The sequence below is a fragment of the Nocardia sp. NPDC004654 genome, assembly GCF_040609595.1.
GTDB lineage: Bacteria > Actinomycetota > Actinomycetes > Mycobacteriales > Mycobacteriaceae > Nocardia.
Window position 1 is genome coordinate 833,586 of record NZ_JBEXKI010000001.1, and the last position, 55,773, is coordinate 889,358.

At 68.9% G+C, this 55,773-nt stretch carries 53 protein-coding genes and 1 riboswitch (1 of these 54 cut by a window edge); of the genes, 32 read left to right on the forward strand and 21 right to left on the reverse strand.

The features are described from left to right. The first annotated feature begins 1,632 nt into the window (after window positions 1–1,632). Window positions 1,633–2,082 (forward strand): DUF3151 domain-containing protein, encoded by a 450-nt coding sequence (locus ABZV58_RS03770; protein ID WP_354998619.1) that lies wholly within the window; start codon window positions 1,633–1,635, stop codon window positions 2,080–2,082. Between the two features lie 7 nt (window positions 2,083–2,089). Further along, window positions 2,090–3,238, forward strand: a complete 1,149-nt coding sequence (locus tag ABZV58_RS03775) for an FUSC family protein (protein ID WP_354998620.1) — start codon at window positions 2,090–2,092, stop codon at window positions 3,236–3,238. Between the two features lie 288 nt (window positions 3,239–3,526). On the opposite strand, the gene ABZV58_RS03780 is transcribed toward ABZV58_RS03775, so the two are convergent. Together ABZV58_RS03780 and ABZV58_RS03785 are read right to left on the reverse strand one after the other, a co-directional pair. After that, window positions 3,527–4,312: a site-2 protease family protein gene (locus ABZV58_RS03780; protein ID WP_354998621.1), complete on the reverse strand. Its 786-nt coding sequence runs from the start codon at window positions 4,310–4,312 to the stop codon at window positions 3,527–3,529. Further along, entirely contained in the window at window positions 4,309–4,968 is a 660-nt protein-coding gene (locus tag ABZV58_RS03785; protein WP_354998622.1) for a hypothetical protein, read from the reverse strand. The genes ABZV58_RS03780 and ABZV58_RS03785 overlap by 4 nt, the downstream gene beginning before the upstream one ends. 269 nt (window positions 4,969–5,237) lie before the next feature. On the opposite strand from ABZV58_RS03785, the gene ABZV58_RS03790 reads away from it, so the two are divergent. The 3 genes from ABZV58_RS03790 (at window position 5,238) to ABZV58_RS03800 (ending at window position 9,628) form a co-directional block, all read left to right on the forward strand. Further along, window positions 5,238–6,527, forward strand: coding sequence for an adenylosuccinate synthase (locus ABZV58_RS03790; protein WP_097246601.1), 1,290 nt, complete (start codon window positions 5,238–5,240; stop codon window positions 6,525–6,527). Window positions 6,528–6,619: 92 nt separating this feature from the next. Further along, on the forward strand, window positions 6,620–9,220 hold the full coding sequence (locus ABZV58_RS03795) for a LuxR C-terminal-related transcriptional regulator (RefSeq protein WP_354998623.1): 2,601 nt from the start codon (window positions 6,620–6,622) through the stop codon (window positions 9,218–9,220). 135 nt (window positions 9,221–9,355) lie between these two features. Beyond that, window positions 9,356–9,628 (forward strand): hypothetical protein, encoded by a 273-nt coding sequence (locus ABZV58_RS03800; protein WP_354998624.1) that lies wholly within the window; start codon window positions 9,356–9,358, stop codon window positions 9,626–9,628. A 279-nt stretch (window positions 9,629–9,907) separates the two neighbouring features. Here ABZV58_RS03800 and ABZV58_RS03805 read toward each other — a convergent pair whose 3' ends face one another. The 3 genes from ABZV58_RS03805 to ABZV58_RS03815 form a co-directional block, all read right to left on the reverse strand. Continuing rightward, window positions 9,908–10,732 (reverse strand): alpha/beta hydrolase, encoded by an 825-nt coding sequence (locus tag ABZV58_RS03805; protein WP_354998625.1) that lies wholly within the window; start codon window positions 10,730–10,732, stop codon window positions 9,908–9,910. 119 nt (window positions 10,733–10,851) lie between these two features. Beyond that, window positions 10,852–11,409, reverse strand: a complete 558-nt coding sequence (locus ABZV58_RS03810; protein ID WP_354998626.1) for a methylated-DNA--[protein]-cysteine S-methyltransferase — start codon at window positions 11,407–11,409, stop codon at window positions 10,852–10,854. A gap of 48 nt (window positions 11,410–11,457) precedes the next feature. After that, on the reverse strand, window positions 11,458–11,817 hold the full coding sequence (locus tag ABZV58_RS03815) for a hypothetical protein (protein ID WP_354998627.1): 360 nt from the start codon (window positions 11,815–11,817) through the stop codon (window positions 11,458–11,460). A gap of 62 nt (window positions 11,818–11,879) precedes the next feature. Here ABZV58_RS03815 and ABZV58_RS03820 point away from each other — a divergent pair, with 62 nt between their 5' ends. Further along, window positions 11,880–13,376: a PLP-dependent aminotransferase family protein gene (locus ABZV58_RS03820; RefSeq protein WP_354998628.1), complete on the forward strand. Its 1,497-nt coding sequence runs from the start codon at window positions 11,880–11,882 to the stop codon at window positions 13,374–13,376. Window positions 13,377–13,450: 74 nt separating this feature from the next. Here the strand turns inward: ABZV58_RS03820 and ABZV58_RS03825 are convergent, their stop codons facing one another. Further along, on the reverse strand, window positions 13,451–14,551 hold the full coding sequence (locus tag ABZV58_RS03825) for a CaiB/BaiF CoA-transferase family protein (RefSeq protein WP_354998629.1): 1,101 nt from the start codon (window positions 14,549–14,551) through the stop codon (window positions 13,451–13,453). Between the two features lie 246 nt (window positions 14,552–14,797). On the opposite strand from ABZV58_RS03825, the gene ABZV58_RS03830 reads away from it, so the two are divergent. From ABZV58_RS03830 to ABZV58_RS03840, 3 genes are all read left to right on the forward strand, one after another. Then, window positions 14,798–15,280: a DUF456 domain-containing protein gene (locus tag ABZV58_RS03830; protein ID WP_354998630.1), complete on the forward strand. Its 483-nt coding sequence runs from the start codon at window positions 14,798–14,800 to the stop codon at window positions 15,278–15,280. Between the two features lie 153 nt (window positions 15,281–15,433). Beyond that, entirely contained in the window at window positions 15,434–16,381 is a 948-nt protein-coding gene (locus ABZV58_RS03835) for a hypothetical protein (RefSeq protein WP_354998631.1), read from the forward strand. A gap of 234 nt (window positions 16,382–16,615) precedes the next feature. Beyond that, window positions 16,616–17,140 carry a hypothetical protein gene (locus ABZV58_RS03840; protein ID WP_354998632.1) on the forward strand — a complete coding sequence of 175 codons (525 nt, stop codon included), beginning with the start codon at window positions 16,616–16,618 and terminating at the stop codon, window positions 17,138–17,140. A gap of 50 nt (window positions 17,141–17,190) precedes the next feature. Here ABZV58_RS03840 and ABZV58_RS03845 read toward each other — a convergent pair whose 3' ends face one another. From ABZV58_RS03845 to ABZV58_RS03855, 3 genes are all read right to left on the reverse strand, one after another. Next, the gene (locus ABZV58_RS03845; RefSeq protein WP_354998633.1) at window positions 17,191–18,405 is read right to left on the reverse strand and encodes an O-succinylhomoserine sulfhydrylase; all 1,215 of its coding nucleotides are present in this window, start codon (window positions 18,403–18,405) and stop codon (window positions 17,191–17,193) included. Beyond that, window positions 18,402–18,818, reverse strand: coding sequence for a rhodanese-like domain-containing protein (locus ABZV58_RS03850; protein ID WP_354998634.1), 417 nt, complete (start codon window positions 18,816–18,818; stop codon window positions 18,402–18,404). The genes ABZV58_RS03845 and ABZV58_RS03850 overlap by 4 nt, the downstream gene beginning before the upstream one ends. Window positions 18,819–18,833: 15 nt before the next feature. Further along, a riboswitch (SAM riboswitch) is annotated at window positions 18,834–18,949 on the reverse strand. A 35-nt stretch (window positions 18,950–18,984) separates the two neighbouring features. Further along, a complete protein-coding gene (locus tag ABZV58_RS03855) occupies window positions 18,985–19,434 on the reverse strand; it encodes a hypothetical protein (RefSeq protein ID WP_354998635.1) in 450 nt (149 codons plus the stop codon). A gap of 364 nt (window positions 19,435–19,798) precedes the next feature. Between ABZV58_RS03855 and ABZV58_RS03860 the strand changes: the two genes are divergently transcribed. The 5 genes from ABZV58_RS03860 to ABZV58_RS03880 all read left to right on the forward strand — a co-directional run bounded on the left by ABZV58_RS03860 (window position 19,799) and on the right by ABZV58_RS03880 (window position 25,122). Further along, window positions 19,799–21,184 carry an FAD-dependent oxidoreductase gene (locus tag ABZV58_RS03860; protein WP_354998636.1) on the forward strand — a complete coding sequence of 462 codons (1,386 nt, stop codon included), beginning with the start codon at window positions 19,799–19,801 and terminating at the stop codon, window positions 21,182–21,184. Window positions 21,185–21,515: 331 nt separating this feature from the next. Then, a complete protein-coding gene (locus tag ABZV58_RS03865; protein ID WP_354998637.1) occupies window positions 21,516–22,385 on the forward strand; it encodes an amidohydrolase family protein in 870 nt (289 codons plus the stop codon). A gap of 103 nt (window positions 22,386–22,488) precedes the next feature. Further along, window positions 22,489–23,829, forward strand: coding sequence for a glycosyltransferase 87 family protein (locus tag ABZV58_RS03870; RefSeq protein ID WP_354998638.1), 1,341 nt, complete (start codon window positions 22,489–22,491; stop codon window positions 23,827–23,829). A 66-nt stretch (window positions 23,830–23,895) separates the two neighbouring features. Next, the gene (locus ABZV58_RS03875) at window positions 23,896–24,534 is read left to right on the forward strand and encodes a class I SAM-dependent methyltransferase (RefSeq protein WP_354998639.1); all 639 of its coding nucleotides are present in this window, start codon (window positions 23,896–23,898) and stop codon (window positions 24,532–24,534) included. A 150-nt stretch (window positions 24,535–24,684) separates the two neighbouring features. Continuing rightward, entirely contained in the window at window positions 24,685–25,122 is a 438-nt protein-coding gene (locus tag ABZV58_RS03880; protein WP_354998640.1) for a DoxX family protein, read from the forward strand. Window positions 25,123–25,483: 361 nt separating this feature from the next. Here ABZV58_RS03880 and ABZV58_RS03885 read toward each other — a convergent pair whose 3' ends face one another. Next, entirely contained in the window at window positions 25,484–25,888 is a 405-nt protein-coding gene (locus tag ABZV58_RS03885) for a hypothetical protein (protein WP_354998641.1), read from the reverse strand. Between the two features lie 200 nt (window positions 25,889–26,088). On the opposite strand from ABZV58_RS03885, the gene ABZV58_RS03890 reads away from it, so the two are divergent. The 3 genes from ABZV58_RS03890 to ABZV58_RS03900 all read left to right on the forward strand — a co-directional run bounded on the left by ABZV58_RS03890 (window position 26,089) and on the right by ABZV58_RS03900 (window position 27,741). Beyond that, a complete protein-coding gene (locus ABZV58_RS03890; RefSeq protein ID WP_354998642.1) occupies window positions 26,089–26,538 on the forward strand; it encodes an RpiB/LacA/LacB family sugar-phosphate isomerase in 450 nt (149 codons plus the stop codon). A 73-nt stretch (window positions 26,539–26,611) separates the two neighbouring features. Continuing rightward, window positions 26,612–27,247, forward strand: coding sequence for a DJ-1/PfpI family protein (locus ABZV58_RS03895; protein WP_354998643.1), 636 nt, complete (start codon window positions 26,612–26,614; stop codon window positions 27,245–27,247). Next, entirely contained in the window at window positions 27,244–27,741 is a 498-nt protein-coding gene (locus ABZV58_RS03900) for a MarR family transcriptional regulator (protein ID WP_354998644.1), read from the forward strand. Before ABZV58_RS03895 ends, ABZV58_RS03900 begins: the two co-directional genes overlap by 4 nt. Before the next feature lie 214 nt (window positions 27,742–27,955). On the opposite strand, the gene ABZV58_RS03905 is transcribed toward ABZV58_RS03900, so the two are convergent. Continuing rightward, window positions 27,956–28,711 carry an HAD-IIA family hydrolase gene (locus ABZV58_RS03905; RefSeq protein WP_354999024.1) on the reverse strand — a complete coding sequence of 252 codons (756 nt, stop codon included), beginning with the start codon at window positions 28,709–28,711 and terminating at the stop codon, window positions 27,956–27,958. Between the two features lie 202 nt (window positions 28,712–28,913). On the opposite strand from ABZV58_RS03905, the gene fgd reads away from it, so the two are divergent. Next, the gene (gene fgd, locus ABZV58_RS03910; RefSeq protein WP_354998645.1) at window positions 28,914–29,924 is read left to right on the forward strand and encodes a glucose-6-phosphate dehydrogenase (coenzyme-F420); all 1,011 of its coding nucleotides are present in this window, start codon (window positions 28,914–28,916) and stop codon (window positions 29,922–29,924) included. 10 nt (window positions 29,925–29,934) lie between these two features. On the opposite strand, the gene ABZV58_RS03915 is transcribed toward fgd, so the two are convergent. The 3 genes from ABZV58_RS03915 to ABZV58_RS03925 form a co-directional block, all read right to left on the reverse strand. Next, entirely contained in the window at window positions 29,935–30,948 is a 1,014-nt protein-coding gene (locus ABZV58_RS03915; RefSeq protein WP_354998646.1) for a GSU2403 family nucleotidyltransferase fold protein, read from the reverse strand. After that, a complete protein-coding gene (locus ABZV58_RS03920) occupies window positions 30,923–32,011 on the reverse strand; it encodes a hypothetical protein (protein WP_354998647.1) in 1,089 nt (362 codons plus the stop codon). Before ABZV58_RS03920 ends, ABZV58_RS03915 begins: the two co-directional genes overlap by 26 nt. An 88-nt stretch (window positions 32,012–32,099) precedes the next feature. Next, window positions 32,100–32,606 (reverse strand): nitroreductase/quinone reductase family protein, encoded by a 507-nt coding sequence (locus ABZV58_RS03925; protein WP_354998648.1) that lies wholly within the window; start codon window positions 32,604–32,606, stop codon window positions 32,100–32,102. A gap of 151 nt (window positions 32,607–32,757) precedes the next feature. On the opposite strand from ABZV58_RS03925, the gene pta reads away from it, so the two are divergent. After that, entirely contained in the window at window positions 32,758–34,830 is a 2,073-nt protein-coding gene (pta, locus tag ABZV58_RS03930; RefSeq protein ID WP_354998649.1) for a phosphate acetyltransferase, read from the forward strand. Window positions 34,831–34,932: 102 nt separating this feature from the next. Next, window positions 34,933–36,132: an acetate kinase gene (locus ABZV58_RS03935; protein ID WP_354998650.1), complete on the forward strand. Its 1,200-nt coding sequence runs from the start codon at window positions 34,933–34,935 to the stop codon at window positions 36,130–36,132. A gap of 209 nt (window positions 36,133–36,341) precedes the next feature. On the opposite strand, the gene ABZV58_RS03940 is transcribed toward ABZV58_RS03935, so the two are convergent. Beyond that, window positions 36,342–36,977, reverse strand: coding sequence for a TetR/AcrR family transcriptional regulator C-terminal domain-containing protein (locus tag ABZV58_RS03940; RefSeq protein ID WP_354998651.1), 636 nt, complete (start codon window positions 36,975–36,977; stop codon window positions 36,342–36,344). A 78-nt stretch (window positions 36,978–37,055) separates the two neighbouring features. Here ABZV58_RS03940 and ABZV58_RS03945 point away from each other — a divergent pair, with 78 nt between their 5' ends. Beyond that, the gene (locus ABZV58_RS03945; protein ID WP_354998652.1) at window positions 37,056–37,943 is read left to right on the forward strand and encodes an alpha/beta fold hydrolase; all 888 of its coding nucleotides are present in this window, start codon (window positions 37,056–37,058) and stop codon (window positions 37,941–37,943) included. Between the two features lie 132 nt (window positions 37,944–38,075). Here ABZV58_RS03945 and ABZV58_RS03950 read toward each other — a convergent pair whose 3' ends face one another. The 3 genes from ABZV58_RS03950 to ABZV58_RS03960 all read right to left on the reverse strand — a co-directional run bounded on the left by ABZV58_RS03950 (window position 38,076) and on the right by ABZV58_RS03960 (window position 43,037). Further along, complete coding sequence (locus ABZV58_RS03950; RefSeq protein WP_354998653.1) at window positions 38,076–40,412, reverse strand: serine/threonine-protein kinase PknG; 2,337 nt, start codon at window positions 40,410–40,412, stop codon at window positions 38,076–38,078. A 256-nt stretch (window positions 40,413–40,668) separates the two neighbouring features. Further along, on the reverse strand, window positions 40,669–41,649 hold the full coding sequence (locus tag ABZV58_RS03955; protein ID WP_354999025.1) for a glutamate ABC transporter substrate-binding protein: 981 nt from the start codon (window positions 41,647–41,649) through the stop codon (window positions 40,669–40,671). An 11-nt stretch (window positions 41,650–41,660) separates the two neighbouring features. Beyond that, window positions 41,661–43,037 (reverse strand): hypothetical protein, encoded by a 1,377-nt coding sequence (locus ABZV58_RS03960; RefSeq protein ID WP_354998654.1) that lies wholly within the window; start codon window positions 43,035–43,037, stop codon window positions 41,661–41,663. Window positions 43,038–43,179: 142 nt separating this feature from the next. Between ABZV58_RS03960 and ABZV58_RS03965 the strand changes: the two genes are divergently transcribed. Beyond that, window positions 43,180–43,854, forward strand: a complete 675-nt coding sequence (locus tag ABZV58_RS03965) for an NUDIX hydrolase (RefSeq protein WP_354998655.1) — start codon at window positions 43,180–43,182, stop codon at window positions 43,852–43,854. Here ABZV58_RS03965 and thiE read toward each other — a convergent pair whose 3' ends face one another. Continuing rightward, window positions 43,855–44,559 (reverse strand): thiamine phosphate synthase, encoded by a 705-nt coding sequence (gene thiE / locus ABZV58_RS03970; RefSeq protein ID WP_354998656.1) that lies wholly within the window; start codon window positions 44,557–44,559, stop codon window positions 43,855–43,857. Between the two features lie 118 nt (window positions 44,560–44,677). Between thiE and thiO the strand changes: the two genes are divergently transcribed. From thiO to ABZV58_RS04000, 6 genes are all read left to right on the forward strand, one after another. Beyond that, window positions 44,678–45,775, forward strand: coding sequence for a glycine oxidase ThiO (gene thiO / locus ABZV58_RS03975; RefSeq protein ID WP_354998657.1), 1,098 nt, complete (start codon window positions 44,678–44,680; stop codon window positions 45,773–45,775). Beyond that, complete coding sequence (gene thiS, locus ABZV58_RS03980) at window positions 45,772–45,990, forward strand: sulfur carrier protein ThiS (RefSeq protein ID WP_253813837.1); 219 nt, start codon at window positions 45,772–45,774, stop codon at window positions 45,988–45,990. Before thiO ends, thiS begins: the two co-directional genes overlap by 4 nt. After that, window positions 45,983–46,741: a thiazole synthase gene (locus tag ABZV58_RS03985; RefSeq protein WP_354998658.1), complete on the forward strand. Its 759-nt coding sequence runs from the start codon at window positions 45,983–45,985 to the stop codon at window positions 46,739–46,741. Before thiS ends, ABZV58_RS03985 begins: the two co-directional genes overlap by 8 nt. A 95-nt stretch (window positions 46,742–46,836) precedes the next feature. Next, window positions 46,837–47,853, forward strand: coding sequence for an ABC transporter ATP-binding protein (locus ABZV58_RS03990; RefSeq protein WP_354998659.1), 1,017 nt, complete (start codon window positions 46,837–46,839; stop codon window positions 47,851–47,853). Continuing rightward, window positions 47,853–48,653 carry an ABC transporter permease gene (locus tag ABZV58_RS03995; RefSeq protein WP_354998660.1) on the forward strand — a complete coding sequence of 267 codons (801 nt, stop codon included), beginning with the start codon at window positions 47,853–47,855 and terminating at the stop codon, window positions 48,651–48,653. The genes ABZV58_RS03990 and ABZV58_RS03995 overlap by 1 nt, the downstream gene beginning before the upstream one ends. 578 nt (window positions 48,654–49,231) lie before the next feature. Beyond that, window positions 49,232–49,996 carry an adenylate/guanylate cyclase domain-containing protein gene (locus ABZV58_RS04000; RefSeq protein WP_354999026.1) on the forward strand — a complete coding sequence of 255 codons (765 nt, stop codon included), beginning with the start codon at window positions 49,232–49,234 and terminating at the stop codon, window positions 49,994–49,996. Between the two features lie 312 nt (window positions 49,997–50,308). On the opposite strand, the gene ABZV58_RS04005 is transcribed toward ABZV58_RS04000, so the two are convergent. Beyond that, entirely contained in the window at window positions 50,309–51,139 is an 831-nt protein-coding gene (locus ABZV58_RS04005) for an NmrA family transcriptional regulator (protein WP_354998661.1), read from the reverse strand. A gap of 128 nt (window positions 51,140–51,267) precedes the next feature. Here ABZV58_RS04005 and ABZV58_RS04010 point away from each other — a divergent pair, with 128 nt between their 5' ends. Beyond that, on the forward strand, window positions 51,268–52,164 hold the full coding sequence (locus ABZV58_RS04010) for a LysR family transcriptional regulator (RefSeq protein WP_354998662.1): 897 nt from the start codon (window positions 51,268–51,270) through the stop codon (window positions 52,162–52,164). 9 nt (window positions 52,165–52,173) lie between these two features. On the opposite strand, the gene ABZV58_RS04015 is transcribed toward ABZV58_RS04010, so the two are convergent. Further along, window positions 52,174–52,332 (reverse strand): hypothetical protein, encoded by a 159-nt coding sequence (locus ABZV58_RS04015; RefSeq protein WP_354998663.1) that lies wholly within the window; start codon window positions 52,330–52,332, stop codon window positions 52,174–52,176. 151 nt (window positions 52,333–52,483) lie between these two features. Here ABZV58_RS04015 and ABZV58_RS04020 point away from each other — a divergent pair, with 151 nt between their 5' ends. The 3 genes in view from ABZV58_RS04020 to ABZV58_RS04030 are tightly spaced (each overlapping or abutting the next) and all read left to right on the forward strand, a layout consistent with a single transcriptional unit that may run on beyond the window. Further along, window positions 52,484–54,199: an acyclic terpene utilization AtuA family protein gene (locus ABZV58_RS04020; protein ID WP_354998664.1), complete on the forward strand. Its 1,716-nt coding sequence runs from the start codon at window positions 52,484–52,486 to the stop codon at window positions 54,197–54,199. Beyond that, entirely contained in the window at window positions 54,196–55,359 is a 1,164-nt protein-coding gene (locus ABZV58_RS04025; RefSeq protein ID WP_354998665.1) for an acyl-CoA dehydrogenase family protein, read from the forward strand. Before ABZV58_RS04020 ends, ABZV58_RS04025 begins: the two co-directional genes overlap by 4 nt. Continuing rightward, window positions 55,356–55,773 carry the start of a carboxyl transferase domain-containing protein gene (locus ABZV58_RS04030; protein ID WP_354998666.1) on the forward strand. 1,181 nt of this gene lie beyond the right edge of the window, so only the first 418 of its 1,599 coding nucleotides appear in the window; its start codon is at window positions 55,356–55,358; the stop codon falls past the right edge of the window. Before ABZV58_RS04025 ends, ABZV58_RS04030 begins: the two co-directional genes overlap by 4 nt.

Genomic DNA, 55,773 nt, shown 5'->3' on the forward strand with positions numbered 1-55,773 from the left:
CCGTCTGTTGAGCGGAAGCGCCCTGTGTGGGCGCGCTCTGTCCGGCCGCTGCGGTCTGCTGGTTGGAGGCGCCTTGTGCGGACGTACCCTGACTGGCTGCCGACTGCTGACTCGAAACGCCTTGCGCCGCCGCACTCTGTCCGGCCGCTGCCGTCTGCTGAGTGGAAGCACTTCGTGCCGCCGCGCCCTGTCCCGCAGCAGCTCCCTGCTGCGCCCCACCTTGCTCGGCAGCCGCGCCTCGACCGGCAACCGCTTCCTGCCGAGCACCACCGCCTTGCGCGGCAGCGGTCGGCGCACCCGCGCCGGTCGATCGACCCGGCTCGGACGAGGTCGAGTCACGGCGCGGAATCTCGGTGGTCGCCGCGTCGAGCAAGCCAGACCGTTCGCCGCCGGTGCCAGTGCGGTCGTGGGGCGCGCCTTGCGGCGTGCTCGGTCGGTCGGCACCCGCACCGGCCTGCACTCCTCCACCGGATTGGGTGATCGTGCCCTGCGCTGCTCCGCCGGGCTGTGCGTTCGCGCCAGGCGGCGCGCCTTGGGGCGGCGTGCTCGGTCGGTCGGCCGTGCCCGCGGGGATTCCTGCGGGCGCGGCGGCCTGTGTTCCGCCACCGGGGGTGTTCGCGCCGGGCTGTGCGCCTTGCGGTGGGGTGGTCGGTCGGTCGGCTGCCGCACGCGCGGCGCCACCTGCACTCGCAGCGCCCGGTGCTTGTCCACCGGGGGTCTTCGCGCCAGGCTGTGCGCCTTGCGGTGACGTGCTCGGTCGGTCGGCTGCCGCACGCGCGGCGACATCCGCACTCGCAGCGGCCGGTGCTTGTCCACCGGAGGTGTTCGCGCCACGCTGCGCGCCTTGCGGCGGCGTGCTCGGTCGGTCGGCCGCGCTCGCGGGGGTACCTGCGCCCGCGGTGGCCTGTGTTCCGCCACCGGAGGTCTTCGCGCCAGGCTGTGCGCCTTGCGTGCTCGGTCGGTCGGCCGCACCCGCGGCGGCCTGCGTTCCTCCCCCGGGCTGGGCCTTCGATTCGGACTGCGGGCTGGCGTCGGATCGGCTGCTCACAGCGGTTCGCGTGTCCGCGTCGGACTGCGCCTGCGCGGGCGTCCGAGCACCCGCACTCGCGGTGTCCGCGCTCTGCGGAAGCTCGGTCGTCGCGGCGTCCGCCGGTCCGGGCCGACCGGCGTTCGCTGCCCCGGACGCCTGTCCGCCCGCACGGCTCGGCTGTGGGGCGGGGGTCTCGTCCTGATCCCAGGCCGCGCCGAAACCGCCCCCGGTGATGATCCGCGACTGGCTCGCAGCCGCCGTGTCCCGCGCGGACTCGCCCGCCGAATCGGAGGCGTCCGAGGTCGATTCCGCGTCCCTCGACGTGGCAGGCGTGGACTGAGCAGGGGTGGCGCTCCGGGGGTCTTCCGGCACGACGGGACGCTGGTCGCGCGGGTCCCGCGCCTCCGCCTGATCGGCGGAACCGGCGTCGCGTGCCGGGTTCTTCTCGTCGTTCGGGTCGGACACCTACTACCCCTCGCTCCTGCGGATCTGTGAAGTCGACGCAAGCCTAATAGGCGCGGCCGACCAAGGGCCGTCAATAACCGACGCACTGCGGGCGGCCCGCGGGCGCCCCACCCCCACCGGCGTGCACAATGAACCGCATGACCTCGTTCGGTGATCTGCTCGGCCCGCAACCGGTACTGCTACCCGAAATCCCCGAGGCGGAGGACGCGCTGCTCGACAACGCCGATCCGGTGCAGGTCGCGGCCGCGCACCCGGCGGCGTCGATCGCCTGGGCGCATCTCGCCGAGGCCGCGCTGGAGCGGGGCGGCGCGGCGACGGCCGACGAAGTCGTGAACCACGACATCGTCGCCGCCTACGCCTTCGCCCGCACCGGCTACCACCGCGGCCTCGACCTGCTGCGCCGCAACGGCTGGAAGGGCTTCGGCCCGGTGCCGTGGAGCCACGAACCCAACCGCGGTTTCCTGCGCAGCGTCGGCGCGCTGGCCAGGGCCGCCAAGGCGATCGGCGAGACCGAGGAGTACGCGCGCTGCCTCGACCTGCTCGAGGACTGCGACCCGCGCGCCGCGGCGGAGCTCGGCCTCGACTGAGTCGTAGTTGATCGACCCCCAATCGCGTTTCGGCGTCGCCAAGGCGGGCGGCGCGGAACGTCTGCGCGGTGCGTGGGCTCGGCTCCGGTTGTCGGCGTTGCCGATCGTGCAGTGCGCGCTCGGCGCGGCGCTGGCCTGGTTCGTCGCGCACAACGTCATCGGCCATCCGCAGCCGTTCTTCGCGCCGACGGCCGCGGTCGTCTCGATCGGCATCTCGTTCGGCGCCCGGATGAAGCGCGCCATCGAGCTGGTCGTCGGCGTCGCGGTCGGCATCGGCATCGGCGACTTGTTCATCTCGAACGCGGGCACCGGTGTCTGGCAGATCGCGCTCGTGGTCGGGGTGGCCATGGCGCTGGCGGTGTTCCTCGACGGCGGTTCCATCATCACCATGCAGGCGGCCGGTTCGGCCGTGCTGGTCGCCACCTTGATGCCCCCTTCGGCGGGCGGCAGCTTCGATCGCATGATCGACGCGCTGGTCGGCGGCTTGGTCGGCGTGGTGATCGTGGCCGCGATCCCGCTGCATCCGGTGCGCCGCGCTCGCGAGCACGGCGCGGAAATCCTTGCGGTGATGGGCAAATCGCTGTCCCGGTGCGCCGACGGCCTGCTCGAACAGGATCAGGAGAAGATCCGCGAGGCGCTGTCGGCCGCCCGCGCGACGCAGTCGCAGATCGATTCGCTCCGCTCCACTTTGGAGGGCGGTCGCGAGATCAGCCGCATCTCGCCGCTGTACTGGAACTCGCGCGCACGCCTCGAACGCATCCGCGCCACCGCAGACCCGCTCGACAACGCGGTCCGCAATACCAGGGTGCTGCTGCGCCGTTCGCTCACTCTGGTGCGCGACGACGAGATTCTGGACCCGCGGCTCGTCGACGAGGTGGAGCGGCTCGCCCAGGCCGTCGAGGTGGTGCGCAAGATGATGCTCGCCGATCCGGGTGAACAGCCCGATCAGGCGGAGGCCGCCAGGGTGTTGCGCACGGTCGCGAAGGAAGCGCGTCCGGAACTGGTTGCGGGCGCGGGGCTTTCGGCGCACGTGGTGTTCGCGCAGGTCCGTTCGATCGTGGTCGACCTGATGCAGGTCTGCGGTATGAAGCGCATCTCGGCGATCGCGCTGTTGCCGCCGACCGTGCCGAATCCCTATGTGCGCCCGAAGGATTGACCGAGCTACTCAGCGGATTTCGGCCAACGACGCGGTCCGCGAAGCCTTCCTGCGCCGTCGCGACGCCGACGGGATGATCTTCGGGTAGTCCACTACTCGCGATCTCGCGCACCGCGCTCCATAACCTCGTTTCATGACCGCGACGACGAGGGGTGTCACGGTCGGACACTTCGCACGACGACGCGTCTCACCGGCTGAGATGGTGTGGTGGCCGGGGCGGGTAGGGACGGTATCGGCGTCGCGCGGAGCAGGTCGCCCGGTCTCGGGAAGGCCGGGCGGCCATCGTTCTCAGAGCCAGAAACGCACCAGCCCAGCGCCTCTCGCGATCCACGACGACTCCACGCCGAACACCTCGCAGATGGCGTAGATGGCGTCGAAGAACGGTTCGTTGATCGCGGGCGTCAGGATCAGCGCGAACAGCAGCAGCATGCCGAGCGGCTTGAGCTGGTCCAGCGAGCGCCGGGTCTGGTAGCTCAGCGAGGGTTCGAGGATTCCGTACCCGTCGAGCCCCGGGATCGGCAGCATGTTCAACACCGCCGCGGTCACCTGGAGGAAGGCGAGGAACGCCAGCCCGTACCAGAACGCGGGATGCGAGGTCTGGCTGCCGAACACCTCCACGACGACGAGCAGCAGCACCGCGAACGCCGCGTTGACCGCCGGACCCGCGCCGCTGATCAGCCGCTGCATCCGCGGGCTGACGCTGTGCGTGTGCACGTACACCGCACCGCCGGGCAGACCGAATCCGCCGAGCGCGATGAACACCACGGGCAACACGATCGACAGCAGCGGGTGCGAGTACTTCAGCGGATTCAGCGTGAGATACCCGCGCAGCTCCACTTCGTGATCGCCTGCGCGCCAAGCCATGTACGCGTGCGCGAACTCGTGCAGGCACAGCGTCACGATCCAGCCGGCGACCACGAGCACGAAGACGCCGACCTTGGCCCGCGTCGAACCGTAGTCGGAGGCCCAGGCCAGCACGCCGCCCGCGAGGGTGATCGCGACGACGAGCAGGAAGACCGGACTCGGCCGAACCGCGCCGAGACCCGTTCGGCGTTGCGGGAGGGAGTAATTCATCGCACCAGTAGCCAGGTTTCGTTGTGCCGGTAGAAGGTCGAGCGCGGCACAGTGCGCTCGGTGAGAATGCCGTCGCGGGTCACCACCGCGCCCGGGGTCCCCAGTTGCGCGGCCCGGCCCTCGACCCACCGGCGCTTGCGCAGGCCCTTGCGCACGGTCGCCCGGACGCCTGGCATGTGCAGGGTGGGGGAGATGTGCATCGCGGTGACCTTGCCGGAGAACAGCTGGGTGTCGTCCACGTAGGCCTCGCCCTCCAGCTTGCCGCCCTCGGGTCCGGTGATGGTCGCCCGTCCGACCAGCACTTTTCCGGTGTCGTCGCGGATCAGCGGAGTCTCGCGCGCCTTGCCCTCGATCGCGCGCTTGGCCGCGGCGTTGCCGGTGCCGGTCTGGTAGGCGCGCGAGCCGTAGGTCTTGTCGATCGGCACGTATCCGATCTCGACGTGCAGCCGCTCGGTCCGCATCAGATGGGTCAGCACCGCGGCAAGCGCGGCGTCCTCGCCGAGCACGATCAAGCGCGGCAGGCTGTCGGCGGCGAGCACGGGAAGGAGTTCGTCGATCACCGCGGTGTCGGGGATTGCGGCCGTCACGGTTGTCGGCAGTGCGGCGAGGGCGATCGGGACCGGCGCGCCATCGCAGCGGAGAACATGGGTACTCAAACTGCCGTACACCCTCCTCGAATCCTGCCGGCTCGCCCCACCGGCTCCCTCGCACCTGTCGAGCGGGCACGCTGCCCCGGTCCGCCCGCAGCAACCATAGCCGTGTTCAACCCGTAGCGCCCGGGCCGAGTCGGCATTGTGACCGGCGCGGGGTGCCTTCCCCGGGGTGCCCTAGGCCATTCGGTAAACTGTGCTTCCGGCCACCGCCTCAGTACGGCAGGTAGCTGCAACACGGGTGTGTTGCGCGTCGAACCGTAGGAGACACCACCATGCCGGCAATCGTCCTCATCGGCGCCCAGTGGGGCGACGAGGGTAAGGGCAAAGCGACCGACCTGCTCGGCGGCAGACTGCAATGGGTGGTCCGATACCAAGGCGGCAACAACGCGGGCCATACCGTGGTGCTGCCGAACGGCGACAAGTTCGCGCTGCACCTCATCCCCTCCGGCATCCTGACCCCCGGTGTGCGAAACGTCATCGGCAACGGTGTCGTGGTGGATCCCGGTGTGCTGCTCGCCGAACTGGCCGGACTGGAGGACCGCGGCGTCGACACCTCGGGCCTGCTGCTCTCGGCCGACGCGCATCTGATCATGCCGTACCACGTGGCCATCGATAAGGTCACCGAGCGCTTCCTCGGCAACAAGAAGATCGGCACCACCGGCCGCGGCATCGGACCCTGCTACCAGGACAAGGTGGCGCGCGTCGGCGTGCGAGTCGCGGACGTGCTCGACGAGAAGATCCTCACCCAGAAGGTCGAGGCCGCCCTGGAGTTCAAGAACCAGGTGCTGGTGAAGATCTACAACCGCCGCGCGCTCGATCCGCAGCAGGTGGTGAACGAGGTGCTCTCCATGGCGGAGAGCTTCAAACACCGCATCGCCGATACCCGTTTGCAGCTCAACGAGGCCCTCGAGCGCGGAGAAACCGTGCTACTCGAGGGTTCTCAGGGCACCCTGCTCGACGTCGATCACGGCACCTACCCGTATGTCACGTCGTCCAACCCGACTTCGGGCGGCGCGGCCGTCGGTTCCGGCATCGGACCGAACAAGATCAACACGGTGCTCGGCATCCTCAAGTGCTACACGACCCGCGTCGGTTCGGGCCCGTTCCCGACCGAACTGTTCGACCAGTACGGCGAATTCCTCGCCAAGCAGGGCGGTGAGGTCGGCGTCACCACCGGCCGCGCCCGACGCTGCGGCTGGTTCGACGCAGTGATCGCCCGGTACGCGACTCGCGTCAACGGCATCACCGACTACTTCCTCACCAAGCTGGATGTACTGTCCAGCTTGGACCGGGTACCGATCTGCGTCGCGTACGAAATCGATGGTAAGCGCGTGGACCAGATGCCCACCACCCAAACCGAGTTCCACCACGCCAAGCCGATTTACGAGGAAATGCCCGGTTGGTGGGAGGACATCTCGGGGGCGCGAACCTTCGAGGATCTGCCCGCCAACGCGCAGGCGTACGTGCGGCGGCTCGAGGAGCTCTCCGGCGCGCGAATCTCCTGCATCGGCGTCGGTCCGGGTCGAGACCAAACGATCGTCAGGCACGACGTCCTCGGCTGAACCACAGCGTTTTCCGACTCCGCGACGCGCGGAGCACGCCTGCCTTCGCGGTTCCCTTCGATCATGAACTGTGAAGAACTACAGTTAGAGCTATGGCTCGGAACTGGCCGATGATCGAGCGCGAGACCGAGTTCGAGGCGATTCGGTCCGCACTCACCGGCTCGACGTACGTGGGTGCCGTCCTGACCGGCGATGCCGGAGTGGGCAAGACGACGCTGGCGAGACAGGCGACCGCGGCGGTCGGCGGAAATATTCGGTGGGTAGCGGGCACGGAGTCGGCCCGCAGTATTCCGCTGGGCGTGTTCGCGCACATGGTCGGTGTCTACACGGCACACGACCCGGTGACGTTCATGTCCGCCGCGCGTGAGGCGCTGCTCGCCGACGGGCACACCATCATCGGCGTCGACGACGCCCATCTTCTGGACCAACTGTCCGCAACCTTGCTGTTGCAGTTGGCCATCGACAAGGCGGCCCACATCGTCGCCACCGTGCGCAGCGGGGTTCAGGTGCCCGACGCGGTGACCTCGCTGTGGAAGGACGGGCACCTGCTGCGCGTCGACCTGAACCCGTTCACCCAGCCGCAGAGCGTGGACCTGGTCGAGTCGATGCTCGGCGGTCAGCTCGAAGGTTTCACCGCCAATCTGATGTGGGAGTCCTCCGGCGGGAACGCCCTGTTCCTGCGGCACTTGGTGGAAGGAGCGCTGGAGGCGGGCACCCTGCGCCAGGTGAACGGCGTCTGGCAGCTGCGCGGACGCGCCGCGGTGACCTCGGAATTGGCTGCGCTGCTGGAGGATCGGGTCGAGCAGTTGCCCGAGCAGGTGCTGCGGGTGCTGGAACTGCTCACCTTCTGCGAGCCGATCGATCTCGACGTGCTCGCCGAGCTCGCCGGTGAGGACGCGGTGGAGGCCGCCGAAACCCGCGGTGTGATCCGGGTTGTGGAGAACTCGCACCAGCTCATCGTGCGCTACAACCATCCGCTGTTCGGCGAGGTCATCCGGCGCAGGTTGGGCATCGCGTCGGCGCGGCGGCTGCGCGGCAGGCTGTACTCCTCGCTCAAGGAGCGGCGCATCAATTCCGCCGCCGACCGCATCCGGTTGGCCGAATTGGCCTTGGACAGCGACAAATCCGCCGATCTCGAGCTATTCGAGGCGGCCGCCGCCGACGCCATCGGCTTGGCCAATCTGCCGCTCGGCGAGCGGTTCGCCAGGGCCGCGGTGGAGCGGCGCGGCGGGGTCGAGTCGGCCGATCTGCTGGCCAGGGCGCTGCTGTGGCAGGGGCACCGGATCGAGGCCGAGCGCACGCTGGCCAGCTTCGACGCCGATCAGCTCAACGAGGTGCAGCTGGCCCGGTGGGGCAGCACCCGAGTGTCGAACCTGTTATGGGCCATGGGCGATGCCGATCGCGCCGACGAGGTGCTCGCCGATATTCGGGCCAGGGTGCATCATCCGAAGATCATCGCCACGTTGGGCGGACTCGCCTCGGCGTGCGCGGTGAACGAGAACCGCATCGAGGACGCGTTCACCGAGGCGGAGGCGGTGATGACCGCGAAAGGCGCTCCGCCGTGGGCGGTCTGGTGGGCTTCGTTCGGCGGCGGGCTGGCGCTGGCGCTGATGGGCAAGGCCGAAGCGGCCAGGCAGTACGCCGCGCGCGGGCACGAGGTGGAGCGCGAGATCGACGGGCTCAACCGATTCATGTCCACCCACGCCGAGGTGCTCGCGCTCATCTACAGCGGTGAGTTCGAAGCGGCGAGGCGTTGCGCCACACCGTATTTCGGCTACACAGCGCCGGGACAGTATCTGGCGTGGGGCATGTCGAAGATCCTGCAAGGCACCGTCGACGTGGCGCAGGGGCGTTTCATCGACGGCATAGAACATTTGGAGCAGGCGCTCGCTGCGCTGACCACCGAAGGCGCGGCGGCGTGGTTGTTCCCCGCGAGAATTCGCCTGGCGGAAGCCTATTCGGCATTGGGGCGCGCGCACGACGCCGCCGAGTCGGTGGCCGAGGCGGCGCGGCGCGGCGGTCGGCACAGTGCGGTCTACGAGCCGCAGCTGGAGATCGCCAAGGCTTGTGTCGCGGGCGCCGAGGGCACCGTCACTCCGGCGGTCCAGCTGGCGATCGGCGCCGCCGACTCGGCCGCCCGCTCGCACCAGCACGCGATCGAGGCGATGGCGCTGCACACCGCGGCCCGCTTCGGCGACCACTCGGTGGCCGGTCGGCTCGCGGACCTCGCGGCTCGGGTGGACGGCAGGCTGGTGCAGATCCAAGCCAAACACGCGGTGGCGCTCGCCGCCCACGACGGGCCCGGACTCGACGACGCCGCAAGCGAATTCGAGGCCCTCGGCGCGGTGCTCTCGGCCGCCGACGCCGCCGCCCAAGCCGCGTCCGCGCACGAACGAGCGGGCGACCGTCGCCGCCTCCTCGAATCCGCCTCCGCCGCCAACCGTCTCGCCGCGGCCTGCGGCGGCGCCGCCACCCCCGCCCTGCGCAAGGCAGCCCAACCCCTACCCCTCACCGCCCGCGAACGCGAGATCGCGAACCTCGTCGCCGCGGGCCTGTCCAACCGCCAGATCGCCGACCGTCTCACCGTCTCGGTCCGCACCGTCGAGGGCCACCTCTACCGGGCGTGCATCAAGATGGACGTCACCGACCGCGAGTCGCTCGGGGCGTTGATGCGTGGTGAGTCGTCCGCCTGAGATTCCGCGCGGCGCTGACCGGAACTTGGCTGTGCCGCCGCACCTCCGCCCAGTTGGGCGTGACCACTACTGCATCGAGTGCGGTGGGGTCAGGGGGTACGGTCAGCACTGAGCGAGCGAGGAGGGCTGTCGAGGATGGCGCGGTGGGTAGTGGCGGTGGGGGCGGCGGTTGCACTCGCGGTGGTGCCCGGTTGCGCCGAGACGAGTGAACCCGTGCCGTCCAGTGCGGTGGTGAGTACCGCGCCCGCTCTGAATCCTCAGCAGGAGCGCAATCGGCGCATCCACGAGCGCCTGCTCGAACTGGGGTGCACGACCAACAGCTGCATTCAGACGTATTTCGCCTGTATGGACGGGTACCTCACCGGCGAGGCATGCGAGTTCTACCGGCAGCATCCGCCGGAGCAGTGAAGTCCTCGGTGCGTCGCTTCGCGGAGGGCGCCAAAGTCGTCATCGGCACCGACGCGGTGCGAGCAAGGCCGCAGAATGCTCGGGTCCGAGCCCGGATGGACCGAGCGGGCGGGTCCCGCGCGTTCGGTGCTCGGTACCGTGAACTGTGCTTTCGACAGCCCACCCGGAGGCGCTTGGCGCGTGGTCGAGTTTCGGCGACCACCGGGTTTGCCTCGGCCGCGGCGGGCCGTCACGGCTGTAGACGGCACCCGCGCCCGCGGATTCATCGCTGCGCCGTGTTCATCGCTGCGTCCCGGTGAGGAATTCACCCGCCGCCGGGGCGAGGATGTCGATCTTCGGATCGTGGCTGAGTTTGGCCAGTTCGCGGTGCTCGGCGCGGGGCAGCACCGCCGCGATGGCCTTGGCGCCGTTCTTCAGCAGCGCGGCACTGTCGGCGCCCGCGACGACCAACGTCGGGACCGTGACGCCCGACCAGTCGGCCGCGCGCAGCTTCTCACCGCGCATGTACGGGCGCATCACCGCCCAGTCGTGCGCGGTCGAATTCGCCGTCGCCTTCAGGTTCTTCCAGAACGGCGTGATGCGCATGGCCGTCACCATCGTCCACGGAACGCCCATGGCCTTGGACATGTACAACCGCACCGTCTTGTCGCGTTTGTCGGCGGCGATCAGTTCGTGCAGCCGGACGTCCAGGTCCGCGGGCGGAACGTGCCCGGATCGATCGACCACGAACGGCGGCTCGAACGCCACGACTTTCGTCACACCGGGCACCCGCCCCGACCCCGCCGCGAGCAGCGCGAGCACCGCACCCGACGACCACCCGAACAGCGCCGCCGACCCGCCCGCGGCCTGCATCAGCGCCGCGATGTCCTCGATCTCGTTGGTCACGTCGTAGACGCCGGGCGAGTCCCCGCTGTCGCCGCGACCTCGCCGGTCGTAATTGATGACGGTCAAGCCGTGCTCGGCCAACGCCTCCGAGAGCTGCACCATCTTCGGGAATTTCCGATACCCGAACGCGCCGCCGATCAGGATCACCGTCCCGGCCGTGCCGTCGCCGATGCGATCGAACGCGATCGTCGTCCCGTCCGCCGAAGTGACTGTTTCCATGTCTGCGCTCCTTTTCGCTCAGCCGTGGGATGGCGCACCGAACCCATCGCAACCCGCAACGCTATCCGCCGCGAGTGCGTAGGACGCCGCAACCCGTCAATCGGCCGGCTCGCGGAACCTCAGAACAGCGTCGGCTCCCCGAACCCCGGCGTGCGCTCGATCTCCAGCAGGCGCTCCTTGGTGGAGATCCCGCCCGGCGCGGAGAATCCGTGCAGCGCGTTGTCCGCGGCGAGCACGCGGTGGCACGGGATGATGAGGGGAATCGGATTGCGCCCCAAGGCTTGTCCCACCGCTTGGGCGCCGCCGGGCGCGCCGACGCGGTCAGCGACCTGGCCGTAGCTGAGGGTATGGCCGGGATCGATGGCGCGGGTCACCGCGTAGACCGCGCGGTGGAACTCCGGAATCGTGCTGGTGTCCAGCGGAATCCAGCGCAGATCGTCCAGCTCGCCCGCGAGGTGCGCGCGGATGCCCGCGATGGCCTCGGCGATCACGGCGGTCGGCTCGCCCTCCGGCACCTCGCTGCCCGCTCGCCACCGGGTGATGCGGGCGCGAGTGGCCGCCTGGTCCGCCTCGGGCAGTTGGAAGCGGAACACGGCGTCGTCGCTCCACGCGATCGCGCAGACGCCGATCGCGGTGTCGAACAGCGCCGCGGCGGCTTGGCGAGCGGACTCACTCATACCGTCAGTGTGCACCCCGGCACCGACACATCCGCGGGCAGCCGTCGATCAGGCCAGTTTCCGAGAACTGGCCTGAAAGCCGCTTCGGCAAACGTCAGAGGCTCGCCGGAGGGCGGAAACCTGCGGCGCCGCTGTCGGCGAAACCTCCGGCTTCGGCCTTCCTGCACGGCCGTCGACGGCGGCCAGGGCCGGTGAATCGTTCGGCCGAGGCTCGTCGGCACGGCTGTGGATGGCCGCCAGATCCGAGTATTGCCGCAGCTCTTCGTAGTGCGCGACACCGGAGTTGGTGATCGATTCGAGCGGACGGAACCGCTCGAGCGCGAACAGGTTCTTGGTCCGTTTCGGCGAGTAGTGGTAGATCGCGTAGCAGAACGCGGAGACGACGAGGAAGGTGAGCAGAGCGGTCATACTGGACACGTTCCGCCAACTGGCCTTGCCAATAAATATCCAATCCCTTAATACTGGACTGTATGGCGACACGAGTGATCGGCGCGGCCAGCCTGGCCCGCGACTTGGGCAACTGGCGCAGCGCCGGTGACGATGACCCCGCCCGGCGCGCGGCCCGCCCGGCGTACCTGGCGCTGGCCGAAGGAATCCGGCTGCTCATCCACGACGGGCGCGCGCCGCTCGGCGTCGCACTGCCGAGCGAACGCGATCTCGCCACCACCCTCGGCGTCAGCCGGACCACCATCACGTCCACCTACGCGCTGCTGCGCGAACACGGCTACCTGATCAGCCGCCAGGGCTCGCGCAGCACCGTGGCCCTGCCCCCTGCCGTGCCGCACGACGGCACCAAACCGGCGCGCAGCATCCTGGCGCTGATGGCGCAGCCCGAGCTGACCACCATCGACATGACCTACGCCGCGATGGCCGCGCCGCGCGAGATGCAGGACGCGTATTCCGCCGCACTGCAAGGGATTCCGGCCTACCTCGGGACCCACGGCATGGACCCCGTTGGCGTGCTCGCGCTACGCGAGGCGGTGGCCCGCCGGTACACCGAGCGTGGGCTGCCCACCGAGCCGGACCAAATTCTCATCACCCTCGGCGCCCAGCACGGCCTGCGCCTGCTGCTCAACGTGCTCACGGCGCCAGCCGCGCGGGTGCTGATCGACCACCCGACCTACCCCAACGCCATCGAGGCCATCCGCGATGTCGGTGCGCGTCCCGTCCCGGTTCCGCTGCTGCCGGAGAGCCCGCACTCGGGCTGGGATCTCGACGGAATCCGCAGCGCCGCAAGGCAAACCGCCGCCACCTTGGCCTACCTGGTGCCGGACTTCAACAACCCGACCGGCATGCTGCTCGACGCCGAGGGACGCGCGGAACTGGCCGCCATCGCCCGCGAGACCCGTATGACGGTCGTCGTCGACGAGTCGATGGTCGACCTCGGCCTGGATGTGGACACCCTGCCGCCCCCGGTCGCCGCGTTCGCCAAGAATTCCGAGATCGTCACCATCGGTTCGGCATCCAAGTCGTTCTGGGGTGGTCTGCGCGTCGGCTGGATTCGCACCAACCAGACGCTGATCACCAAGCTGCTCGGCATCCGCTCCACCGTCGACCTCGGCACCCCGGTGATGGACCAGCTCGCCACGGTGCACCTGCTCGAGAACGCCGACGCCATCCTCGACCGCCGTCGCGACCAATTGCGTAGCCAGCGCGCGGCTTTGCTCGACGCGCTGGCCGAGGAGCTGCCGGACTGGCGGGTCAGCGCGGGCGTCGGCGGGATGTCGGTCTGGGCGCAGCTGCCGGCTCCGGTCTCCACCGCGCTCGCCGCCACCGCGCCCAACCACGGCGTATTGCTCGCCGCCGGACCGCGTTTCGGTGTCCAGGGCGCTTTCGAGCGGTTCCTGCGGCTGCCGTTCACCCACCAGGAGGCGGAGCTTCGGTTGGCGGTGAAAGCCGTTGCCTCCGCCTACGAAGGGCTGACCCCGCGCGCGGCCGATCCGCTGAATCCGCTCACCTGCTACTGAGTCTCGGCGGCGAACCGGCGCGAAAAGCGAACGCCCCGTGGCCGATCGACCACGGGGCGTTCACCAACGAAATATCAATCCGCCCAAACGGATTCGATCGGCGTCGCCTCGGTCGGCGGCGGTGTCGGAACGGCCGCCGGGGTGCGTGAGAAGCGCGGGGCGGGCGCGTGCTGCACCACGCCGTCGATGTCGACGAGTCCGTTGCGCGCCGCGATGTGCGCGTTCTCGGTGGCCTCGGTCAGCGTGAGCACCGGGGTGGTGCACGCGTCGGTGCCCTCGAAGATCGCCGCCCACTCGTCGCGGGTCTTGGTCTTGAACTTCTCCGCGAACAGCTTCTTCAGCTGGTCCTGACCGTTCGGGTCGATCTGCATCGGCAGGCCTTCGGGATCGATCTCCAGGCCCTTCAGCAGCTCGGCGTAGAACTGCGGCTCGATCGCGCCGACCGCCATGTACTTGCCGTCGGAGGTCTCGTAGGTGTCGTAGAAGGCCATGCCGGTGTCGAGCAGGTTGGTGCCGCGCTCGTCGGACCACAGGCCGACACCGCGCATGCCCCAGATCATGTGCGAAAGAGCAAGCGCGCCATCGATCATCGCGGCGTCGATCACCTGGCCCTTGCCCGAGTTCTGCCGTTCCACCAGCGCGGCGAGGATGCCGAACACGAGGAACATCGAGCCGCCGCCGAAGTCGCCGACCATGTTCAGCGGCGGCACCGGGCGCTCGCCCTTGCGGCCGATCGCGTTCAGCACGCCGGTCAGCGAGATGTAGTTGATGTCGTGGCCCGCGCGGTCGGCCAGCGGGCCGTCCTGACCCCAGCCGGTCATCCGGCCGTAGACCAGCCGCGGATTGCGCGCCAACGCCTCGTCGGGGCCGAGACCCATGCGCTCGGTGACGCCGGGACGGAAGCCTTCGATCAGCACGTCGGCCTTCTCGATCAGCCCGAGCACCTTCTCGATGTCGGCCGGATCCTTCAGGTTCGCCTCGACGATGGTCCGCCCGCGCCACTGCGGACGCTCCATGAACCCGGGCAGCATGTTCGGCCGCTGCACCCGCACCACGTCGGCGCCGAGGTCGGCCAGCAACAGTGCGGCATGCGGACCCGGGCCGATTCCGGCCAGCTCGACAACTTTGATGCCCGCGAGCGGGCCCTGCTTGGTGGCGGTGGATGGTGTGGTCACGCCCTACCTCGGTTCGTCGTTGATCCCTGCGCACCGCCGGGCGGTGCGGTCCCCCGGGCAGCGCCCGCGGATGTATTGACAGTATGACAATAACGCCGCCGACCGGAACCCTCCGTCGTGCACCGCAGCGCGGGGTAGGCGAGAATCCAAGCAGCGCGCCGATGCGCTGAAACGGGAGGAATCAGCAGTGAGCGAGCGAATCATGTGTCAGAGCACCGCGCGCACGCCGGAGCGGGGGACCGCGGCATGAGTGTCGGGGGCGAGGTCGTCATCGGCCTGCTGATCCTGGTGGGCCTGCTCGGCATCATCGTTCCGATTCTGCCCGGGGTGATCCTGGTCTTCGGCGCGATTCTGGCCTGGGCGATCATGACCGGCGGCGCGACGGCGTGGACCGTTTTCGCGATCAGCACGGTCTTCCTGGTGCTCTCCGGGATCATCAAGTACACCTGGCCCGGCCGGAAGATGAAGGACGCGGGCGTCTCCAACCGCGCGCTGTTCCTCGGCGCGGTGCTCGGCATCGTCGGCTTCTTCGTCATCCCGGTCGTCGGCCTGTTCGTCGGCTTCGTACTCGGCGTCTATCTCTCCGAACTCCAACGCCTCGGCCACAACCAACCCGCCTGGCAAGCAACCAAACACGCCCTCAAGGGCGTCGGCCTCTCCATGCTGATCGAACTCCTCGGAGCCCTCCTCGCCACCGCCACCTGGCTCACCGGCGCCTTCCTCGCCTAACTCCCACACACCCCGTCTACGCCTCACACAGCCACCGCCTGTGTGAGGCGTAGACGGGGTGTGTGGCAGCACGGTTTTCCCCAAGGCGGGACTTGTCCACAGGGGCGGCTGGATCAGGGGGTGGGCGGGTGTGCCGAGGGCCATGATCGAACCATGGACGCGCCCCTCCCGATATCCCGATGTCGTGCGGTGACCGAAGGGTTCACCGATCGGGAGCTGCACGGACCGATGTGGCGGCGGGTGCACCGCGGTGCGTACATCCGTGCCGAGCAGACCGAGGGTCTGCGCGTCGAAGAGCGCCACTTGGTGCTGACCCGGGCCGTCGCGGAGGGCGCGAGTCGCGAGGCGGTGGTGAGCCACGTGTCGGCTTCGGTCGCGCACGGATTGACGCACTGGAAGGTCCCGTTGGCCCGAGTCCACCTGACGCGCGATCGTTCCACCGGCGGTCGCGTCACCCCTCGGGTCACGGTGCATTCGACGCGCACCGATCCGGACGAAGTGGTGCGGATCGGCGAACTTCGAGTGACCAGCGTGGCCAGAACCGTTGTCGACTTGGCCCGCACTGTTCCATTCGAGCAAGCGGTAGTCATCGGCGACAGCGCACTACGGCTCGGAAAGACCACTCGCGCAGAGTTGTCCGACCAACTCGCGCGAGCAACCGGCCGTCCGGGAGCACCCGCGGCGCGCCGGGTCGTCGACTTCTTGGACGGGCGCTCGGAGAGCGCGGGCGAGTCACGGAGCCGCGTTGCCATGCATGCCGCAGGACTGCCCAGTCCGGAGCCGCAAGCCATCCTCGAATCCTCGACCGGGCGATTCATCGGCCGCGTCGACTTCTTGTTTCCCGAACTCGGCGCCATCGGCGAATTCGACGGCCTCGTCAAATACGGTGCGGCCCTGCGCGGCTCGCGCACGCCCGAGGAAGTAGTCATCGCCGAGAAGGCCCGCGAGGACGAGCTACGCGCCCTCGGCTGGATCGTCGTCCGCTGGACCTGGAACGACCTCGACAACCCTGCCTCTTGGCTGACCCGCCTCACACGCGCCGCAACGATCACCACCCCCGCCCACCGCCTCGGCACCTGGACACCGGCGGAGCGAATCTGATGCCGCCACAGAGCCCGTGCACGTCTCACATAGGCGGTGGCTATGTGAGACGTGCAGAAGGTTTGTGCCAGCGAGGTGTGGGCCCGAAGGTGAGGTGTCGGGTAACGGAGTTGGTCGCTCGCCCGACTGACTCGGTGGAGGCCGTCGGTCGCCGATGCACCCGGCATGATCGAAACCGTCGGTATCGCAACAGAGCTCGTAGAACACCGTCCAACGATTGAACGGAGTACGCGCATGAAGCGCACGATGCACTACCTGGCTGCCACCGCCCTCCTCGGCGCGGGCTTGGCCGTCGCCGCAGCGCCCGCCCAAGCCGACCCCGGCCCCTGTCAGCTCGGGTGGTCGAACGTCGGGCCTCGCTCGTGCGTGCAGAACAACTTCAACCTCGCCCCGGTCTTCACACTCGGCAACGGTGTGTGCGTCGGCATCTTCTCGGTCGGCGGCACCTCCTTCGACGGCCCGCTCAACGAATACTCCGAGGCTCCCGGTGCAACGCACGCGGTCAGCGTGCGCATCACCCCTGGATTCTCTCCGATCGGGACGTGGGGTCCGCAGTTGCTCGCCTGCGACGTCACCGCGGTGGTCGACTGGCACAACTTGGACACCGGCCAGCGGGGCAGCGTCAGCCGCTTCGTCCCCGCTTGGCAGCGTTCCAGCCCGACCATCGTCGTCGCGGACACCGGTCCCGGACGGGTTCAGCTCACCGTGCGAACCGACCGGCCCTCGATCCCGGCGACGTCGGAAGTGTTCGTGCCGTAAGCCTTCTCGCACCCCGCACGGCGTTGTCGTCGCCGTGCGGGGGACCGGGTTCAGCTCAGGGCGTGATCGAGGTCGGCGAGCAGATCGTCCACGTCCTCGAGTCCGACGGAGATGCGGACGACCCCGTCGGAGAGGCCGATGGTGGCGCGACCCTCCGGGCCCATGGCGCGGTGGGTCGTGGTGGCCGGATGCGTGATCAGGGTCTTGGAGTCGCCGAGGTTGTTGGAGATGTCGACGATCCGCAACCTGTTCAGCACCTCGAAGGCACGCTTCTTGGCTTCGTCGGCCGGTGCGTTCAGCTCGAAGGTGACCACCGTGCCGCCGCCGGACATTTGGCTGCGGGCCAGGTCGTACTGCGGATGCGATTCCAGGAACGGGTATTTCACCCAGCTGACCGACTTGTTGGTCTCCAGGAAGCGCGCGATCCGCAGCGCCGACTCGGTGCTGTGGCGCACCCGAAGCGGCATCGTCTCCAGCCCCTTGAGCAGGGTCCACGCGTTGAACGGGCTCAGCGCGGGGCCGGTGTGGCGCATGAGCGTCTTCACCGGACCGTCGATGTACTCCTGGGAGCCGAGGATGGCGCCGCCGAGGACGCGGCCCTGGCCGTCGATGTGCTTGGTGCCGGAGTAGACGATGACGTCGGCGCCGAGTTCGAAGCCCTTCTGCAACAGCGGAGTCGCGAAGACGTTGTCCAGCACCACTTTCGCGCCAGCGGCGTGCGCGAGCTCGGTCACCCGGCGCACGTCGACGAGCGTCTGCATCGGGTTGGCCGGGGTCTCGAAGAACACCGCCGTGGTCGGCACCGAGAGCGCCTGCTCCCACTGGTCGAGGTCTTCACCGTCGACGAACACCGTCTCCACGCCCCAGCGCGGCAGGATCTCGTTGCACACCACGAAGCAGGAGCCGAACAGGCTGCGCGCGGCCACCAGCCGATCGCCGGCCTTCAGCAGCGCACCGAGCGCCGTGAACACCGCCGACATGCCGCTCGCGGTCGCGAACGCCGCCTCGGCGCCGTCGATCAGCCGGATCCGCTCCTCGAACATGGCGACCGTCGGGTTGCCGTAGCGGGAGTAGACGAAGTGCTCCACCTCGCCGGTGAACGCCGCCTCGGCCGCCTCCGCGCTCTCGTAGACGAAACCGGAAGTCAGATACAGCGCCTCGGCGGTCTCCTCGAAACCGGAGCGGCGCAGGCCGCCGCGCACGCCGAGGGTGGCCGGGCCGACGCCCTCGGGCAGCGGCTTGTCGAACGCGCCGCCGGTGATCACGACTGCCTCCACGGCAGGCCGGTGGCGCGCCAGCCGGTGGCGCCGCGATGTCCGGACGCGTCGAGCGAGCCCTCGAAGCCCTCGATCACGTTGTAGGAGGGGCCGATGCCCAGCCGGGTCGCCACGGTCGCCGCGTGCGCGGAGCGCTGGCCGGAGCGACACAGGAAGACGACGGGCGCCTCCGGGTCGCGACCCTCGAGCGCCTTGCTCAGCTGGTCGGTGAACTCCGGGTTGGGCGCGCCGGTGCCGTCCACCCACTCGATCAGCACGGTGGGCCGCTCGATCGAACTGGTGTCGGGCACTCCGACGAAGCGCCATTCCGCTTCGGTGCGCACGTCCACCAGGACAGCGGCGGGGTTGTCGCGCAACACCTCCCACGCCTGCTGCGGGGTGATGTCACCGGCGTAACTCATCTCGAACCTCCTGTGAATCCGCACTTGCCGCACCTGGTTCGGTGCGCGGCCAGGTCGTCACCCGGAGCACCCCACCGCGGAGGAGGGTTGCCGACCAGCTGAGCCGGGGCTTGGCGCTGGTTCTCATGACCTAGGGACTGAGATTGCCTGCACCGAGGTCACCGTGTCAAACATTGCAGACGAGCCATTTGTCGTCCGTGCGGGTGAGGTTCCAGGTCGCTGTGTACTCCGTGCCGTCGACCTTGGTGGTCACGGTGGCCTTGGCCCGGTCGCCGTTGAGGGTCTGATCGGTGACGGCTATGAGTTCGATTGTCTTACCGGTGCCTTCCTGCCCGGCCAACGGCGACTTGGCGGGGTCGAAATCGGGACAGCCGGTACCAGGTGGCGGCACCATGTCGGTGTTGTTCGCGCCCTCGACGAAGTTGCCGACGGCGCCCGCGATCTTCTCGGCTTCTGTGACATTTTTCTCAGCGGGCGAGAGCACGCCGCCGAGCCCGATGGCCACCAGCACGATGACGGCCAGCACGGCCGCGGCAAGGAACGGCGCGATGGAGCGCTTGTCGGTCTGATCGACCTCGATCGGTTCGCCTTCGTCGGGGGACTTCTGCTCGGTCATGGATCGATCATCCCTGGTCGGCGGGGGTATCCGACGTCCGGCCCCCGCGCGCGAAGCACCGGCCCGTTCCGCCCCGCTATGGTGGGAAGCGGGTCCGTGCGGCGCCGAGCCCGCGAAGGCGGGCATACATCCAGTTCATCGCACCGGCGGGGCCGGCAACCGGTAGCACGGATAGAATCGCGAGATTGAGACCTGCTGCCATAGCCAAATGGCAGTTCACCGTCGTAGCGATCTGGGGACCGTGGAGCCACGAGCCAGCATCACCAGAGTTCGTGGCGCCGGGTGCCGACAAGCGGTTCGTCAACTTAGCCTAAGCTAAGACGGACGCCATTGAACGTTTCGACCATAAGGGTGCGCGTAAGAGATGACCGAACAGAGTGCAGCGACCCGCCCGCTCCGCATCGCGATCGTGGGCGCAGGACCGGCCGGGATCTACGCCGCCGACGCGTTGATGAAGTCCGATGCCGATGTGAGCATCGACCTCTACGAGCGCATGCCCGCGCCGTTCGGGTTGATCCGCTACGGCGTCGCGCCGGACCATCCGCGGATCAAGGGCATCATCACCGCCCTGCACAAGGTGCTCGACAAGGAGCAGGTGCGACTGCTGGGCAACATCGACTACGGCACCGACATCACCCTGGAGGACCTGCGTCGCTTCTACGACGCGGTGATCTTCTCCACCGGCGCCAACGCCGACCGCGCGCTGCCGATCCCCGGCATCGACCTGGACGGCTCCTACGGCGCCGCGGACTTCGTGTCCTGGTACGACGGGCACCCGGACGTGTCGCGTTCGTGGCCGCTGGAGGCGGAGAAGGTCGCGGTGCTCGGTGTGGGCAACGTGGCGCTGGACGTGGCGCGTGTGCTGGCCAAGACCGGTGACGAGCTGCTGCCGACCGAGATCCCGCCCAACGTCTACGAGGGCCTCAAGCAGAACAAGGCCGTCGAGGTGCACGTGTTCGGGCGTCGCGGTCCGGCGCAGGCGAAGTTCACCCCGCTGGAGCTGCGCGAGCTGGATCATTCGCCGACCATCGAGGTCATCGTCGATCCGGAGGACATCGACTACGACGAGGGTTCGGAGGCCGCGCGGCGGCACTCCAAGCAGGTCGACATGGTCGCCAACACCCTCGAGCAGTGGGCCATCCGCGACCAGGGCAACCGCCCGCACAAGCTGTTCCTGCACTTCTTCGAGTCCCCGGCCGAGGTGCTCGGCGACGAGAACGGCAAGGTCGTCGGTCTGCGCACCGAGCGCACCCAGCTCGACGGCACCGGCAACGTCAAGGGCACCGGCGTGTTCAAGGACTGGGACGTGCAGGCGATCTACCGCGCCGTCGGTTACCTGTCGCAGAACATCAACCAGCTGCCGTTCGACGACCAGGCGGGCACCGTGCCCAACGAGGCGGGTCGCGTGATCGCCGACGAGAACGCCGATGGCCCGGCGCGCTACATGCCCGCCACCTACGTGACCGGCTGGATCAAGCGCGGCCCGGTCGGCCTGATCGGCCACACCAAGGGCGACGCCAACGAGACCATCGCCTGCCTGCTCGACGACGCCCCCGGCTTCGCCCCGGCCGAGAACCCGGACCCGCAGGCCGTGACCGAGTTCCTCGAGGGCAAGGGCATCCCGTTCACCACCTGGGCGGGCTGGTACCGCCTCGACGCGCACGAGCGCGCGCTCGGCGAGCCCGAGGGCCGCGAGCGCGTCAAGGTGGTGGAGCGCGAGGACATGCTCCGCGCCAGCATGGGCGGGTAAACCTTCGCATGGTGTGGTTCTCCGCACCAGCACCTGCAACGGGAAACAGGGTCTGATCGAGCGCCATCACCGCACAGGAGCACCTACCGACAGGGGTAGGTGAGCCTGTGTGGAGACGGCGCACGAGCAGGCCCTGTCTTCCGTCGGCAGGTACTACGTGCGGAGAAGGATGCAGTGAGCAGGTCTACCTGCCCCCGCCACCCCGCACTCCCTAGCAGGTGCTCTTGTGCGTAGCGGGCACACGAGCATGCCCTGTCTTTTTCCGTTGGCAGGTACCCCTTCGGAGAACCACAAGATGCAAAGGCACACCTGTCCCTGGCATTCTGTACAAGTGTTCGATGCCCATGTCCACATCATCGATCCGCGGTTTCCGCTGATCGAGAACGAGGGCTACCTGCCCGACCCGTACACCATCGCCGACTATCGAAAGCGTATGTCCCGCTTCGATATCGGTGGTGGCGCCGTGGTCAGCGCGTCGTTCCAGGGGACCGATCAGGCCTACCTGAAGGCGGCGCTAGCCGAACTCGGCGAAGGGTGGGTCGGTGTCACTCGGCTCGACTTGGACGCCTCGGACGAGGAGATCCTCGAACTCGACCGCGTCGGCGTGCGCGCGCTGCGCTTCAACCTCAAGCGCGCCGCCGCCGACATCACCCAGATGACGTTGCAGGCCCTGCGCGCCCACGAGCTGGCGGGCTGGCACGTCGAGCTCTACATGGACGGCCAGATGCTGGCCTCCTTGCAGCCGGTGATCTCCAAGCTGCCCGCCCTGTCGGTCGACCACCTCGGGATGTCAGAAGAGGGGCTGCCGTTCCTGCTCGACCTCGTCGATCGTGGCGCCCGGGTAAAGGCGACCGGCTTCGGGCGGGTGGCGATGAACGTCGCCGACACCCTGCGCCGCATCCACGCCGTGAACCCGCAGGCGCTGATGTTCGGCACCGATCTGCCCGGCACCCGGGCCGGACGCCCGTTCCGTGACTCCGACGTCGATTTGATCTGCGATGTGGTCGGCGTCGACATGTACGCGGTCCTGGAGGACAACGCCCGCTCCTTCTACCGGCTTCCCGCCAGGGAGCGCGCGGAGGAGGATCCCGCTCCCACGCTGCCGCTGCACCGCACCGAGCAGCCGACGCTGCCCCTGCGCCGCGACGAACTGCCGAAAGCCGCACCGGCGGATACCATTCCGTTCCGTGTGATCGAGTGAGTCGTTAGCTCCGGGGTAACCCGCGCGTCGAATTGCGCTGCGGCGCAAGGGCGTCCGCATCCGCCGACACCGTCGAGCCGACGAGCCGATATGGTCGAGGTCGATGAGGTTTGGCAACGAGTGGCTGCGACTCGGTCGGTTCTTCCCGTCGCGGCGAACAGCACGTACCCCGAGCACGCGGCCCCTGGAGCTTCCGCGGAGCAACGCGACTCTTCTCCTCCTGCTCGCCTGCGCGGTCACCGCGGTGACGCTGCTCTTCACCACCGTCGATCCGTGGCTGGACAAGGCGGGCATTCTGGTCGGCGGGCTCGACGTGCACGTCTACCGGGACGGCGCCTGGCGCATCCTGCACGACCGGCCGCTCTACTCCGAACCCAGCCACCGCGGGCTGCTCTACACCTACACGCCGTTCTCGGCGATCGCCTTTCTGCCGACGAACCTCATACCTTGGCGATTCCTGAGCCCCACCTGGCTGACGCTGAACCTGGGTGTCCTGTTCGGCTGCGTCATGATGAGCTGGCGGCTGCTCGGCTACCGGTGGACCGCGCGACTGGCGGCGGCGAGCGCCCTGATCGCGCTCACCTGCGCCTTCGTCGAACCGGTCCGCACCACGCTGTTCTACGGGCAGATCAACCTCATGCTGATGCTGCTCGTGCTCTGGGTCTTCTCGCGTGACGAGCACGCCAAGCTTCGGGGCGCGGGTGTCGGCATCGCCGCGGGCATCAAACTGGTGCCGCTGTACTTCGTCGTCCAGTTGCTCGCGTTGCGGCAATGGCGTTCGGCGGCCACGGCGGCGCTGACCTTCCTCGGCTCCATCGTCCTGACCTGGCTCGTGCTACCCGCCGATTCTCGTGAGTACTGGACTTCGACGTTCTTCCAGTCCGAGCGCATCGCGCCGGACAGCCATCCCGCCAACCAATCCCTGCGCGGGGTCATCGCCCACCTGCTGCACGGTCCCGCGCCGCTGTGGTTGTGGTTGCTGCTCGCACTGCCCGTGTTTGCCGCCGGGCTGGTTCTCGCGACCGCGCTGCACCAGCACGGTGAACGGCTCCTCTCGGTCACGCTCGCGGGCCTGACCTCCTGCGTCGTCTCGCCGTTCTCGTGGGGGCACCACTGGGTGTGGTTCGTTCCGTTGCTCGTCTACCTGGTGCATCGGGCGCAGGCAAACCCGCGCTGGTGGTACGCCGCCGCCCTCCTCTACCTCTCGATCGGCGGCTGGGCCTACCACTGGAGCGAAACCTGGGTCAGCGTGGGCGTTTTCCTGCTGCCGCCGTCGTGGCCGATCGCGCCGGTGCTGATGAACATGTACGTGATCGCGTACCTGGTCGCGCTGGGCGCGATCGCCGTGCTGGTCCGCCGCCGCGACCAGGCGAGCACCTGCGAGCACGTCACGGATTCGGCCTGCGAGGATCCGGATTCGGCCTGCGTATCCGCTCGCTGCTGAAAGGCTCCTGACGCGATCTCGGCTGCGGCAGCCCGTGGCGCGTCGACGGGGGCGATGATGGTCGGCATGCGGATTGCAGATCGTTTGTGGGATTCAGTCGCCTCGCAGTTGGGACGACCGCACGGGATAGCCGGACGGGTGGTCGGCCGGATTCTCAACCGCGGTAACTACGCCACCGTGACCGCGGCGGTAGCGGTTGCGGAAGCGGCTCCGGGCGCGACGGTGGCCGATATCGGGTTCGGCGGCGGGATCGGGCTCGACCAGCTATTGGCGTCGGTCGGCGCGACGGGCGTCGTGCACGGCATGGAGATCGCGCCGACCATGCTCGACGAGGCGGCCAAGCGGTTCCGGTCCGAGATCGCCGACGGCCGACTCGTGCTGCACACCGCCGCGATGCACGAAATACCCTTGCCCGCAGCATCTCTGGATGCGGTGATCAGCACCAACACCGTCTACTTCATCGACGACCTCGCCCCGGCGTTCGCCGAGTTGGCGCGCGTGCTGCGCCCATCGGGCAGGGTGGTTCTCGGCATCGGCGACCCCGCCGACATGGCGCGAATGCCGTTCACCGCGAACCGCTTCCGGCTGCGTCCGATCGCGGAGATCACCGAGCAGCTCGCGGCCGCCGGATTGGTTGTTCGGGAGGATCGCCGTATCCGCAACGGCCGCATCGAGTTCCACCTGCTGATCTGCGAACACCGGTGACCCTTCGTTTCGCGCACCCGTGCGGTTCAGCGCTGCCCTGTGGGGCTGTGAAAAAATATTTCGCGGGCAGCGATGATTCCTCCGGCGGTGCTCCGTCCTAATCGGTAGAACGCGCTACCAACCCGGCGCGACCGACCAGAAGGACCAGAAATGACGATCGCCAACCCCACCGCCACCTTCGCCACCGACGCCACCAACCGCCCCGGCAAGATCCGTAACCGCGTCCTGTGGACCCTGCAGATCCTGCTCGGCCTGTTCTTCATCATCGCCTCGGGCGGACCGAAGCTCGTGATCCCGAACACCTTGGCGGACAACGCCCCCGAGAATCTGACCATCCCCCTCGGGCTGCTCGTCTTCATCGGAATCGTCGAGGTCGCGGGCGGTATCGGCCTGATGGTGCCGCGACTCAGCGCCCTTGCCGCCGCGGGTCTGTCCGTGCTCACCGTGCTCGCCGCCGGGACACAGGCTTTCATCGCCGACAAGCCCTCGATGGCGATCTTCCCACTGGTGCTCGCCGCGATCTTCGCCTGGATCGCCCACGAGCGCCGCGCGACCATCACCGATCTGCGCAACTCGCTCTCGCGATGACGAACCTATGAGCACGACCGGCGATCGGTGGTCCACCCACCGATCGCCGATCGCGCGTTCCCGGATCGATCGCCCGTCGGGTTGGCGGCGATCGATCCAGCGGCCATCTGGTCCGCGGCGCCCCGCCTGGGCGCCGCACCAGATGGCCGTTCGATCATTCTTCGCCATCTTCAGAGGCGGCGCATCAGCTGTTCGTGTGGCCTGGGTTCGTTGCGGCGGAGCAGGATTGGAGCGGTGAGCGCCGTGGTTGCGGCGGTGCCGACTCCGGCGATGACGAGCGCGTTTCCTGCGCCGACTGCCAGCACCAGTGCGTGCGGCTGCCGTGTCGGCGACACACGAGGGGCGAGCCACGGCGCGCCAGTCAGCCGAGGGCCGCGGTGATCTTGCGGATCATCTCGGCCGCGGTCGGACTGGGCGCGCCCTGGTGGGACTGGGTGGCCTGGACGGCGACGAGGACGGTGCTGCGGAAGTTCTCGGCCTCGGCCGGATCCTGCTTCGCGAGCAGGTTCACCGCCGCGGTCAGGGCAGGCAGCACCCGATCGGCGAGCTCGGCGACGGACTTGAAGTTCAGGTCGATGTCCTTCGACTTCGCGGCGAGCACGTGCCCGACCGAGCCGGTCGCGGAGAACAGAGCGATGGAGCCGTTGGTGGCGGCCTTGTGGGGCTTGCCCGCGGCGTCGGCGGCGGCCATCAGCGAGACGGCGCCGTACGCGGCGGTCCGCAGGGTGCTCTTGTCCTGGTCGGTGAGGGTGACGGTAGTGGACATGGTGTTCGCTCCTTCGAATTCGTTGTCCGTATCGGCGTGCGTCGTGCTCGCCGAGCGGGAACTGATCACGACGAAAGCAACAATCGCCCGCCCTGCTGACACCGGACCGTCACCGTGCTGACATGGCCTCTGACACCGTGCTGCGTCGAGCCGAACGGCAGTTCACGGGCAGGAACCGCGCAGCGCCCTATCGTGGAGTCATGCGGATCTCGGTGGCGGCGGACGAGTACGTCGGTGTGGCAAAAGAACTGGTCGAGGAGCTGAGCAAGCGCGGATTCGACGGCGTGCTGACGCACGGCGCGCTGTCGGAGACCGAGCGGGACGACTGGGCATGGGCCAGCGAGGCCGCGGCGCGCGATGTCGCCGAGGGGCGCGCCGACCAGGCGATCGTCTGCTGCTGGACCGGAACCGGCGCGTCCATCGCGGCCAACAAGGTGGCCGGGATCCGGGCCGCGCTGTGTGGTGACGCCGCGACCGCCGCGGGCGCGCGCAAATGGAACGACGCGAATGTGCTTGCGCTGAGCCTGCGTTCGACGTCGGCGGCCGAGCTCACCGAGATCCTGGACGCCTGGTTCGCGGGCGAGCCGAGCGCGGACGCGGCCGACCGGGCGAATATCGCGCACCTGGCCAAGATCGAACGGGGGCACTGAATTCGGCGTGCGCGACAAGCTCGGCGTGCACGGCCTATTGACAGCATGCTGTCAAATATGACAGGATACTGTCATGCCGACGAAGACAGTGCACACCGCGATCTACGACACGCTGGCCGACTGGGAGGTCGGGGCCGCCACCGCGCACATCAACAACCCGGCGTGGCAGGTCGCGCCCGGCACTTTCCAGGTCAGGACAGTCGGACTCACCCGCGAACCGATCACCACCAAGGGCGGCATGCGCGTCACGCCCGATCTCACACTGGACGAGCTGTCCCCCGCCGAGAGCGCGATGCTGATCCTGCCGGGCGCGGACACCTGGATGACCGGCGAACTCACCCCGTTCACCCGGAAAGCGCGTGCGTTTCTCGACGCGGGCGTCCCGGTCGCGGCCATCTGCGGCTCGACCTTCGGCCTGGCCAAGGAAGGTCTGCTCGACGACAAGGCGCACACCAGCAACGTCGCCGAGTTCCTCGCCTACAGCGGCTACGCGGGCGCCGACCGCTACGTGGAGCAGCCCGCGGTGACCGACGCCAATGTCGTCACGGCCTCGGCGAACGCGCCGTTCGAGTTCGCCCGCGAGGTGCTCGGCTTGCTCGGCGTCTACGAACCGCACATCCTCGACGCCTGGTACCGGCTTTTCGCGCACAACGATGTGGCGGCCTACGCGGAACTCGACGCCTACGACAAGGCGGCATCGGGGGCATGACGCAAACACCGGAGCAGGAGCTGTTCAGCACCGCCGCGATCACCTCGTTCCGGCTCAACGGCCAGTTCCTCGCCATCGCCGAGGAACTGGCCAAACCCGCGGGCATCACCGCTGCGTGGTGGCAGGTGCTCGGCGCGGTGCTGCAGGAGCCGCTGCCCGTGGCGGGCATCGCGCGCGCCATGGGCATCACCCGCCAGAGCGTGCAGCGCATCGCGGACCTGTTGGTGGACAAGGGACTCGCCGAATACCGCCCGAACCCCGCGCACCGCCGCGCCAAGCTGGTCGCCGTCACCGAGGAGGGCCACGCGGCGGTCCGGCGCATCAACCCGCGGCACGCGGTGTTCGCCGACCGCCTCGCCACCGAGCTGGGCGCCGACGAATTCGCCCGCATCGTGGCGGCGCTGACCCGGCTGTCCGCCGCGGTCGACGCGATCACCGAGCACGAGGGTCAGCCGTCACCGGAAACCGGGCGGGATGGCTCGCCGCCGAGCTAGGCGCGGAACTCGCACGCCGTCGAAACGCTGACCCGGCGGCCGCGGCCGACGTGATCACCGAACCCGAGGGCTTGCGGTCACCGGATTTCCGGCGCGATCTTTCGCGGCCGAGCTCGGTGCGGAGGAACTTGCCCGCATCCCGAGGCGCAGGCCCGGCCGTCCGCGACGCTCGACGCGATCGCCGCGTGCGGATCAGCGCACGCCGAAATTCGCGTCAGTCGAACGGCTTGTCGGTGCGACCGACCAAGTCCGCGACCGAATCGATGACGCTCGTCGGCCGGTACGGATACTGCTCGACCGACGCCCGCGTCGAAATGCCGCTGGTCACCAGGATGGTGCGCATGCCCGCCTCCAATCCGGAGATCACATCGGTGTCCATGCGGTCGCCGATCATCACCGTGGACTGCGAGTGCGCGCCGATGCGGCGCAACGCCGAACGCATCATGAGCGGGTTCGGCTTGCCGACGTAGTACGGCTCGCGGCCGGTCGCGCGGGTGATCAACGCGGCCACCGAGCCGGTGGCGGGCAGCACGCCCTCGCGGGACGGTCCGGTGGCGTCCGGATTGGTGGCGATGAAGCGGGCGCCGCGTTCGACGAGCCGGATGGCGGTGGTGATGGCCTCGAAGGAGTAGGTGCGGGTCTCGCCGAGCACGACGTAGTCGGGGTCGCTGTCGGTCAGCACGTACCCGATCTCGTGCAGCGCGGTGGTGAGCCCGGATTCGCCTACCACGTAAGCGGTTCCGTTGGGGCGCTGATCGTCGAGGAAGGTCGCGGTGGCGAGGGCGGAGGTCCAGATGGCCTCCTCGGGGATGTCGAGCCCGCTCTTGCGCAGCCGCGCCTGTAGATCGCGGGGTGTGCGGATCGAGTTGTTGGTGAGCACGAGGAACGGCGTCTCGTTGGCACGTAGTTCGGCGAGGAACTCGTCGGCGCCGGGCACCAGATGCTCCTCGCTCACCAACACCCCGTCCATGTCGGTCAGGTAGGACAGGATCGGCTCGTTGTCAGCGTTCACCAGACAATTGTCGGCTATCCCGGCGCGCGAGGCATCGGACTCGGCGCAGATGCGGCCGGTCACACACTCGTGCGACACCGTGACTATGGTCGAAGCAGGCCGTGCGAGAACGGGGTGCGGAAGGCCGCACCGGCACAGCGAAGCGACAGGAGTGGCGCACATGGGTGATCTGAAGCTCGGGTACAAGGCGTCCGCGGAGCAGTTCGGGCCGCGCGAGCTGGTGGAGATCGCGGTGCTCGCGGAGGAACACGGCTTGGACAGCGCGTCGGTGAGCGACCACTTCCAGCCGTGGCGGCACAAGGGCGGCCACGCGCCGTTCTCGTTGGCCTGGATGGCCGCAGTCGGCGAGCGCACCAAGCGCATCCAGCTCGGCACCTCGGTGCTCACCCCGACCTTCCGGTACAACCCCGCGGTGATCGCGCAGGCCTTCGCGACCATGGGCTGCCTGTACCCGGGCCGCGTCATGCTCGGCGTCGGCACCGGCGAGGCGCTCAACGAGATCGCGACCGGCTACACCGGCGAATGGCCCGAATTCAAGGAGCGTTTCGCGCGGCTGCGCGAGTCGGTGGAGCTGATGCGCGCGCTGTGGACCGGTGATCGCGTCGACTACGACGGCGAGTACTACCGGACCGTCGGCGCCTCCATCTACGACGTCCCCGAAGGCGGCATCCCGATCTACATCGCCGCGGGCGGCCCGCTGGTCGCGCGCTACGCGGGCCGCGCGGGCGACGGCTTCATCTGCACCTCGGGCAAGGGCATGGACCTCTACACCGAGAAGCTGATGCCCGCCGTCGCCGAGGGCGCCGCCAAGGTCGGCCGCACCGTCGAGGACATCGACAGGATGATCGAGATCAAGATCTCCTACGACACCGATCCCGAACTGGCGCTGGAGAATACGCGCTTCTGGGCGCCGCTCTCGCTGACCGCCGAGCAGAAGCACAGCATCACCGACCCGATCGAGATGGAAGCCGCCGCAGACGCGCTGCCCATCGAGCAGATCGCCAAGCGCTGGATCGTCGCCAGCGACCCCGACGAGGCCGTCGCCCAGATCCAGCCCTACCTCGACGCGGGCCTCAACCACCTGGTCTTCCACGCCCCCGGCCACGACCAGCGCCGCTTCCTCGACCTCTTCCAGCGCGACCTGGCCCCCCGCCTCCGCAAGCTCGGATAGGAAGGCGTAGTCACACCTCCGAGCACGTGCCCGAGCAGGCCGGGTGCCGAGGACAGGGCGACGGAGCCGGTGCCGCGTCGGCGTACTCGCCGGCCGCCACCGGGATCCGCCTGCCACCACGACAGGGCGCTGCGCGACTTCCCGGAATCGCCGCAGCCGCTGCGGGCGACAATGCACCTAGGCCCGAACGGCCTCGACCAAGTCCGATGCCAGGAAGCTGATTGCGACAGCGATCTGCTCGGGGTCTCCGACTCCCTCTTCTGCGCGACCAGCCAATGTTGGAGCCGGTAGCGGTGGGCCCGGTGGCGAACAATGTGTGAAGGTGGTCCACCGCCTCGTCGGTCACCTCGGCGCTGACCTCGTCGGCGAGCAGGCCGGTGAAGGACGCGGCCAGGTCTGCGGTTTGGAAGTGCGCCAGGATCCGGTAGATATCGTGGGCGTCTTTGTCTTTGAGACGATCGGGCTTCGGGTCGTTGATGCGCTCGGCGATCTTGTGACACTTGGCCACAAGTAAGGCCGCAGGTCCGGCCACATTGGCAGCGATGACACGAGTGTCCCTCGGCGCGAGCGACGGAATGACCATCTCGCTGTAGTCGACGACGGCTGCTTCCAAGCCGCGGGCTCGCCGCATCGCCATCTTGTCGTGCGGTGGCTTGTCCACGCTGCGCTTACCCTTCTTCCCCGCAAGAGCTTCTGGGACCATGATGTCGACGGGAATACCGTCGCGACTCACCCAAGCTCCGGGTTGCCGTTGCTGCGGATTGGGAATGAAATTTGCCTTCTGCATGGCCGCGTCGATGGTCGGGTCCGGTCCGAGGCTTCGGGTGTCGAGCGCGACATCGCTGTCCTTGGTTGCCTCAGCGATGGCGACTTGGACGCCGCCGGTGTGCAGGTAGACCGCCTGGGCACCGATGACGATCACCGAGGACCTGTGCTCGACCAAAGCCTCGAGAGCATCCAGTAGCACGGTGCGTGTACGGACGAGCAGGTCGAACGAGCTAGAGACGGCGCCAAGATTGTTCATGCTTCTCCATCCACTCGAGCAGTTCTTTTGCTTCCGATGGTGCTCGGCCTGGCCCGTTGATCAGGTCGGTGGCGACCTGAGCCGCAGAGGCCATACGTATGCCTCGGGGGGCTACGTCACTTCGGGCGAGAAGGACAGGGTAGGCGGGTGCGGCGATCAGCACGTTGGCGCGGGTGTCGGTGGCCCGCAATCCCCAAGCGGCAGCGGCGCCTTCGGGGTCTTGGGCGTAGATCATCGCCGAGCGTGGCGGGGCATAGGACTCCCACTCCGCGGCCGCGATCGAACCAGTCACGGCGTATCCGGAGACCTCTGAACTGCTGACGACATCGAGGAACGCAGGCAGACCACGCGGCGCGATCCATCGTGTGATCTTGTTGGTGTGCAGGAACTGGTAGTCCTCGCTCCAACGGCGTAGTAGAGCTACCCAGTTCGGAACCGTCACACCGCTGCCCTCGCGGGCAATCAGGGCCTCCTGCTCGAGGAACTCCAACACTCGATACGCCGAGCCGGTCGCGACATCTGCGGTGTCGATGAGATGGCGAATCTTCCACGCTCTCTGGAAGTCGAGCAGAGCACGAACGACTTTCGCGGCAGGTTCCCCCTGAAGGGTGCCGCGTGGGCGTCCAGGCCCACGCCACGGATCGGTGTCGGCGCCGTTCGCGGAGATGAACACCGCCGCTTCGTCTGCCCGCAGCAGCATGTTGCCGGTCGCGTCCACATAGGAGATCCCTGCCTCTTCGAGGCGTCGGCGCGTTGAGGCGGACAAGTACCGCGCGACCAGCATGCCGCTACTGCCGGGCTGCCGGGAGGTGGCGGCGGTGAGCTGGTCGGCTAGCCGATAGACGTCGTGCGCACGCACGACGTTCTTGGTTTCGACCAGGAGAACGATGACGAGCCGGTTCGGCGCGTAGAGCCTGAATTCCGCGTCGTAGCCCCGGTCACCGCGAGGGGGATCTTGGATCCCGAGATCCCAGGTCGGCGGTAATCGGTTCCGGATGGCGTTCGCAGCAACGGCGATCGCTTCTCTCTCATTCCGTGGGGGCTCAGTCCCCGTAGCAGGCATGTTCGGATAATACGCCGATTCCGTTCCGCGCGGAGAACGGTAATTTCCTGAACGTTGCGTGGGTCGCGCTGATCGCTATCCGTCCGAATCAGGCGCGGGTCAGCGCGAAGATACGTAGATCGCGGGTGGTGCGATCGCGGTAGGCGGCGTACGCGCCGGTCACCTCGACGAACCGCTGGAAGATCGGCTCCTTGGCCGCGCCCTCGACCGGCGTCGCGGTGACGGGGATGCGCTCGCCCGCGATGGCGACCGTCGCGTTCGGGTCGGCGAGCAGATTGGCCGTCCAGGCCGGGTGGTGCGCCTGGCCGAAGTTGCTGCCGATGACGTACAGCGTGTCGCCGTCGTGCACGTACAGCAGCGGCTGGGTGCGCGGCTGACCCGATTTGCGGCCCTTGGTGGTCAGCAGGATGACCGGCGCGCCGATCGGTCCCAGGATCGTGTACTTGGCGTCGGTACGTTCCAGCACCCGGCGATCCAGCGGCGTGATCTTGCGAATCACCCATGACCCCGGCTTGGTCGCGGCGAACTTGTTCGCCACGCGGGACAGAAGATTGGTGCGCGAACCCCACTGCCGGTCCGGGAACTGCGTCGTCATGGGCCGGAATATACCGGCGCGACCGGGTTCGGCGGAGCGCCCGCGTCGCCCGACGAGCCCGGCTCATCGCCTCGGCGATCGAAAGTGATTTCCCGAATATTTGCCATCGGTTGGCCGGGCACCGGCGTGTCGGCTCACTAAGCTCGGGCTCATGGTCGAATCCGCTCCGTCCACCGTCTACATCGCCTCGCCGGAGGGCGACACCGGAAAATCGACGGTCGCGCTCGGCGTGCTGCAGATGCTGTGCGCCACCACCGCGCGGGTCGGGGTGTTCCGGCCGATCACCCGCTCGACCAGCGAGCCCGACTACATCCTGGAGCTGCTGCTCGAGCACAGCACCGCGGACATCGACTACGCCCAGGCCGTCGGCGTCACCTACGAACAGGTGCACGCCGATCCGGACGCCGCGATCAGCGAGATCGTGATGCGCTTCCACGACGTGGCCAAGGCCTGCGACGCGGTGGTGGTGATCGGCAGCGACTACACCGACGTGGCGAGCCCCAGCGAGTTGCGCTTCAACGCCAGGATCGCGGTGAATCTCGGCGCGCCGGTGCTGCTCGTGGTGCGCGGCGCCGATCGCAGACCGGACGAGATCAAGCAGCTCGTCGAGCTGTGCGCGAGCGAACTGCAGCAGGAGCACGCGGCGCTGATGGCGATCGTCGCGAACCGCTGCGATCCGGACGAGTTGAGCGAGATCTGTTCCTTGCTCGGCGGTTTCGATGTGCCGTCCTGGTCGCTGCCGGAAGTCCCGTTGCTGATCGCGCCGACGATGGCCGAGCTGTGCGAGGCGGTCGGCGGCGAAATGTACAGCGGCGACCCGGAACTGCTGCAGCGCGAGGCGCTGAAGGTGATGGTCGGCGGCATGACGGCCGAGCACATCCTGGAGCGTCTGGTCGACGGCGTGGTGGTGATCGCGCCGGGCGACCGCTCCGACGTGCTGCTCAGCGTGGTGAACGCCCATGAGGCCGAAGGCTTTCCGTCGCTGTCCGGCCTCATCATGAACGGCGGCATGCTGCCCCATCCCGCGGTCGCGCGACTGATGGCGGGCCTGAAGCAGAAGCTGCCGATCCTCACCACGAGCCTGGGCACCTACGACACGGCCAGCGCCGCGTACCGCACGAGGGGCCGGATGTCGGCGGGCAACCCGCGCAAGGTGAACACCGCGCTCGCCCTGATGGAACAGCACGTGGATGCGCCGGAGTTGTTGCGGCGCATCAGTGTTCCGCGCACCTCGGTGGTGACACCGCAGATGTTCGAGTACCAGCTGATCGAGCAGGCCAGGGCCGATCGCAAGCGGATCGTGCTGCCCGAGGGCGACGACGACCGCATCCTGCGCGCCGCGGGTCGAGTGCTGCAGCGCAAGATCGCCGACCTGGTCATCCTCGGTGACGAGTCCGCCATCCGCGCCAGGGCCGCCGAACTCGGCGTCGACATCTCCGAGGCCGAGGTGCTCGATCCGCGCACCTCCGGCTACCTCGACGAATTCGCCGCCGAATACACCGAATTGCGCAAGCACAAGGGCATGACGCTGGAGCGCGCCCGCGAGACCATCGCCGACATCTCCTATTTCGGCACCATGATGGTCTACAAGGGCATCGCCGACGGCATGGTCTCCGGCGCGGCGCACACCACCGCGCACACCATCCGGCCCTCCTTCGAGATCATCAAGACGGTGCCGGGCGTCTCCACCGTCTCCAGCGTGTTCCTGATGTGCCTGGCCGACCGGGTGCTCGCCTACGGCGACTGCGCCGTCGTCCCGGACCCGAGCTCGGAGCAGCTGGCCGATATCGCGATCTCCTCCGCGCAGACCGCCGCGCGCTTCGGCATCGACCCGAAGATCGCCATGCTGTCCTACTCCACCGGCGAATCCGGCAGCGGAGCCGACGTGGACAAGGTGCGCGTCGCGACGAAACTGGTCCGCGAGCGCGCGCCGGAACTGTTGGTGGAGGGCCCGATTCAATACGACGCGGCGATCGAGCCGACGGTCGCCGATGCGAAGCTTCCCGACTCCGAAGTGGCCGGGCACGCGACGGTCTTCGTGTTTCCCGATCTCAACACGGGCAACAACACTTACAAAGCGGTGCAGCGCAGCGCGGGCGCCATCGCGATCGGCCCGGTTCTGCAAGGCCTGCGCAAGCCGGTCAACGACCTCTCGCGCGGCGCGCTGGTCGCCGACATCGTCAACACGGTGGCGATCACCGCCATCCAGGCGCAGGGGCAGTGACACCGGGCACCCGCCGGAACGGAACAAACGCGCGGTGACCCTGGTTGCCGCGGGTAGGGACGTCGCTCGCGGGCGAGGTCTCGAACAGACGCAGGAGGCATGATGAGCAACGACGACCTTGTGCTGGTGATCAACTCCGGTTCCTCGTCGATCAAGTACCAGCTGCTGGACCCGGAGACGGGTGCGGTGGCGGCCTCCGGTCTGGTGGAGCGGATCGGGGAGCGCGAGGGCGCCGTCGAGCATCGCGCGGGCGACCGCACCGTGGAACGTACCGAGCCGATCGCCGACCACAAGGCCGGATTGCAGCTGGTCTTCGACATTTTCGCCGAGACCGGCCACGACCTGACCGGTGCGGGTGTGCGCGCGGTCGGGCACCGGGTGGTGCACGGCGGCGAGGTGTTCTACGAGCCGACGCTGATCACCGACGACGTGGTCGAGGAGATCTCGAAGCTGTCCGCCCTTGCCCCCCTGCACAATCCGGCCAATGTCACCGGCATCGAGAGCACCAGGGAGCTGTTGCCCGGCGTGCCGCAGGTCGCGGTCTTCGACACCGCGTTCTTCCACGGCCTGCCGGAGGCGGCGCGGACCTACGCCATCGACGCGAAAATCGCCGCTGCGCATGGTATTCGCAGATACGGCTTCCACGGCACCTCGCACGAATACGTATCGGGACGGGTCGCGGAGGTGCTCGATCGGGATCCGAATACCTTGCGCCAGATCGTCTTCCACCTCGGCAACGGTGCGTCCGCGTCGGCGATCCGCGGCGGACGTCCGATCGACACCAGCATGGGGCTGACTCCGCTGGAGGGACTGGTGATGGGCACGCGGGGCGGTGACATCGACCCGGGCATCATCGGCCACCTGGTGCGCTCGGCGAACTTCGACGTCGACCGGATCGAGGAACTGCTCAACCGCAATTCCGGTATCAAGGGCCTCTCCGGCGTCAACGATTTCCGCGAGCTGCGACGGCTGATCGACGCGGGCGACGCCGCGGCCCGGCTGGCCTACGACGTCTACATCCACCGGCTGCGCCGCTACCTCGGCGCGTACTTGATCGAGCTCGGCGGCGTCGACGCCATCACCTTCACCGCCGGTGTCGGCGAGAACAGCGCCCAGGTCCGCGCCGACGCCCTGGCCGGTCTGTCCGGTTTCGGCATCGAGGTCGACCCGGCGCGCAACAACGCCGCCGACCGCACCGCCCGCCTCATCTCACCACCGGACGCACCCGTCGCCGTCCTGGTGGTGCCGACCAACGAGGAACTGGCCATCGCCCGCGCCGCGAGCCAGATCGTCGAGGACTAGAAAACCTCACGGAATCCTCAGGGTCGGTGCGCCAGCATAGAAGGCGGATCGGGGTCGCCAGGTATCCGGGCCGACCCGCGGGCCGTCGGGAGCGATGCCCTCGCCTCCCTCCCGCCGCTCCGGCTGCCCCCGGAACGGCGCGGCCCGCGGGCTTCCCGGACGCCGACTGCTCCCGCGCCCGGATCCGCCCCGGCCGCCGTGCACTTCGATCAGAACTTGGCTCGGAGTCCGGCCAGGACGATCTTCAGTCCGTCGCGGAACTCGATTTCCGGATCTCCGGCGGCGGCCGCGTGGGCGATCTCGATCAGTCGGGGGAATCGGTCGGCGGGTAGTTGTGCGACGCGTTCGGTGGCAGCGGCGCGGTCTCTATCGGCGGGTGCCGAGAGGGGGTTGGTGAGTTCGGCTTGGGCGAAGCCGGTCACGAAGCCGGATACCGCGCGGAAGGCGACCAGCAGATCGAGCCCTGATCTTCCGGAGTCGGCGAGAGCCTGCAGCAGCGCCTCGGCGGGTGTCAGGGTGGGGACGTCGAAGCTGCGCCGGGTCAGGATCAGTGGGATGGCGTGCGGGTGTGCGCGCACTGTACGCCAGATGGCCTCGGCGATCGCGAAAACGCGCGTCTCCCAATCGCCGCCCTCCTCGGTCCACTGCGTCTCGGTCATCACGGCCTCGGTGACCAATTCTTCGAGACCCTCGCGACCGTCGACGTAGTTGTAGATCGTCATCGCCCCCGTCCCGAGTTCGGCGGCGAGGTTGCGCATGGTCAGACCGGTGAGTCCCTGCTCGTCGACCAGCGCCAGGGCGGCCGTCTGCAGCTGCTCCCGGCTGAACTTTCTAGGTGCCGGCATGAGCCTCCCTTGTTTAAGTACCTTGTACGTGATTGACTGATCGTCGTTCACGTACAACGTACCCAAACGGAGGGTCGCATGACGATTCGCACTACATTCCCGTCCGGAGCAGACGAATGCGCGGCATGGCTGACGCTGCCCGAGCGCCCCGGTCCGCACCCGGCTGTCGTTCTCGTCCACGGCGGCGGCGCGACACACGAGATGATGCTCGCGCAGTACGAGAAGTGGTTCTCACAGGCCGGGTTCGCGGTGGTGGCCTTCGACTTTCGTCACCTCGGCGAATCGGGCGGTCATCCACGCCAGCTGGTGAGCCAGCGTCGCTACGCCGAAGATGTCGACGCCGCACTGGCTTTCGCCCGCTCCAGGCCCGAACTGGATCCGCACCGGATCGCGCTCTGGGGCACCTCCTTCGGCGCCAGTCACGTCCTTGCCGCAGCCGCCCGCCACCACGATCTGCGTGCCGCGGTCGTCCAGTGCCCGGTCTTCAGCGGGCGTGCCGTCGTGTCCCGAGCGGGAGTGCGGCATCTCCTGCGGTTCACGGCCCCGATCGCCGCCGACCTGACACGCGCCGCACTCCGACGGCCACGCCGCTACGTCCCACTGGTCGGAAAACCGGGCGAACCAGCATTCGTGAACCAGCCCGGCGCCCTCGAAGGATGGCAGTCGGTAATGCCGCCGGGGTACCGCTTCGACAATCGGATCACGGCGGCCTCCGGACTCGGCATGCTGTTCTACAACGCCGCGTCCGCCGCTCCCCGCGTACGCTGCCCGTTGCTGGTGTGCGCCAGCGAACGGGAGAACCTCATCGATCCCGCTATCGCCGGACGGGTGGCCGCCACCGCGCCGCAGGCCGTTCTGAAGCACTACGACGCCGACCACTTCACCGTCTATCACCCGCCGGCGGTCGAGCAGATCGTCGCCGACCAGATCGACTTCCTGACCACCCACCTCACCCCGGACGCATAACCACCACCGCTGTCGAGCCTCCAGCCTCGGACCCCAGGCACGTGGTTCGAGGCCGCAGACTCCCTTGACAACCGCAGCGCGGAAACATCGACGCGCAATGGAGAGCGAGAATCCGCCGCGGCGCCGGGTCTGTCAGAACCAGGTTTTGGCGCGGATGGAGTTGGCGAGGTCGACGAGGGCGTAGCGGTGTTTGCGGCCGGGGGCGTGGCGGGCGAGGGCGCGGAGGCCGGATTCGGTGCCGTCGCGTAGGTCGCGTTCGGTGAACGTGGCGCCCAAGAGCTTGGCGTTCGGGTGTTTCGGGGTGTTGCCTGCTTGCAGCCAGGCCAGGGCGGCGCCGAGGACGAGCACTCGCATCTGCGGTGTGCGACTCTCACCGGGGGGCAGTGACTGCACCCGCGAGGCCGTCAAGTGCAGTGTCGACTCGTCGAGCTCGGCGACCGAAGACGCGGTGAGCAGCAACAGCACCGCGGTCATCCGCGCCACGGTGTAGCAGCGCGCGGATGTGGCCACCTCGTCCAGCGCGTCCACCGCGGCTTCGACCTGGCCCGCGGCGGCCAGCTGCCTGGCCAGCCCGAACGCCGCGCTCACCACCGCGCGGTCGGTGCGCCAGACGGTGCCGTAGAACTTCTCCGCGTAGGCGCGCCACTGCTCGGGATCCGGCGAATCCCAGTGCTGCAAAACGAGTTCGGCGGTGGCGGCGAGGGCGAGCTTGGGCGCGATCTCGCCGGGCAGCACATGCAGCACGGCCTCGAATGCCGCGAAGGCGCGCTCGTAGTTCTGCTCCCGCAGCTCCGCGAGCCCGGTGTACCAGTCGATGCGCCAGTCGTAGGTCCGGATACGGGACAGCAGGTACAGCGCCGCCGCCGACTCGCCCATGTCCAGCCGCACCCGCGCCTCGGCGAGCGAGAGCTCCAGATCCCAAGTCTCGGGGGCGTTCTCGGGGTCGGCGGCCGCCCGATCCCGCGCCTCCTCGAGGGCGTCCAGCGCTTGGCGCGGCTCCGGGTGTACCGCGGCGGCGAGCAGGGGAGCGGAGGGGTCGGCGGGGTCCATCAGCGGAATCGGCAGCGCGGCGGCGATTTCCGAGGCTTGCAGCAGGCTGCTGCGGCCGATGCCGTCGGCGTAGGCGTCGGTCTGCCTGATCAGTTCGTCGGTGCCGAAGCTGGTGCGCTGTGGACTGAACACTGTGGACAACTGGGGATGCTCGGTGCCGGTGTCCAGCGCGAGGATCTCCCGCAGCACGCCCGCCAGCTGCGCGGCCATCGCGCGGGCCGAGCCGAACCGGCGCGCCGGGTCGGGATCGGTGGCGCTGAGCAGCAGCCGGTGGAAGAACTCGTAGCGTCGCAGCACGGGATGCTCGGCGGGATCCGGGATTCCGTCCTGGTAGCGGCCGCGCTCCATGGGCATGTTCAGGGTGAGCACCGCCAGCGTGCGGCCGACCGTGAAGATGTCGGAGGCCACCGTCGGACCGGTCTTGGCGATCTCGGGCGCCTGGAAACCCCTGGTGCCGTAGAGGTTTCCGTACGCCTCGATGGTGGAGACCGCGCCGAGGTCGATCAGTTTGACCTGGTCCTCGGTGATCATGATGTTGTCCGGTTTGAGGTCGTTGTAGGTCAGGCCGATCGAATGCAGGTAGTCCAGCGCGGGCAGGATCTCCAGCACGTACGCGATCGCCTCGGCGACCGGCATCCGCGCGGGCCGTTCGAAGGTGTCCAGGACCGCGCGCAGTGACTGCCCGCCGACGTACTCCATCACGATGTAGCCGATGGGCGAGCCGTCCGAACCGGGATGCTCGACGAAGTTGTGGATCTTGACGATGCTGGGATGGGCGACCTCGGCGAGGAATTGGCGCTCGGCCACCGCCACGGCCTGCGCCTCCGCGTCGCCCGCGTGCAGCAGGCCCTTGAGCACCACCCACCGGTCGCTGACATTGCGGTCGATGGCGAGGTAGATCCAGCCGAGTCCGCCGTGCGCCAGGCAACCCTGGATCTCGTACTGGCCGGACACCATGTCGCCAGGGTGCAGCGACGGACGGAAATCGTAAGGCGCCTCGCAGGTCTCGCAGGTGCCGACCGTCGTCGCCGGACGCACGGCGGTGGCTCGGCCCACGGGATTGCCGCAGCGCCAACAGAAGCGCCTGCCCTCGGACACCACCGGATCGGTGAGCACGGCCGACATCGGATCCGCGGGCGGCACCGCCGGTATCGGCACCAAGCCGCCGCCGAGCCTGCGCATCGAAGGCCGAGAACGTGCGGTACGCACGCTACGACCCGAAGTGCGCGATGCACCACCGGAATCCGGCTCGGAGCGCCGGGTCTCGTCGAGGGCCGGGGCGGCCGTCGTGCCGGGCGGTTCCAGGGCGACCGCCATGGTGCCTGGTGGCTCGGGCGCGACCGCCACGGTGCCGGGTGGCTCGTCCGATCGGTTCGATTGCGGCGCTGCGATTTCCGGCGCGCTCGCCTCGGTCGGCATACCACCGTCGCCGGGCCTGGCCGGCCGGGCGTGCTCGTCTTCGGAGTCCGAGGACGCACTGGTCGTACCGGAATCTTCGCCGGAATCCGCTGCGCCATAGACCGACCCGGCCTCACCATGGTGAGCAACCGGATCGGACCAGCGAATGGTCGGCGGCGCCTCGGACTCCCGTGACTCCGACCCGGACGACACGGAACCACCAGCGGGCCGGTCGTCCTCCGGTCGCGGGAAGGGGTGGTATCGCGTCGTCATCGCCTCAGTCCTGGTACGCGGCATCGGGCGGAGCGGGCGTCGGACCGAGTACCGCCAGCCACTGCTGGTAGATCCTGGTCCAGGTGCCGTCGGTGCGCAGCCGCTCCAGCGTGCCGTTCACGAACCGCACCAAATCGTCGGCGTCCTTGTGGATTCCGATGCCGTACGGCTCGGCGCTGATGCTGTCGCCGACCAACTCGGTGTACGGATCCTGCGCTGCCAAGCCGGCCAGGATCGCGTCGTCGGTGCTCACCGCGTCGACTTGCCGCTGTTGCAGGACGACGAGGCAATCGGCCCAGGTAGGCACGGTCAGGATGGTGGCGGCGGGCTGTTGGAGTCGGAGCCGGTCCAGCGAGGTGGTGCCGCTCACCACGCACACCCGCTTGCCCGCGAGATCGGCGACGCCGGTGATGCCGGAGTTCTTCATGACCAGCACCCGCTGGTCGGCCCGCAGATAGACGGTCGAGAACGCGACCTTTTCGCGGCGCTCGCAGGTGATGGTCATCGTCTTGACCACCACGTCCACCGTGCGTTCCTGGAGCACCTTCTCGCGGTCGGCCGAGGCGAGGCTGCGGAATTCGATCAGATCCGGACTGCCGAGCAGATCGCGCGCGATCTCGCGGGCGATGTCGGCGTCGAAGCCGACGATGGTGCCGCTGACCGGATCGCGGAAGCTGAACAGGTTGCTTCCGGTGTCCAGACCGACGAGCAACCTGCCCCGGGCGCGGATGGCGTCGATGTTCGGCCCGCTGGCGGCGCGGCCGGAGCCGGTGGGGCGCAGGCTGGCGGTCGGGTCGCCGCACTCCGGTTCGGTGGCGCTCGGCAGCGGCGCGTCGGTGTTCAGCGGGCTGGCTTGCGCGGGCAGCGGCGGTTCGGTGTAAGTGCCGATCGTGGCGTGGTCGACCGGGTCGGGCCCGGCCGCGCAGCCACCGAGGAAGGCGGTGGCGGCGACCGCTGCGGCCAACAGGCCGCGCGCTGTGCTCATCGGTGCGGTGTTCATCGATATTCTCGCAATCGAGGCCAGAGACCGACGCCGACGTAGGCGGCGGCGACGATGCCGAGCGCCATGGCGCCGGTCGCGAGATAGTCGAGTACCCGGACGGCCTGGGAGATGTCGTCGCGCAAGGTGTTTCGCGTATCGGTGATGCCGTCCCCGAGCGAGCGGTCCAGCGCTTCGACGTGCGCCGTCGACTGGGCCGCGCCGGGTCCGGTGGCCACCGCGGCCGCGCCGATGAAGTCGCCACGCGCGAGCGCTTCGTTCATCCGGTGGTGCGACGCGCGCCAACGGTCCAGCGCGGCACGGGCACTCGCGACGCTCTCGGTGGCGGGCGCCGCATGCGGGTAGCCGCCGAGCAACTCGTCGAGGCGGGCGATGCCGGCGTCGAAGGTGCGGTCGTAGTAGCCGGTCGCATCGCGCCGCACCAGTTTCAGCGTCTCCGCGGCGCGCGCCTGCTGGGCGAGGATGCGGCCTTCGATCAGCCGGGAAGCGGGCACGGCGCCGTCGTCGCGTCCGCTGATCATCGAAGTGGCCGAGACCGATCCGGCGATCACCGTCCACGCCAACAGAGCCAGCATCGCGGCGGAGGCGAGCAGCAGACCGGCGTTGAAGGTGCGCCGCCACCGTCGCGCCAGCTGGGTCTGCGCCCAGACCAGCACGGCGAGCACGAGGATCAGCAAGCCGATGGCCATCCACGGCGGACGGACGTGGGCCCGCTGCGCCGCGTTCACGGCCTCGGCGCGGTGGTCTTGCAGCTCCTCGGCCATCGGAAGCAGGGTGGTCTGCATCTGGTTCGACGCTTCGCTCAAATAGGCCGCTCCGACCGGATACCCGCTGCGGTTGTTGGTGCGTGCGGCCTCGATCAGCCCGGCGTACACCGGTAGCTCGGTCGCGATGCCGGTGCGCAGCCGCACATCCGCGCCAGGATCGGGGTGGCCGACGGTGTGCCCGGACTGGGCGACCAGCTCGGCCGCCGCCTCGCCGACCGCCTGGGAGTATCTGTCGCGCACCGCTTCCGGCTCGACGCCGCCCGAGATGAACGCGGTGCTCGCGGCCGCGTCGGCGATGGACAGCGACGTGTAGAGGCGGTGCGCGGAGTGCGCGTCGGGCTCGGTGTCGTCGAGCAGAATGCGTAGCGCTTCTTGGCGATCGCTCACCATCGACGCGGTCACCGCCCCCGCGGTCAGGCACAGGCCGATGAGCAGCAATCCGATGGCGATCAGACGGCCGGGCGAAGAATTCGCGAAGGACCGCAGGTTGGCGGGATCGAGGTGCTCGCGGACCGTCGCGGCGGACACGGCGCCGAACGGCAGGCGCGCGGGCTCGGCGGCGGCCGACGGCGGCCGCCCGGCCGCCAGCTGCTCGGTCCGAGCCATCGTCCACCTCCGGGTCCGCGTCCCACCTGTGCCCCTGCGTCGCAGTTTATTGTGGTCCTACCGGTGCCGTGGCGTGTCGAACACCCCCTGCTGTCCGCTCTGCGGTGCGGACACGCCAACGGCTGGATGAGGATGGTTAGCGATGCGCGGTGACGGCGACGGGTGGTCGCGAGGCCCGGACGGCCTGAAGCATTGGGGGCGGTTCGGCGCTGCCGGATTGTTGCTGCGCGCGCCGCTCGCGGCGGGTGGCTCGGCGGTGCTGCTCCAGCACCGCGCCCTGTGGAGTCACCAGGGCGGCACCTGGGCGCTGCCCGGCGGCGCCCGCGACAGCCACGAGACCCCGGTGCACGCGGCGGTGCGCGAAGCCTGGGAGGAGGCGGGCATCCATCCCGTCGACGTCCGGGTGCGCGCCGAACGCATCACGGCGTCCGCGCTCAGCGGCTGGACCTACACCACGGTGATCGCCGACGCGGTGATGACCTTGCCGACCAGCGCCAACCGGGAGAGCGTCGAACTGGCCTGGGTGCCGGAGGACGAGGTCGACGCGCGGCCGCTGCATCCCGGTTTCGCCGTGGCCTGGCCCGCCTTGCGTGCGGTCCCGGCCCGCGCCAGCCTCGCCGAGCTCGACGACTCGCGTGCCCTCGCCGCGGCCCTTCCGCGCACCGTCGACCTCGCCGACCAGGGATTCATCTGGCTGCACTCGGATCCCGAAGGGCCGGGCGGCGTCGCGCGGATCACCGAGAACGAACCCGAAGCCGGAGAACTACCGTCCCCCGTCGCCGTGCTCTCGCTGACCAGAGGACAGATCCTGGGCTGACTACGTCCTGCTGTTGGCGAGCAGCGCGGACTTCAATTCGCGGGCAGCGGCCTCGGGATCGCGGGCCTCGGTGATCGCCCGCACCACCACGATCCGGTCCGCGCCCGCCGCGAGCAACTCGGGCAGCCGCTGCTGATCGATGCCGCCGATGGCGAACCACGGCCTGGTCGGGTGCGCGTCGGCGGTGGAGCGGATCAGCTCGATGCCCGCGGCCTGGCGGCCGGGCTTGGTCGGCGTCGACCACACCGGACCGGTGCAGAAGTAGTCGATGTGCTCATCGATGGCGGCCAGACCGGCCTGTGCCCTGTTGTGCGTCGAGCGGCCGATCACCACGTCCGGTCCGAGGATGCGGCGCGCGTACCAGGGCGGGAGGTCGCCCTGGCCGAGGTGCAGCACGTCGGCGTTCGCGGCCAGCGCGATATCGGCGCGGTCGTTCACCGCGAGCAGCGCGCCGTGCCTGCGAGTGGCGGCCTTCAGCTCCGCGAGCGCGCCGAGTTCCGCCTTGGCCTCCATCGGCCCGAACTTGGCCTCGCCCGGTGATCCCTTGTCTCTGAGCTGGATGATGTCGACCCCGCCCGCGAGCGCGGCTTCGGCGAACCTGGCCAGATCGCCCTTCTCGCGCCGGGCGTCGGTGCACAGATAGAGCCGCGCGGTGGCCAGGCGCTCCCGTGGCGGCAGCGTTCGGTTCGGGAGGGAGGGTTGCACGTCTTCGACGGTAGCCGCGCTACCGTGGGGATGCGAACAGGAGGCGGGTCGGGCGCGGCGGCCGCGGCGCGCTGACATGGCGCCCGGGTACCCCCCGCGGATGAGGTAGGTGGACAGAATGCGGACTCTCGCCGTCGTCGGTGGCGGCGCCATCGGGCTGGCGGTGGCGTGGCGGGCCGCCGAGGCGGGATGGCAGGTCACGCTGTTGGATCCCGCCGTCGGATCGGGCGCCTCGTGGGTAGCCGGGGGAATGCTGGCGCCGCTGTCCGAGGGCTGGCCCGGTGAGGATCGCGTTCTGGAATTCGGCGCGGCCGCGCTCGCCCGCTGGCCGGAGTTCGCGGCGCGGCTGGAATCCGTCTCCGGCGCGGAGGTCTTCGTCGCCGACGAGACCCTGACCGTCGCGCTGGACGGCGCCGATGCCGCCGATCTGCGCACCGTCGCCGACTGGGTCGGCGGACACGGTCACGAGCTGCGCGTGCTGGACCGCGCGGGCGTCCGCGAACTGGAACCGGCGCTCGCGCGCACCGTGCGCGCGGGTTTGCTGGCGGCGGCCGAACCCGCCATCGACAACCGGCGCCTGCTCGACGGCCTGCGGCACGCCGTGGCCGCCGCGGGCGTCGAACTGCGCGCCGAGGAGGTCACCGATCTCGACGCGCTCGCCTTCGACCAGATCGTGCTCGCCGCCGGCGCCGCCTCGGCGCGGCTGTGGCCGGACCTTCCGGTGCGACCTGTCAAGGGGGAGATCCTGCGCCTGCGCCATCGGCCGGGCGCCGCGCCCGCGCCGCGGCGGGTGATCCGGGCCAGGGTGCACGGCAGGCCGGTGTATCTGGTCCCGCGCCGGGACGGAATCGTCGTCGGCGCAACGCAATACGAGGCGGGTTTCGACACGGCCGTGACCGTGGCGGGCGTCCGCGACCTGATCGCCGACGCCGAGGCCGTGCTGCCCGGCATCGGCGAATACGAACTGGCCGAGGCGGCCGCGGGTTCCCGGCCCGGCAGCCCCGACAACCTGCCGCTGATCGGCAGGCTCACCGACCGGGTGATCGCCGCCACCGGGCACGGCCGGAACGGCATGCTCACCGTGCCGCTGACCGTCGACGCGGTACTGAGCCTGTTGTCCGGCGCGGTCCTGCCCGAAGCGGAAGCCGCCGATCCACAACGCTTTTCGACGACGCCGAGAGCGTCGTCCCTATCCACCGCAGGAGGAGTTCGATGACCGCGACATCCGTCCCCATCGGCGTCACCGTGAACGGGCAGGATCACGAATTCGCCGAACCACTCACCGTCCGTGAGCTTTTGGCCCGCCTCGAGCTGCCCTGTCAGGGCGTGGCGCTGGCGGTGGACGGCGCGGTGTTCCCGAAGTCGCGCTGGGACGAGCCCGTCGGCCGCGGCTGGAGCATCGAGGTCCTGACGGCGGTTCAAGGTGGGTAACGCGCCGCTACGCATCGCCGACCGCGAGTTCGGTTCCCGGCTCATCATGGGCACCGGCGGCGCCGAAAGCCTCGCCGTGCTCGAGGAGGCGTTGGTCGCCTCCGGCACCGAGCTGACCACCGTCGCCATGCGCCGGGTGGACGCCGCGGGCGGGACCGGCGTGCTCGACCTGCTGAAACGCCTGGACATCATGCCGCTGCCGAACACCGCGGGCTGTCGCACCGCCGCCGAGGCCGTGCTCACCGCGCAGCTGGCCGCCGAGGCGCTCGACACCAACTGGGTGAAGCTCGAGGTCATCGCCGACGAGCGGACCCTGCTGCCCGATCCGATCGAATTGCTCAGCGCCGCCGAGCAATTGGTGGACGCGGGGTTCGTCGTGCTGCCCTACACCTCCGACGACCCGGTGCTGGCGCGGCGCCTGGAGGACGCGGGCTGCGCCGCCGTCATGCCGCTCGGCGCTCCGATCGGCACGGGTCTCGGCATCGGCAACCCGCACAACATCGAGATGATCGTGGCCGCCGCGGGCGTGCCGGTGATCCTGGACGCGGGCATCGGCACCGCGAGCGACGCCGCCCTCGCCATGGAGCTCGGCTGCTCCGCGGTGCTGCTCGCCACCGCCGTCACCCGGGCGAAGCACCCCGAGCTGATGGCCGCCGCGATGGCCGACGCCGTGCGCGCGGGCTACCTGGCCAGACAGGCGGGCCGCATCCCCAAGCGTTTCTGGGCTCAGGCGTCCTCCCCGGAGCTCTGAACCCACGCACTCAGGGGCGACTCATCCGCAAGGATGACGCGATTGACGTCTTTGTAGTGACGCGCGAGCCGCGGTTTTGCGGAATGCTGGACGGCATGATCGAACTGAGGGGCCTGACCAAACATTACGGCCAGACCGCCGCGGTTCAGGATCTGTCCTTCACCGTGCGACCCGGACAGGTGACGGGCTTCCTGGGACCGAACGGCGCAGGCAAGTCCACGACGATGCGGATGATCCTGGGCCTCGACAAGCCGACCGCGGGTACCGCGCTCATCAAGGGCAAGCCGTACCACGACCTGGATCATCCGCTACGAACCGTCGGCGCGCTGCTGGACGCCAAGTGGGTGCATCCCAACCGTTCGGCGCGCTCGCACCTGCAATGGCTCGCGGCGTCCAACGGCATCGCCAAGTCCCGGGTGGACGAGGTGCTGCGGCTGGTCGGACTCTCCGAGGTCGCGGGCAAGAACGCGGGCGGTTTCTCGCTCGGCATGTCGCAGCGGCTCGGCTTGGCGGGCGCCCTGCTCGGCGATCCCGAGGTGCTGCTGTTCGACGAGCCGGTGAACGGCCTCGACCCGGAGGGCATCCTGTGGATCCGCCGGTTCATGCAGCGGTTGGCGGCCGAGGGGCGCACCGTGCTGGTCTCCAGCCATCTGCTCTCCGAGATGGCGCAGACCGCCGAGCACCTGGTGGTGATCGGGCGCGGTCAGCTGATCGCCGACACCACCACGCGCGAGTTCATCGAGCGCGCCTCCGAACAGTCGGTCCGGGTGCGCAGCCCGCAGCTGGACCAGCTGCGCAGCCTGCTCACGTCCAACGGGATGACCGTCCGTGAGGACGGGGCGGGCGCGGACGGACCCGCGCTGCTGGTGGCGGGCGTCCCGAGCGACGCGGTCGGCAAGCTGGCGGGCGCGAACGACATCACGCTGTTCGAGCTCTCGCCGCAGCGGGCCTCGCTGGAGGAGGCGTTCATGCGGATGACGGGTGGTTCGGTGCAGTACCACGGCGAAGGTTTCGATCCGGCGGGAGCGACGGGCCCGGAGGCGGCAGCCGGCGTAACCACGAAGGGACCCGCGGACGCCGCGTCCTACACAGCGATGGGAGGTGCGCTCTGATGGGCGTGTTGGCAGCGGAACGAATCAAACTCACCTCGACCAGGTCGCCCTGGTGGTGCGCCGCCCTGACGGTGGTCTTCGCCCTGGGTATCACGGCGCTGTTCAGCCTGCTGCTGAACGTGTCGATGAACGCCTACCAGGACGACCCGACGATCGCGCCGGAACCGCCGTACGCGGAGAACGTGATGGCGGGCCTCGGCATCACCGGCGTCTCGTTCATTCCCGGCTTCGGCTACATCCTGATCATGATCCTGGCCGCGTTGGCGGTGACGAGCGAATACCGCTTCGGCACCATCAAGGCCACCTTCCTCGCCGCGCCCCACCGTTCCACGGTGCTGGTCACCAAGGCGAGCATGATCGCGGTCGGCGCCGCGGTGCTCTCCGCGATCCTGACCTTCCTCAGCTTCCTCATTCTGAAGGCGCTGACCGACAGCGATGTCGGCAGCAAGCTCAGCCTGACCGACGGCGACCTGAAGGTCTTCTACGCGGTCCCGATCTTCGCCGCGCTGGTCGTCTTCCTCTCGGTGGGCGTCGGCGCCCTGATCCGCCAGTCGGCGGGCGCGCTGTCGCTGCTGATCGTCTGGCCGGTGCTGATCGAGCCGATCATCGGCGCGTTCGGCAAGTACGGCCGCAACATCCAGGTGTTCCTGCCCTTCCAGAACGCGAACCGTTTCCTCGGTCTCGAGGACACCGGCTTGCCGTGGCACTGGGGCGCCTGGCCCGCGCTGCTCTACTTCGCGGCTTTCGTCGCCATCGTGTTCGGCGCGGCCCTGGTCGTGGTGAACAAGCGCGACGCCTGAGAAAACCGAAGACTGCCCGAGCTGCCCTCCCTCGCCGCTCGGGCTCGGGGGACGCGACCTTGTCGGGAGGTCCGCGTACCCGGTAGCACTGCCCGCCACTGCCCGGCGGACTGTGCGGGCCACCGGCCCGGCGCCCGGAGAAATCCCCCTTCGGCGCCGGGCCGGTGGCGCTTGTGCCTACCGGCCTCGGTCGTTCGGTGAGCGATACGACGGGCTCGTCCGGCCTGCTCTCCCTGTGCCCGCCGTCACTGCCGAAATGCTGATACCAGCAGTAGCATTAATTTGGAATCGGCAACCATCTCGCTATCGGTCTGCAAACCGGTCGGGATGGTCGCTCCGTCCGATCGGGAGGCGGCGGGAGGTGTCGGGTGGCGATCGCGAGTAGGCAGCAGCGGGCCGTGTGGCTGAGATACGCTCGGGGCGTGAGCGATACACCTTCCGGCGGTGCCGAGCCTGGGTCGCGGCCGGAGGACAACGGCGGTGTCGAACCCGAGGTCGTGATTCCGCTGGTGCCCGCCGAGGAGGCGGGCGGCGCCCGGCGTTCGGCGCCTCTTCGCAAGGCGCAGATCTCCGCGCTGATGAACGCGGCCAACCAGCGGCCGGACCTCATCGGGGTGCTGCGCAAAGCGCGCGAACAACTTCCGGGTGACCCGTCCTTCGGCGATCCGCTGTCGGTCAGCGGGCCGGGCGGCGCCCGCGCGGTCGCCAGGGCCGCCGACAAGCTGGTGGGCGACACCCCGAGCGCGGCGCGCGAGATCGGCTTCGGCGCGCTCCAGGTCTGGCAGGCCATGCTGGAGCGGGTCGGCCGCGGCAAGGGTAGCGAAGAAATAACTGTCATGTTCACCGACCTGGTCGCCTTCTCCAGTTGGTCGCTGACGGCGGGCGACGAGGCGACCCTCGAACTGCTGCGTGAGGTCGCCAAATCCATCGAACCGCCGATCGCCGAACGCGGCGGCCGGGTGGTGAAGCGCATGGGCGACGGGCTCATGGCCGTGTTTCCTTCGGCCGACCGCGCCGTGCGCGCCGCGATACAGGCCAGGCGCAACCTGGCCGACATCGATTTGCGCGGTTATCGCCCGCGGATGCGAATGGGCCTGCACACCGGTTCACCGCGGGAGATCGGCGGCGACTGGCTCGGCGTCGACGTCACCATCGCCGCGCGCGTCATGGAGGCGGGCAGCAACGGCAACACCATGATCTCCGAGGCCACCCTCCGGTCACTGGAGCCGGAGACACTCGCGGAACTGGGCTTGACCGTCAAGCCCTACCGACGCAGTTTCTTCGCGGCCCCGCTCAGTGGCGTACCGGAAGACCTGCGCATCTTCCGGTTATCGAGGAACTGAGTCAGCCCCTGGCTGGCGGAAACCGGAATCCCAGGTCGAGGCCGTGTCGGTTCTCCTGCGCCCGGTCATGGCCGACCTGGCGTATGGACGATCAGTGGGTCGGATGCGACAACGCCCCGGCCGAACCGCACGTATCGGCGGACGGACGGGGCGTTGTGGTATCCGAATTTCAGGCGACCCGCAGCCGGTTCGCCGGCTCCCGGTTACGGTTCATCGACGGCCGACCGCCAGCGGTCTGGTGAGCGGCGGTTCGAACCCGGTCAGCCGAGCGCCGGGCGGTCGGCGCGGAGGAACCTATTGTCGCACTTGCTATTACGCATTCCAGACGCCGGTGGCGGCGGTCTTGCGCACGTAATCGGCGAAATCGCCCGGCTTGCGACCCAGCCCGCGCTCGATGCCGTCCGTCACGTGGGCGTTGCGGCCGTCCAGCACCGTGGTGAACAGGTAGATGAGGAAGTCGACCAGTTCGTCCGGCAGGCCCTGGCTGCGCGCCGCGGCCGCGTAGTCCTCCGGCGCGACCTGCACGAACTCGATCGGACGCCCTGCGGCGGCGGCGATCTCGGCGACCGCCTCGGCGAAGGTGAGCAGCCGCGGGCCGGTCACTTCGTAGATCTGACCGGCGTGCCCGTCCTCGGTGAGGGCGGCGACCGCGAGGTCGGCGATGTCATCGATATCGATGAACGGTTCCACCACCTCACCGACGGGCAGTACCAGCTGACCGGCCTTGATCTCCTCCGCGAAGTGGCCTTCGTCGAAGTTCTGCGCGAAGAAGCTGGAGCGGATGACGGTCAATCCCGGATGCACCTGTGCGAGCAGCTCTTCCGCCGCCTGCGCCTCCTCCTCGCCGCGGCCGGACAGCAAGACCACCCGCCGCACTCCGGCCGTCGCGGCCATCTCCCCGAAGGCGCGCACCGTGTCGGGTGCGCCGGGGACCGCGAGATCGGGCTGGAAGGTGATGTAGACGGCCTCGACGTCCAGGAGCGCCGGAGCCCAGGTGGCTGGATTGTCCCAGTCGAACGGCGGCTGCGCCGATCGGGATCCGACCCGCACCTGCACCCCGCGCGCCCGCAGGCGTTCGACGATCCGGCCGCCGGTCTTCCCGGTGCCGCCGAGAACCAGTGTGTGTTTGGTGTTGCCGCTCATGACTTTTCCTTTCGCAATGGCACGAGCAATCGCCACTTCCGAGCATCGGATCGCGCGGCCTCCGTAACAACGACACGGTCGGCAACGGTCGTTCACATCGACTAAACAATCGAGAGCGAGCAAAAGTGTTGGAACGGAACGAAATCGAGGCGTTCTTGGCGGTGGCCGAGGAACTGCACTTCAGCCGGGCCGCCGAACGGTTGCGGGTGTCCACCGGCCGCATCAGTCAGACCATCCAGCGGATGGAACGCCGCATCGGCGCGCCTTTGTTCGAACGCACCAGCCGCCGCGTCGCGCTCACGCCCATCGGTCGGCAGTTGCGCGACGACCTGCGACGCGGTCACGAACAGATCCAGCAGGCGGTGCGCCGCGCGACCGATGCCGGCCGCGGCATCGAGGGCGTCCTCACGGTGGGCTTCGTGGGGGCCGCTGCCGGACAGTTGATTCTGCGCACCACGGAGAACTTCCGGGTCGAACATCCGGGCGCGGAGGTGCGCATCCGGGAGGTGCAGATCACCGACGGTCTGGACGGCTGGCGCAGCGATGCCTACGACATGGTGCTGATCAGCCGCCCTATCGACGAACCGGATCTGGTCACCGGGCCCACGCTGATCAGCGATCGGCGCATGCTCGCCATCCCCGCGAAGCACCCGATGGCCGGGCGGGAGTCGATCTCACTGGAAGACCTGGCCGAGTTCACCCTGCTGCGGATGCCGAGCAGCCTGCCGCAGTCGGTGCTGGACGACCGCATCCCGCGGCAGACCCCGAACGGTAGACCGATCCCACACGGCCGTACCGCGCACACCTTCCAGGAAGTCCTCACCATGATCGGAGCAGGCGCCGGCGCCTTCGTCTGCGGCGCCCAGGTCACCAAGTTCTACCTGCGCCCCGATGTCGTCTATCTGCCCATCGCCGACGCACCGCCGGTCGAATGGGGTTTCGTCTGGCGCGCCGCCCGCGAGACCGCCCGCATCCGCGCCTTCGACGAGGCCGCACTGCGCACCGCGAAGAAGGGGTTCGACTGATCGCAGTCGCTACGCGAAGCCCCAGGCTATGGCGCCGCCTGCGGCGAGGACGGCGCAGACCGCGAGGGAGATGGAGAGCGGGCGGGAGGTCTTCCACGTGGAGTACGCGCCGCCGATCAAGAACCCGGACAGGGCGAGCAGCAGGACAACGGTGAGGTCGGTGGACATGAGGCCATTCTGCTGGGTCCCCTGGGTTGCCCCTGTGGAGGGGCCTGACCTGCTTCAACTATTAACAAGCACGCGCGCTTGATTTTTTCGCGGGCGGATGTGATGCTGAACACCGGAACGCGAACTCCACCGCAAGGGAGGCCTCCGGCTGATGAGTAAGTTGGCCGCCGATTCGGATGTCATCCGCATCGGCAACTGTTCCGGGTTCTATGGTGATCGGCTCAGCGCCATGCGCGAGATGCTCGAAGGCGGGCAACTCGATGTGCTCACCGGCGACTATCTCGCCGAGCTCACCATGTTGATCCTGGGCAGGGACCGGATGAAGGACCCGAGCCTCGGCTACGCCAAGACCTTCGTCAAGCAGATCGAGGAGTGCCTCGGGCTGGCGCTGGAGCGCAATGTGCAGATCGTCGCCAACGCGGGCGGTCTGAACCCGGCCGGGCTGGCCGAGAAGTTGCGCAAGGTGGCCGCCGATCTCGGGCTCGACGCGAAGATCGCGCACGTCGAGGGCGACGATTTGCTCTCGCGCGCAAGCGAACTCGGCCTCGGCAGCCCGCTCACGGCGAACGCCTATCTCGGCGCGTGGGGCATCGTCGAATGCCTGAACGCGGGCGCCGACATCGTCGTCACCGGCCGGGTCACCGACGCCTCGGTGATCGTCGGCCCGGCGGCCGCGCACTTCGGGTGGGGCCGAACGGATTACGACGCGCTCGCGGGCGCGGTCGTCGCGGGCCACGTCATCGAGTGCAGCACCCAGGCGACCGGCGGCAACTACGCCTTCTTCACCGAACTAGCCGATCTCGGCAGGCCGGGCTTTCCGATCGCCGAGATCCGCCGCGACGGCAGCAGCGTGATCACCAAGCACGAGGGCACCGGCGGTGCGGTCACGGTCGACACGGTCGAGGCGCAGCTGATGTACGAGATCCAGGGCGCGCGCTACGCGGGCCCGGACGTCACGACGCGGCTCGACACCATCCGGCTCACCCAGGAAGCGCCCGACCGCGTGCTCATCAGCGGTGTCGCGGGCGAGGCCCCGCCGCCGCAACTCAAGGTCTCGCTGAACACCCTCGGCGGCTTCCGCAACGAGATGGAATTCGTGCTCACCGGCCTCGACATCGAGGCGAAAGCCGCACTGGCGCAACGGCAACTGGAGTCCTGGCTGCCGGTGCGCCCGGCCGAGCTGGAATGGACCCTCGCCCGGCTGGACCGGCCGGACGCCGACACCGAGGAGCAGGCCAGCGCGCTGCTGCGCTGCGTGGTTCGCGACCAGGACCCGAACAAGGTCGGCCGCGCCTTCTCCAGCGTCGCGGTGGAACTCGCCCTGGCCAGCTACCCGGGATGCAGCTTCACCGCCGTGCCGGGCAACGGCTCGCCGTACGGCGTGTACACGCCCGGTTTCGTGGACGCCACCGAGGTACCGCATACGGCGGTGGTGCCGGACGGCTCTCGCATCGAAGTCGCCCCCGCAGCGGAAACCGTGGCGCTGGACGGAGTTCCGGAACCCGAGCTTCCCGAGCCGTTGCCCGCCAACGAGACTCGCCGCGCCCCGCTCGGCGCCGTCGCGCTGGCCCGCAGTGGCGACAAGGGTGGTGACGCGAACATCGGCGTCTGGGTGCGCACCGACGAGCAGTGGCGCTGGCTGGTCCACACGCTCACCGTCGAGCGGATCAAAGAACTGCTGCCGGAGGCCGCGCCGCTCACCGTCACCAGGCACGTGCTGCCGAACCTGCGCGCCGTGAACTTCATCGTCTCCGGCCTGCTCGGCAAGGGCGTGGCCTACCAGGCCCGTTTCGATCCGCAGGCCAAGGGGCTCGGCGAATGGCTGCGCTCCCGTCACCTCGATATCCCCGTGGAGCTGCTCTCATGACCAGTGCCGTAGTCAGTCCGTGGAATACGCCGGAACGGCGCGAATTGCGCGCCACCGTGCGCGGTTTCGTCGAGCGCGAGATTCTGCCGTACCTCGACCAGTGGGAGCGCGACGGCGAGATCCCGCGCGAACTGCACAAGAAGGCGGGCGCGCTCGGCCTGCTCGGCATCCAGTTCCCCGAGTCGGCGGGCGGCTCCGGCGGTGACGGCGTCGACGCCATGATCGTCTGCGAGGAGATGCACCAGGCGGGCGCCTCCGGCGGCCTGTTCGCCTCGCTGTTCACCTGCGGCATCTCGGTGCCGCACATCATCGCCTCCGGCAACGAGGACCTGATCGAGCGCTTCGCCCGCCCGACCCTGGCCGGGGAGAAGATCGGCTCGCTGGCCATCACCGAGCCGGGCGGCGGCTCCGACGTCGGTCACCTCACCACCACCGCGCGCCGCGACGGCGACCACTACATCGTCAACGGCGCGAAGACCTACATCACCTCCGGTGTCCGTGCCGACTTCGTGGTCACCGCGGTGCGCACCGGCGGCCCCGGCTCGGGCGGCATCTCGCTGCTCGTGGTGGAGAAGGGCACGCCCGGCTTCACCGTCAGCCGCAAGCTGGACAAGATGGGCTGGCGCGCCTCCGACACCGCGGAACTGTCCTACGTGGACGTGCGGGTGCCGGTGGAGAACCTGGTGGGCCCGGAGAACTCCGGCTTCTATCAGATCGCGGGCGCGTTCGTCAGCGAGCGGGTCGGCCTCGCGGTGCAGGCGTATTCGCAGGCGCAGCGTTGCCTGGACCTGACCCTCGAATGGGTGCGCAACCGCGAAACCTTCGGCCGCCCGCTGATCAGCAGGCAGGCCGTGCAGAACACGGTGACCGAGATGGCGCGGCGCATCGACGTCGCCCGCGTCTACACCCGAGATGTGGTGCAGCGCAGCGCCAATGGCGAGACGGACCTGATCGCCGAGGTGTGCTTCGCCAAGAACACCGCCGTCGAGGCGGGCGAGTGGGTCGCCAACCAGGCCGTTCAGCTCTTCGGCGGCCTCGGCTACATGAGCGAGTCCGAGGTCGAGCGCCAGTACCGTGACATCCGAATCCTCGGCATCGGCGGTGGCACCACCGAGATCCTGACCGCACTCGCCGCCAAACGATTGGGGTACCAGTCATGACCCGCCTGCGCAGCACCCTCGACAGCGGCTCGGCGGAGTACACCGCCGCCGCCGAGGCGATGAACACCAAGCTCGCCGAGATCGGCGCCGAATTCGCCAAGAACGTCGCGGGCGGCGGCCCGGACAAGATGGCGCGGCACCGCAAGCGCGGCAAGCTGACCGCGCGCGAACGCATCGAACTGCTCATCGACGAGGACTCGCCGTTCCTCGAGCTGTGCCCGCTCGCCGCGTGGGGCAGCGACTTCCACGTGGGCGGCAGCGTCATCGCGGGCATCGGCATCGTCGAGGGCGTCGAATGCATGATCGTCGCACCGGATCCCACGGTGCGCGGCGGTACTTCCAACCCGTGGACGCTGCGCAAGAACCTGCGCATGAACGACATCGCCATGGAGAACCGGCTGCCGGTGATCGGGC

Bases quoted from the DNA above. Each gene is read 5' to 3' on its own strand.
- ABZV58_RS03795 (WP_354998623.1), top strand. From the start codon at position 6,620: ATGGCTCGGAACTGGCCGATGATCGAGCGCGAGACCGAGTTCGAGGCG.
- ABZV58_RS03965 (WP_354998655.1), top strand. From the start codon at position 43,180: ATGCGCGGTGACGGCGACGGGTGGTCGCGAGGCCCGGACGGCCTGAAG.
- ABZV58_RS03820 (WP_354998628.1), top strand. From the start codon at position 11,880: ATGGCGACACGAGTGATCGGCGCGGCCAGCCTGGCCCGCGACTTGGGC.
- thiS (WP_253813837.1), top strand. From the start codon at position 45,772: ATGACCGCGACATCCGTCCCCATCGGCGTCACCGTGAACGGGCAGGAT.
- ABZV58_RS03940 (WP_354998651.1), bottom strand. From the start codon at position 36,977: ATGCCGGCACCTAGAAAGTTCAGCCGGGAGCAGCTGCAGACGGCCGCC.
- ABZV58_RS03815 (WP_354998627.1), bottom strand. From the start codon at position 11,817: ATGACCGCTCTGCTCACCTTCCTCGTCGTCTCCGCGTTCTGCTACGCG.
- ABZV58_RS03895 (WP_354998643.1), top strand. From the start codon at position 26,612: ATGCCGACGAAGACAGTGCACACCGCGATCTACGACACGCTGGCCGAC.
- ABZV58_RS03990 (WP_354998659.1), top strand. From the start codon at position 46,837: ATGATCGAACTGAGGGGCCTGACCAAACATTACGGCCAGACCGCCGCG.
- ABZV58_RS03860 (WP_354998636.1), top strand. From the start codon at position 19,799: ATGACCGAACAGAGTGCAGCGACCCGCCCGCTCCGCATCGCGATCGTG.
- ABZV58_RS03900 (WP_354998644.1), top strand. From the start codon at position 27,244: ATGACGCAAACACCGGAGCAGGAGCTGTTCAGCACCGCCGCGATCACC.
- ABZV58_RS03890 (WP_354998642.1), top strand. From the start codon at position 26,089: ATGCGGATCTCGGTGGCGGCGGACGAGTACGTCGGTGTGGCAAAAGAA.
- ABZV58_RS03770 (WP_354998619.1), top strand. From the start codon at position 1,633: ATGACCTCGTTCGGTGATCTGCTCGGCCCGCAACCGGTACTGCTACCC.
- ABZV58_RS03870 (WP_354998638.1), top strand. From the start codon at position 22,489: ATGAGGTTTGGCAACGAGTGGCTGCGACTCGGTCGGTTCTTCCCGTCG.
- ABZV58_RS04025 (WP_354998665.1), top strand. From the start codon at position 54,196: ATGACCAGTGCCGTAGTCAGTCCGTGGAATACGCCGGAACGGCGCGAA.
- ABZV58_RS03790 (WP_097246601.1), top strand. From the start codon at position 5,238: ATGCCGGCAATCGTCCTCATCGGCGCCCAGTGGGGCGACGAGGGTAAG.
- pta (WP_354998649.1), top strand. From the start codon at position 32,758: ATGGTCGAATCCGCTCCGTCCACCGTCTACATCGCCTCGCCGGAGGGC.
- ABZV58_RS03935 (WP_354998650.1), top strand. From the start codon at position 34,933: ATGAGCAACGACGACCTTGTGCTGGTGATCAACTCCGGTTCCTCGTCG.
- ABZV58_RS03955 (WP_354999025.1), bottom strand. From the start codon at position 41,649: ATGAGCACAGCGCGCGGCCTGTTGGCCGCAGCGGTCGCCGCCACCGCC.
- ABZV58_RS04005 (WP_354998661.1), bottom strand. From the start codon at position 51,139: ATGAGCGGCAACACCAAACACACACTGGTTCTCGGCGGCACCGGGAAG.
- ABZV58_RS04000 (WP_354999026.1), top strand. From the start codon at position 49,232: ATGAACGCGGCCAACCAGCGGCCGGACCTCATCGGGGTGCTGCGCAAA.
- ABZV58_RS03875 (WP_354998639.1), top strand. From the start codon at position 23,896: ATGCGGATTGCAGATCGTTTGTGGGATTCAGTCGCCTCGCAGTTGGGA.
- ABZV58_RS04020 (WP_354998664.1), top strand. From the start codon at position 52,484: ATGAGTAAGTTGGCCGCCGATTCGGATGTCATCCGCATCGGCAACTGT.
- ABZV58_RS03835 (WP_354998631.1), top strand. From the start codon at position 15,434: ATGGACGCGCCCCTCCCGATATCCCGATGTCGTGCGGTGACCGAAGGG.
- ABZV58_RS03800 (WP_354998624.1), top strand. From the start codon at position 9,356: ATGGCGCGGTGGGTAGTGGCGGTGGGGGCGGCGGTTGCACTCGCGGTG.
- ABZV58_RS03915 (WP_354998646.1), bottom strand. From the start codon at position 30,948: ATGAACAATCTTGGCGCCGTCTCTAGCTCGTTCGACCTGCTCGTCCGT.
- ABZV58_RS03945 (WP_354998652.1), top strand. From the start codon at position 37,056: ATGACGATTCGCACTACATTCCCGTCCGGAGCAGACGAATGCGCGGCA.
- ABZV58_RS03830 (WP_354998630.1), top strand. From the start codon at position 14,798: ATGAGTGTCGGGGGCGAGGTCGTCATCGGCCTGCTGATCCTGGTGGGC.
- ABZV58_RS03995 (WP_354998660.1), top strand. From the start codon at position 47,853: ATGGGCGTGTTGGCAGCGGAACGAATCAAACTCACCTCGACCAGGTCG.
- ABZV58_RS04015 (WP_354998663.1), bottom strand. From the start codon at position 52,332: ATGTCCACCGACCTCACCGTTGTCCTGCTGCTCGCCCTGTCCGGGTTC.
- ABZV58_RS03805 (WP_354998625.1), bottom strand. From the start codon at position 10,732: ATGGAAACAGTCACTTCGGCGGACGGGACGACGATCGCGTTCGATCGC.
- ABZV58_RS03810 (WP_354998626.1), bottom strand. From the start codon at position 11,409: ATGAGTGAGTCCGCTCGCCAAGCCGCCGCGGCGCTGTTCGACACCGCG.
- ABZV58_RS03950 (WP_354998653.1), bottom strand. From the start codon at position 40,412: ATGCCGACCGAGGCGAGCGCGCCGGAAATCGCAGCGCCGCAATCGAAC.
- ABZV58_RS03960 (WP_354998654.1), bottom strand. From the start codon at position 43,037: ATGGCTCGGACCGAGCAGCTGGCGGCCGGGCGGCCGCCGTCGGCCGCC.
- ABZV58_RS03850 (WP_354998634.1), bottom strand. From the start codon at position 18,818: ATGAGTTACGCCGGTGACATCACCCCGCAGCAGGCGTGGGAGGTGTTG.
- ABZV58_RS03905 (WP_354999024.1), bottom strand. From the start codon at position 28,711: ATGGACGGGGTGTTGGTGAGCGAGGAGCATCTGGTGCCCGGCGCCGAC.
- ABZV58_RS03780 (WP_354998621.1), bottom strand. From the start codon at position 4,312: ATGAATTACTCCCTCCCGCAACGCCGAACGGGTCTCGGCGCGGTTCGG.
- ABZV58_RS03920 (WP_354998647.1), bottom strand. From the start codon at position 32,011: ATGCCTGCTACGGGGACTGAGCCCCCACGGAATGAGAGAGAAGCGATC.
- ABZV58_RS03925 (WP_354998648.1), bottom strand. From the start codon at position 32,606: ATGACGACGCAGTTCCCGGACCGGCAGTGGGGTTCGCGCACCAATCTT.
- thiO (WP_354998657.1), top strand. From the start codon at position 44,678: ATGCGGACTCTCGCCGTCGTCGGTGGCGGCGCCATCGGGCTGGCGGTG.
- ABZV58_RS03855 (WP_354998635.1), bottom strand. From the start codon at position 19,434: ATGACCGAGCAGAAGTCCCCCGACGAAGGCGAACCGATCGAGGTCGAT.
- fgd (WP_354998645.1), top strand. From the start codon at position 28,914: ATGGGTGATCTGAAGCTCGGGTACAAGGCGTCCGCGGAGCAGTTCGGG.
- ABZV58_RS03840 (WP_354998632.1), top strand. From the start codon at position 16,616: ATGAAGCGCACGATGCACTACCTGGCTGCCACCGCCCTCCTCGGCGCG.
- ABZV58_RS03880 (WP_354998640.1), top strand. From the start codon at position 24,685: ATGACGATCGCCAACCCCACCGCCACCTTCGCCACCGACGCCACCAAC.
- ABZV58_RS03885 (WP_354998641.1), bottom strand. From the start codon at position 25,888: ATGTCCACTACCGTCACCCTCACCGACCAGGACAAGAGCACCCTGCGG.